The 50,750-nt window shown below is 69.9% G+C and carries 41 protein-coding genes and 1 tRNA gene; 21 read left to right on the top strand and 21 right to left on the bottom strand.

The genetic code is table 11. From position 1 onward, the window contains the following. Nucleotides 1-143: 143 nt before the first annotated feature. Nucleotides 144-980 (bottom strand): aldo/keto reductase, encoded by an 837-nt coding sequence (locus AB0P24_RS39125; protein ID WP_365802623.1) that lies wholly within the window; start codon nucleotides 978-980, stop codon nucleotides 144-146. Nucleotides 981-1,315: 335 nt separating this feature from the next. Between AB0P24_RS39125 and AB0P24_RS39120 the strand changes: the two genes are divergently transcribed. From AB0P24_RS39120 to AB0P24_RS39080, 9 genes are read left to right on the top strand one after another with little or no spacing between them, the layout of a single operon-like run. Then, a complete protein-coding gene (locus AB0P24_RS39120) occupies nucleotides 1,316-1,456 on the top strand; it encodes a pyrroloquinoline quinone precursor peptide PqqA (RefSeq protein ID WP_365802621.1) in 141 nt (46 codons plus the stop codon). 20 nt (nucleotides 1,457-1,476) lie between these two features. Further along, complete coding sequence (gene pqqC / locus AB0P24_RS39115; RefSeq protein ID WP_365802619.1) at nucleotides 1,477-2,232, top strand: pyrroloquinoline-quinone synthase PqqC; 756 nt, start codon at nucleotides 1,477-1,479, stop codon at nucleotides 2,230-2,232. Continuing rightward, the gene (gene pqqD / locus AB0P24_RS39110) at nucleotides 2,229-2,483 is read left to right on the top strand and encodes a pyrroloquinoline quinone biosynthesis peptide chaperone PqqD (RefSeq protein WP_365802617.1); all 255 of its coding nucleotides are present in this window, start codon (nucleotides 2,229-2,231) and stop codon (nucleotides 2,481-2,483) included. The genes pqqC and pqqD overlap by 4 nt, the downstream gene beginning before the upstream one ends. Then, nucleotides 2,480-3,571 carry a pyrroloquinoline quinone biosynthesis protein PqqE gene (gene pqqE / locus AB0P24_RS39105; protein ID WP_365802615.1) on the top strand — a complete coding sequence of 364 codons (1,092 nt, stop codon included), beginning with the start codon at nucleotides 2,480-2,482 and terminating at the stop codon, nucleotides 3,569-3,571. The genes pqqD and pqqE overlap by 4 nt, the downstream gene beginning before the upstream one ends. Next, nucleotides 3,568-4,752, top strand: a complete 1,185-nt coding sequence (locus tag AB0P24_RS39100) for a glycoside hydrolase family 88 protein (protein ID WP_365802613.1) — start codon at nucleotides 3,568-3,570, stop codon at nucleotides 4,750-4,752. The genes pqqE and AB0P24_RS39100 overlap by 4 nt, the downstream gene beginning before the upstream one ends. A gap of 4 nt (nucleotides 4,753-4,756) precedes the next feature. Then, the gene (locus AB0P24_RS39095; RefSeq protein ID WP_365802611.1) at nucleotides 4,757-5,539 is read left to right on the top strand and encodes a heparin lyase I family protein; all 783 of its coding nucleotides are present in this window, start codon (nucleotides 4,757-4,759) and stop codon (nucleotides 5,537-5,539) included. A gap of 11 nt (nucleotides 5,540-5,550) precedes the next feature. Continuing rightward, nucleotides 5,551-8,790, top strand: coding sequence for a glycosyl hydrolase family 28 protein (locus AB0P24_RS39090; RefSeq protein ID WP_365802609.1), 3,240 nt, complete (start codon nucleotides 5,551-5,553; stop codon nucleotides 8,788-8,790). Next, the gene (locus AB0P24_RS39085) at nucleotides 8,787-11,036 is read left to right on the top strand and encodes an alpha-galactosidase (RefSeq protein ID WP_365802607.1); all 2,250 of its coding nucleotides are present in this window, start codon (nucleotides 8,787-8,789) and stop codon (nucleotides 11,034-11,036) included. Before AB0P24_RS39090 ends, AB0P24_RS39085 begins: the two co-directional genes overlap by 4 nt. An 11-nt stretch (nucleotides 11,037-11,047) precedes the next feature. Next, complete coding sequence (locus AB0P24_RS39080) at nucleotides 11,048-13,078, top strand: PQQ-dependent sugar dehydrogenase (RefSeq protein ID WP_365802605.1); 2,031 nt, start codon at nucleotides 11,048-11,050, stop codon at nucleotides 13,076-13,078. A 7-nt stretch (nucleotides 13,079-13,085) separates the two neighbouring features. On the opposite strand, the gene AB0P24_RS39075 is transcribed toward AB0P24_RS39080, so the two are convergent. Further along, nucleotides 13,086-14,912, bottom strand: coding sequence for a long-chain fatty acid--CoA ligase (locus tag AB0P24_RS39075; RefSeq protein WP_365802603.1), 1,827 nt, complete (start codon nucleotides 14,910-14,912; stop codon nucleotides 13,086-13,088). Between the two features lie 402 nt (nucleotides 14,913-15,314). Further along, nucleotides 15,315-16,178: a LysR substrate-binding domain-containing protein gene (locus AB0P24_RS39070; RefSeq protein WP_365802601.1), complete on the bottom strand. Its 864-nt coding sequence runs from the start codon at nucleotides 16,176-16,178 to the stop codon at nucleotides 15,315-15,317. Nucleotides 16,179-16,364: 186 nt separating this feature from the next. Here AB0P24_RS39070 and AB0P24_RS39065 point away from each other — a divergent pair, with 186 nt between their 5' ends. Further along, on the top strand, nucleotides 16,365-17,387 hold the full coding sequence (locus tag AB0P24_RS39065; RefSeq protein ID WP_365802629.1) for a bile acid:sodium symporter family protein: 1,023 nt from the start codon (nucleotides 16,365-16,367) through the stop codon (nucleotides 17,385-17,387). 92 nt (nucleotides 17,388-17,479) lie between these two features. Then, nucleotides 17,480-18,007, top strand: coding sequence for an isochorismatase family protein (locus tag AB0P24_RS39060; RefSeq protein ID WP_365802599.1), 528 nt, complete (start codon nucleotides 17,480-17,482; stop codon nucleotides 18,005-18,007). Between the two features lie 335 nt (nucleotides 18,008-18,342). On the opposite strand, the gene fdhD is transcribed toward AB0P24_RS39060, so the two are convergent. The 5 genes from fdhD to AB0P24_RS39035 are packed head-to-tail and all read right to left on the bottom strand — an operon-like array spanning nucleotide 18,343 to nucleotide 24,766. Next, nucleotides 18,343-19,191: a formate dehydrogenase accessory sulfurtransferase FdhD gene (fdhD, locus tag AB0P24_RS39055; RefSeq protein ID WP_365802597.1), complete on the bottom strand. Its 849-nt coding sequence runs from the start codon at nucleotides 19,189-19,191 to the stop codon at nucleotides 18,343-18,345. A gap of 7 nt (nucleotides 19,192-19,198) precedes the next feature. Next, nucleotides 19,199-20,059, bottom strand: coding sequence for a 2Fe-2S iron-sulfur cluster-binding protein (locus AB0P24_RS39050; RefSeq protein WP_365802595.1), 861 nt, complete (start codon nucleotides 20,057-20,059; stop codon nucleotides 19,199-19,201). Next, nucleotides 20,056-21,873, bottom strand: coding sequence for an NADH-ubiquinone oxidoreductase-F iron-sulfur binding region domain-containing protein (locus AB0P24_RS39045; RefSeq protein ID WP_365802627.1), 1,818 nt, complete (start codon nucleotides 21,871-21,873; stop codon nucleotides 20,056-20,058). The genes AB0P24_RS39050 and AB0P24_RS39045 overlap by 4 nt, the downstream gene beginning before the upstream one ends. Before the next feature lie 5 nt (nucleotides 21,874-21,878). After that, nucleotides 21,879-23,798 carry a molybdopterin-dependent oxidoreductase gene (locus tag AB0P24_RS39040; protein ID WP_365802593.1) on the bottom strand — a complete coding sequence of 640 codons (1,920 nt, stop codon included), beginning with the start codon at nucleotides 23,796-23,798 and terminating at the stop codon, nucleotides 21,879-21,881. Further along, nucleotides 23,795-24,766: a 2-dehydropantoate 2-reductase gene (locus tag AB0P24_RS39035; protein WP_365802591.1), complete on the bottom strand. Its 972-nt coding sequence runs from the start codon at nucleotides 24,764-24,766 to the stop codon at nucleotides 23,795-23,797. Before AB0P24_RS39035 ends, AB0P24_RS39040 begins: the two co-directional genes overlap by 4 nt. A 268-nt stretch (nucleotides 24,767-25,034) precedes the next feature. Here AB0P24_RS39035 and AB0P24_RS39030 point away from each other — a divergent pair, with 268 nt between their 5' ends. The 4 genes from AB0P24_RS39030 (at nucleotide 25,035) to AB0P24_RS39015 (ending at nucleotide 28,382) form a co-directional block, all read left to right on the top strand. Then, on the top strand, nucleotides 25,035-26,363 hold the full coding sequence (locus tag AB0P24_RS39030) for an OFA family MFS transporter (RefSeq protein ID WP_365802589.1): 1,329 nt from the start codon (nucleotides 25,035-25,037) through the stop codon (nucleotides 26,361-26,363). After that, a complete protein-coding gene (locus tag AB0P24_RS39025; RefSeq protein WP_258574734.1) occupies nucleotides 26,338-26,472 on the top strand; it encodes a hypothetical protein in 135 nt (44 codons plus the stop codon). The genes AB0P24_RS39030 and AB0P24_RS39025 overlap by 26 nt, the downstream gene beginning before the upstream one ends. A gap of 147 nt (nucleotides 26,473-26,619) precedes the next feature. After that, the gene (locus AB0P24_RS39020) at nucleotides 26,620-27,567 is read left to right on the top strand and encodes a beta-ketoacyl-ACP synthase III (RefSeq protein ID WP_365802586.1); all 948 of its coding nucleotides are present in this window, start codon (nucleotides 26,620-26,622) and stop codon (nucleotides 27,565-27,567) included. A gap of 137 nt (nucleotides 27,568-27,704) precedes the next feature. Next, a complete protein-coding gene (locus AB0P24_RS39015) occupies nucleotides 27,705-28,382 on the top strand; it encodes a GntR family transcriptional regulator (protein WP_365802584.1) in 678 nt (225 codons plus the stop codon). Nucleotides 28,383-28,477: 95 nt separating this feature from the next. Here AB0P24_RS39015 and AB0P24_RS39010 read toward each other — a convergent pair whose 3' ends face one another. Together AB0P24_RS39010 and AB0P24_RS39005 are read right to left on the bottom strand one after the other, a co-directional pair. Then, a complete protein-coding gene (locus AB0P24_RS39010) occupies nucleotides 28,478-29,470 on the bottom strand; it encodes a hypothetical protein (RefSeq protein ID WP_365802582.1) in 993 nt (330 codons plus the stop codon). Nucleotides 29,471-29,714: 244 nt separating this feature from the next. Next, on the bottom strand, nucleotides 29,715-29,897 hold the full coding sequence (locus AB0P24_RS39005; protein WP_365802580.1) for a hypothetical protein: 183 nt from the start codon (nucleotides 29,895-29,897) through the stop codon (nucleotides 29,715-29,717). A gap of 373 nt (nucleotides 29,898-30,270) precedes the next feature. On the opposite strand from AB0P24_RS39005, the gene fxsT reads away from it, so the two are divergent. Next, nucleotides 30,271-32,853, top strand: a complete 2,583-nt coding sequence (gene fxsT / locus AB0P24_RS39000) for an FxSxx-COOH system tetratricopeptide repeat protein (RefSeq protein WP_365802579.1) — start codon at nucleotides 30,271-30,273, stop codon at nucleotides 32,851-32,853. Nucleotides 32,854-33,038: 185 nt separating this feature from the next. Here fxsT and AB0P24_RS38995 read toward each other — a convergent pair whose 3' ends face one another. From AB0P24_RS38995 to AB0P24_RS38975, 5 genes are all read right to left on the bottom strand, one after another. Further along, nucleotides 33,039-34,436 carry an OFA family MFS transporter gene (locus AB0P24_RS38995; RefSeq protein WP_365802577.1) on the bottom strand — a complete coding sequence of 466 codons (1,398 nt, stop codon included), beginning with the start codon at nucleotides 34,434-34,436 and terminating at the stop codon, nucleotides 33,039-33,041. A gap of 1 nt (nucleotide 34,437) precedes the next feature. Continuing rightward, nucleotides 34,438-35,826 (bottom strand): OFA family MFS transporter, encoded by a 1,389-nt coding sequence (locus tag AB0P24_RS38990; RefSeq protein WP_365802575.1) that lies wholly within the window; start codon nucleotides 35,824-35,826, stop codon nucleotides 34,438-34,440. A 126-nt stretch (nucleotides 35,827-35,952) separates the two neighbouring features. Then, a complete protein-coding gene (locus tag AB0P24_RS38985) occupies nucleotides 35,953-38,112 on the bottom strand; it encodes an acetate--CoA ligase family protein (RefSeq protein ID WP_365802573.1) in 2,160 nt (719 codons plus the stop codon). A gap of 4 nt (nucleotides 38,113-38,116) precedes the next feature. Beyond that, nucleotides 38,117-39,349 (bottom strand): formyl-CoA transferase, encoded by a 1,233-nt coding sequence (gene frc, locus AB0P24_RS38980; protein ID WP_365802571.1) that lies wholly within the window; start codon nucleotides 39,347-39,349, stop codon nucleotides 38,117-38,119. 11 nt (nucleotides 39,350-39,360) lie between these two features. Next, nucleotides 39,361-41,043: a thiamine pyrophosphate-binding protein gene (locus AB0P24_RS38975; RefSeq protein WP_365802569.1), complete on the bottom strand. Its 1,683-nt coding sequence runs from the start codon at nucleotides 41,041-41,043 to the stop codon at nucleotides 39,361-39,363. Between the two features lie 144 nt (nucleotides 41,044-41,187). Between AB0P24_RS38975 and sucC the strand changes: the two genes are divergently transcribed. The 5 genes from sucC (at nucleotide 41,188) to AB0P24_RS38950 (ending at nucleotide 45,687) form a co-directional block, all read left to right on the top strand. Continuing rightward, a complete protein-coding gene (sucC, locus tag AB0P24_RS38970) occupies nucleotides 41,188-42,318 on the top strand; it encodes an ADP-forming succinate--CoA ligase subunit beta (protein WP_365802567.1) in 1,131 nt (376 codons plus the stop codon). Nucleotides 42,319-42,329: 11 nt separating this feature from the next. Continuing rightward, complete coding sequence (sucD, locus tag AB0P24_RS38965) at nucleotides 42,330-43,226, top strand: succinate--CoA ligase subunit alpha (RefSeq protein ID WP_365802565.1); 897 nt, start codon at nucleotides 42,330-42,332, stop codon at nucleotides 43,224-43,226. Nucleotides 43,227-43,229: 3 nt separating this feature from the next. Next, nucleotides 43,230-44,765 (top strand): aldehyde dehydrogenase family protein, encoded by a 1,536-nt coding sequence (locus tag AB0P24_RS38960; protein ID WP_365802563.1) that lies wholly within the window; start codon nucleotides 43,230-43,232, stop codon nucleotides 44,763-44,765. 381 nt (nucleotides 44,766-45,146) lie between these two features. Further along, nucleotides 45,147-45,467, top strand: coding sequence for a MarR family transcriptional regulator (locus AB0P24_RS38955; RefSeq protein ID WP_365802625.1), 321 nt, complete (start codon nucleotides 45,147-45,149; stop codon nucleotides 45,465-45,467). A 135-nt stretch (nucleotides 45,468-45,602) separates the two neighbouring features. After that, nucleotides 45,603-45,687, top strand: a tRNA-Leu gene (locus AB0P24_RS38950). Here the strand turns inward: AB0P24_RS38950 and AB0P24_RS38945 are convergent. The 6 genes from AB0P24_RS38945 to AB0P24_RS38920 form a co-directional block, all read right to left on the bottom strand. Further along, nucleotides 45,652-46,668, bottom strand: coding sequence for a recombinase family protein (locus AB0P24_RS38945; RefSeq protein WP_365802561.1), 1,017 nt, complete (start codon nucleotides 46,666-46,668; stop codon nucleotides 45,652-45,654). The two genes, AB0P24_RS38950 and AB0P24_RS38945, sit on opposite strands and share 36 nt — an antisense overlap. Before the next feature lie 970 nt (nucleotides 46,669-47,638). After that, on the bottom strand, nucleotides 47,639-47,884 hold the full coding sequence (locus AB0P24_RS38940; protein WP_365802559.1) for a hypothetical protein: 246 nt from the start codon (nucleotides 47,882-47,884) through the stop codon (nucleotides 47,639-47,641). 8 nt (nucleotides 47,885-47,892) lie between these two features. Next, nucleotides 47,893-48,351 (bottom strand): hypothetical protein, encoded by a 459-nt coding sequence (locus tag AB0P24_RS38935; RefSeq protein ID WP_365802557.1) that lies wholly within the window; start codon nucleotides 48,349-48,351, stop codon nucleotides 47,893-47,895. Between the two features lie 452 nt (nucleotides 48,352-48,803). Then, complete coding sequence (locus AB0P24_RS38930) at nucleotides 48,804-49,508, bottom strand: transposase family protein (protein WP_365802555.1); 705 nt, start codon at nucleotides 49,506-49,508, stop codon at nucleotides 48,804-48,806. A 126-nt stretch (nucleotides 49,509-49,634) separates the two neighbouring features. Continuing rightward, the gene (locus tag AB0P24_RS38925; protein WP_365802553.1) at nucleotides 49,635-49,979 is read right to left on the bottom strand and encodes a hypothetical protein; all 345 of its coding nucleotides are present in this window, start codon (nucleotides 49,977-49,979) and stop codon (nucleotides 49,635-49,637) included. A gap of 127 nt (nucleotides 49,980-50,106) precedes the next feature. Then, nucleotides 50,107-50,466, bottom strand: coding sequence for a hypothetical protein (locus AB0P24_RS38920; RefSeq protein ID WP_365802551.1), 360 nt, complete (start codon nucleotides 50,464-50,466; stop codon nucleotides 50,107-50,109). Nucleotides 50,467-50,750: the final 284 nt, after the last annotated feature.

The following is a 50,750-nucleotide window of genomic DNA, read 5'->3' as shown; positions in this document are numbered from 1 at the left end:
GGCCGGGGAACGACAGCAGAGCGTCGATCATGTCGTTCTGGAGCGGGGTGCCGTCCTTCCAGCCGGCGAAGCTGTTGCCGCCGTACTTCGACTAGAGGCCGGGGTGGACCGGGCTCCCGCCCGGTCCGTGCCGCGGTTCTCGCTCAGCCCATGTCGAAGACCGCCGGGTCCGGGCCGATGCGCCGGTCCTCGTTGAGCGCGCTGATCGCCGCGAGGTCCTCGGTGTCCAGGCTGAAGTCGAACACCTCGATGTTCTCCTTGATCCGGGACGGCGTCACCGACTTCGGGATCACCACGTTGCCCAGCTGGATGTGCCAGCGGAGCACGACCTGGGCCGGGGTGCGGTTGTGCTTCTGCGCGATGGCGACGATCGCCGGCACTTCCAGCAGCCCCTTGCCCTGGCCGAGCGGCGACCAGGCCTCGGTGGCGATCCCCTGCTCCTCGTGGAGCTCCCGGGACGCGTGCTGCTGCAGATACGGGTGCAGCTCGATCTGGTTGACCGCCGGGATGACCGAGGTCTCCGCGATCAGCCGCTCCAGGTGCTCCGGCAGGAAGTTCGAGACGCCGATCGCCCGGACACGGCCGTCGGCGTGCAGCTTCTCGAACGCTTTGTACGAGTCGATGTACTTGCCCCGGGCCGGCAGCGGCCAGTGGATGAGGTACAGGTCCAGGTAGTCCAGGCCCAGTTTCGCCAGCGACGCGTCGAAGGCGCGCAGGGTGGCGTCGTACCCGTGGTCGGCGTTCCAGAGCTTGGTGGTGACGAAGATGTCCTCGCGCGGCACGCCGGACGCGGCGATCGCCTTGCCGGTGCCTTCTTCGTTGCCGTAGATCGCCGCTGTGTCGATGCTGCGGTACCCGGCCTCCAGCGCCGTGGCGACGGCCCGCTCGGCCTCGTCGTCCGGCACCTGCCACACGCCGAAGCCCAGTTGGGGCATCTCGACGCCGTTGTTGAGGATTTTCGGGGGGACCTTGCTGCTCACGAGCTCTCGATCCTTAGGTTGTCGACAAGTGGTACTCCCATCGTCAACGATCACCGGGCCCGACGCATTCCTGACCGCGGAATCTGGCGGAACTGGCCGGTGGGTCAGCCGCCGCGGGCGGAGATTGGCCGGAAATGCATCCGACGTTATGGGTCCGGACCATTGACCGCGGCCCGTCTCTGCCGAGACTCTTGTGCGCATCGTCGGACCTATCACTGAACCCGGTACAGGGATGTGAACGTCCTTGTGGGTTTTCCGATCGATCCCTGTGAGAGGAGACCCCTCTCTCTGCACTCTGAGTTCCCCCCAACCTCAGGAAAGCAGGTATCCGCCCCATGAACGAGACGACCTCCGAGGACCGTCAGCCGGAGCCCGCCGCCCCGCAGACATCGGATGAAAACGTCTGGCGAAGCCCTGGTTACCAGGTCGTGGAGACCGCCCTGGAAGTGACCGGCTACGCCCTCGGCGACCGCTGATCCGTCCTGGGTGAGCCATCATGACCGTCATCGCCGTCCACGCCGGGACGGCCGCCGACCCCTGGCCGGTTCCGGAGTTCACCGAACGGCTGCGCGCCGTCACCGCCGACTGCTATCACGACCGGCACCCCTTCAACCAGCGCATGCACCGGGGTGAGTTGACCCCGGCCGAACTGCGCTGCTGGATCACCAACCGCTTCCACTACCAGCGCCACATCCCCGTCAAGGACGCCCTGATCCTCGCCAAACTCGACCGGCCGGCACTGCGCCGTCCATGGCTGCGGCGCATCCGCGACCACGACGGCACCGCCGAGGGCGAGGGCGGCATCGAGCGCTGGCTGCACCTCGGCGAGGCCGCCGGGGTCCCCCGCGAACAGCTGTGGGACAGCTCCCGGGTGCTGCCCGGGGTGCGCTTCGCGGTCGAGGGGTACGTCACCTTCTGCCGGCTGCGCCCTGCCCTGGACGCGGTCGCCGCCTCCCTCACCGAACTGTCCGCTCCCGGTCTCATGCGCACCCGCATCACCGCCTTCGAACGCCACTACCCGTGGATCGACCCGGCCGGCCTCGGCTACTTCCGCACCCGCGTCGACCAGGGCGCCCGGGACGGCGCGGAGGCCCTCGCGCTGGTCCAGGCCTGGGCCCGCACCCGCGAGGAGCAGCAGCGCGCCGTGGCCGCGCTCGCCTACAAGTGCGAGGTGCTGTGGGCACTGCTCGACGCCGTCGACCGCGGGGACACCGGTGGCTGGGGCGACGCCCGGGACGGCGGGGGGCCATGACCTGGCGGCCCGCCCTCGCCCGCACGGTCGTACTGCGCCACGACCGGGTCCGCGGCACCGACCTGTTGCTGCTGCCCGAGCGCGTGGTCGTGCTGCACGGCCGGGCGGGCGGGGTGCTCCGGCTGTGCGACGGCAGCCGGGCGGTCCCGGAGATCGTCGCCGAACTGGCCGAGGCGTTCCCGGGCGCCCCGGTCGCGGCCGAGGTCCCGGAGTTCCTGACGGCGTTACGGAAGGAGGGATGGCTGCGATGACGACCCCGGAGCCGGGCAGGCCGGCGCCGCCCTGGGCGCTGCTCGCCGAACTCACCCACGCCTGTCCGCTGCGCTGCGGCTACTGCTCGAATCCTGTCCGACTGATCGGTCGGTCAGCGGAGCTGGAGACCGGGCAGTGGGGCGAGGTGTTCCGGCAGGCCGGTGAACTGGGCGTCGTCCAGACCCACCTGTCCGGTGGCGAGCCGCTGCTCAGACGCGATCTGACCCAGTTGGTCGGCGCCGCCGACACCGCCGGCCTGCACACCCAGCTCGTCACCAGCGGGCTCGGGCTGAGCGAGCGGCGGCTGGCAGAGCTGGTCGGCGCCGGGCTGCGCGGTGTGCAGCTTTCCGTGCAGCACGCGGAGCCGACCGCCGCCGAACGCATCGCCGGCGCCCGCTCGTTCGCGGCCAAGGAGCGCGCGGCCCGGCTGATCCGGGCGGCGGGCCTGCCCTTCGGCCTGAACGTTGTCCTGCACCGGGGCAACCTGAACGCCGTCGAGGACCTGATCGCGCTCGGTGTGGCCTGGGGCGCGGACCGGATCGAGCTGGCAAACACCCAGTACCACGGCTGGGCGGCCCGCAACCGCGCCGCGCTGCTGCCGCTGCCCGGCCAGGTCGAGCGGGCCCGCGAGGCGGTCCTGCGCTGGCGCCGGCGCCTGGACGAACCGGAGCTGGTCTGGGTCGCCCCCGACCTCCTCACCGGCACGGCGAAACCCTGCATGGGCGGCTGGGGCCGGATCTCGCTCACCGTCACCCCCGACGGCACCGTCCTGCCCTGCCCGGCCGCGGCCACCCTGCCCGGCCTCGACCCGCCCCATGTCAGGGACCGTGGACTGGCCTGGATCTGGGCGGAGTCGAAGGCGTTCAACGCCTACCGGGGCGAGTCCTGGATGCGCGAGCCCTGCCGTGGCTGCGCCCTGCGCACCACCGACTTCGGCGGCTGCCGCTGCCAGGCGTACGCGCTCACCGGAGACGCCCGCAACACCGACCCGGCCTGCCGCCACGCCCCCGCCCACCACCTCGTACCCCGGCGCCGGACCTCCGAGGCCGCCGCCCCCAGAGAAGCCCTTGCAGAAGGAGGACCATGAAACGCCTGCGAGTCGCCCTCGCGGCCGTCGCCCTCACCGCCGCCCCCCTGGTCGCGCTCCCTGCGGCCGTCCCCCCGCCCGCCCTCGCCGCGGCCGCCGCCCCGGCCAGGCCGGCCGCGGCCACCGACTGGTCCACCGCGGTCGTCGACTCCACCATGGCCCGCTACACCCCGAGCACCATCGGCGGCTGGTCCTACCCGGTCGGCCTCTACCTCTACGGCCAGTACCTCACCTACCGGCGCACCCACGACCCCCGCTACCTCACCTACATCAAGAACTACGTCGACCGGTTCGTGAAGAGCGACGGCTCCATCGACCAGTCCTTCAACAGCCTGGACAGCATGCAGGCGGGCCGGCTCCTGGTGATCCTGCACCACGAGACGGGCCAGGACCGCTACCGCAAGGCGGCCAAGAAGATCCGCGACCGTCTGAACACCTACCCGCGCACGAGCGATGGCGGCTTCTGGCACGCCGACACCAGCAGCCGCGCCCATCAACTCTGGGCGGACGGCGTATACATGGTGAACCCGTTCCTCGTCGAGTACGGCAAGGAGTTCGGCGACAGCGCCTACACCGACGACGAGGCGGCGAAGCAGCTGTACGTCTACGGCAGTCATCTGCAGGTCGCGAACGGACTGCTCAAGCACGCCTACGACGAGTCGAAGACCGCCAGTTGGGCCGATCCGCAGACCGGCCTCGCCCCCGAGCACTGGTGCCGGGCCGTCGGCTGGTACTCGATGGCGATCGTCAATGTCCTGGACGCCATTCCGGCGAACCAGGCCCGGCGTCCCCAACTCCTCACCATCTTCCGCAAGCTGGCCGCCGGTCTGGAGAAGTACCAGGACCCGGCGACCGGGCGCTGGTTCCAGGTGATGGACAAGGGAAACCGGTCCGACGACTGGACCGAGACCTCCTGCTCCAGCATGTTCACCTACGCCCTCTCCCGCGGCGTCCAGCAGGGCTACCTCGACCCGCACTACGCCGCCGTCGCGCACCGCGGCTACCAGGGCGTGCTGGCGGAGCTCTCGGTCGGCTCCGACGGCCGCACCAACCTCGCCGACATCTCCGTCGGCACCAACGTCGGCGACTACGCCTACTACATCGCACGTGACCGGGCCACCAACGACTTCCACGGTCTGGGCGCCTTCCTGATCATGAACGAACAACTGCGAGGGGACTAATGTCATGAGCACGTCCAGAAGGGCACTGCTGGGCGCGGCGGCCGCGGGCGCGGCCGGAGCGGCGCTGGGACTGCCCGCCACCGCCCACGCCGCGTCCTGGCAGCAGAAGTGGGCCCCCTCCGCGAGCAGCGACGGTCTCGGCGCCTTCGAGACGGTCGAGGACGACCGCGCCGACTCGCACCCCGCCGGGCATCCGCACATCTTCGCCACCGGCAGCAACTGGCGCTTCAACATGCACATGGTGGACCGGGACACCTCGACCGACCGGCAGCGCCAGGAGGTCACGGGGCTGCGCACGAGCGCCGGCAGCTACCTCAAGTGGAACGAGGGCCAGACCTGGCGGATCACCTACTCGATGTACATCCCGAGCTCGCTGAAGGCGACCACCACCTTCACCCACATCATGCAGATGAAGCAGCCCGGCAGCGGCACGTCCCCGATCGTCACGCAGTCGCTGCGCCGGGTGAACGGCAAGCAGACCATCGAGCTGAACCTCGCCACCGACGGGATCATCGTCGGCCGCACCGACCTCGATCCGCTGCACGGCAACTGGACCGACGTCGACTTCCAGATCAAGGTCGGCAACGGCTCGGCGGGCTCCGTCCGCTGGATCCTCAAGTCCGGCGGCTCGACGGTGATCGACAAGTCGAAGACCGGCGTCGACACCTTCCTCGCCGACCGGGTGCGCCCGAAGTGGGGCATCTACCGCTCGCTCGGTGACACCTCCGGCTCCCTGCAGGACACCTACCTCCTGCTCACCAACCTCCGCGGCTACCAACTGGTGTGAGGAGACGCCGCATGAAACCCCCCACCGGTCCGGGCCGCCGAGCGGCGGCCGTCATCCTCTTCGTGGTGGCCGTGGTCCTCGGCCTCACCCACCCCGCGGCCCTGGCCGCCCCGCACACCGCCGCCCGTGCCGCCGCCGTCTACGACGTGCGCGACTACGGCGCCAAGGGCGACGGTTCCACCAACGACAGCCCTGCCATCGACAAGGCGATCACGGCCGCGAACGCGGCCGGCGGCGGCACCGTCCGCTTCACCGCCGGCACCTACAAGTCCAAGAACACCCTCCACATGAAGAGCCATGTGACGCTCCAGCTCGACAAGGGCGCCACCCTTCAGGGCTCCAGCGCGGACACCTACGACAAGGCCGAGTCCAACCCGTACGACTCCTACCAGGACTACGGCCACAGCCACTTCCACGACGCGATGATCTACGGCGACAAGCTCACCGACATCGGCTTCGTCGGCCAGGGCGTCATCGACGGCGCGGGCAACCTGATCACCGGCAACCCGAAGACCGGCGAGGCCGACAAGATCATCTCGCTGACCCGGTGCGACGGCCTGCGGATCGGCGACGGCCTCACCCTGCGCCGCGGCGGCCACTTCGCGGCTCTCATCAACGGCTGCACCAACGTGACCTCCGACCACCTGACCATCGACACCGCGAGCGACCGCGACGGCTGGAACGTCATCTCCACCACCAACGCGACGATCACCAACGCCACCATCCACGCCAACGACGACGCCCTGGTCTTCAAGAGCGACTACGCGCTCGGCGCCAAGCTGCCCAACGGGCATGTGCGGGTGAGCGATTCGCTGCTCGGGGCCAAGTGCTGCAACGCCCTGATGTTCGGCTCCGAGACCTGCGGCGACTTCTCGGACTACCAGTTCGAGAACATCCGCATCGACGGCGCCGACAAGTCCGGTCTCGGCATGGTCTCCATGGACGGCTCGAAGATCTCCGACGTCCACTACCGCGACATCACGATGACGAACGTGCACTCGCCGATCATGGAGAAGATCGGCACCCGCAAACGCTGCGGCAACAGCCCGGGTGTCGGATCGATCAGTGATGTCACGTACGACAACATCACCGCCACCGGCAACAGCCCCTCCTTCAGCCCGACCCTGTGGGGCGAGTCCGGGCACCGCATCAACGGCGTGACCTTCACCGACGTCAACATCACGGTCCCCGGCGGCAACGGCACCATGTCCACGGGCGTGCCGAGCAACGACTCGACCGACTACAACCCGAAGAGCATCGGCACCCGGCCCGCCTACGGCTGGTACCTGCACAACGCCGACAACGTCCAGTTCACCGACAGCTCGGTCAAGTTCGCCTCGAACGACGGCCGGCCCGCGTTCGTCGCCAACGCGGCGAGCGGCATCCGGCTCACCCGGTTCACCGCGCAGAAGGGCAGCAACTCGCCCTTCGACGTGGGCTTCCAGGACGTCACCGGCGGCTGCCTGACGGACAGCCACAACACCTCCGGCGGCGCCCTGCGGGTCTCGGGAGGCCAGGGCTGCGGCAGTAGCGCGGCAGTGAAGCCGCTCGACCTGGAGAACCCCCGCCAGGACTTCCTCCGCGCCTCCGTCGGCGGCCTGTTCCTGCACTGGGGCCTGCGCACCGCACCGGCCCACACCAGCTGCAGCGCCTGGGAGAACGACGTCACCAACGGCGGCTGGACCCCCGACTACTGGGTGAAGGAGGCCCAGAAACTGCACACGCAGTACCTGGTCCTCGCCACCTTCCACAGCCGGCTGGGCTACGCCCGCCCCTGGCCCTCCAAGATCCCCGGCTCCTGCTCCACCAAGCGGGACTTCCTCGGGGAGCTGATCACCGCCGCCAAGGCCAAGGGCATGAAGGTCATCCTCTACATGACCAACGACCCGCAGTGGCACGACGAGGGCGGCCACGAGTGGCTCGACTCGGCCGCGTACTCCGCCTACAAGGGCAAGAACGTCGACCTGACCACCAACGACGGCTTCGGACAGTTCAGTTACGACAACTTCTTCGAGGTCATGGACCGCTATCCGGACCTCGGGGGCTTCTGGATCGACAACGACAACTCCTACTGGGAGAGCCACAACCTCTACCAGCAGATCTACGACAAGCGCCCGAACTACACGCTCAGCAACAACAACGAAGACACGCCGATCATGGACATGATCAGTAATGAGCAGAAGACGGGCATGACGCCGTCCTACGACTACCCCCAGGCCGTCTACACCGCCCAGCCCCGCCTGACCGAGGCCGACTTCAAGCTGCCCTCGACCGGCGCCTGGTGGTACGACGGCTCCGACCCGTCCGTCGACAAGATGCTGACCCTCGGCCGCCTCGTCACCAACGTCGGCTCCTCGGTGAAGGCCCTGATGGCCGAGACCGCCCAGGTCAACGGGAAGTTCCCATCGAACCAGGCCGCCTTCAACAACTTCGCCGATTCCTACCTCGACCCCATCTGGGAGTCGTTGCACGGCACCGAGGGCGGCGGCTACATGTACGGCGGCCTCAAGCCCGGCGCCTGGAACGACGGCGCGTACGGCGTGACGACCATCGCCAAGGACGACGCGAACCGGCAGTACATCCACGTCCTGACCCCGCCCAGCACCAGCGCGCTGCGCGTGCGGGACAACGGCTACCGCATCGCCTCCGTCACCAACCTCCGCACGGGAGCGGCCGTTTCGTGGTCGCAGTCCGGCGGCGTGCTCACCCTGAACGGGCTCGGTAACTGGGACCCGTACGACACGGTCTTCAAGGTCACGACGGCCGGCCGCCAGGGCATCCTCACCGGCGTCAAGGTCAGCGCGAGCGCCTCCGCGAGCGGGCACGCCGCGTCGGCGGCCGGTGACGGCGACTACCTCACCTACTGGGACAACAACAAGACGCTGCCGGTGAACCTCACCTTCGACCTCGGCTCGGCCAAGAAGGTGCAGTACATCGGGCTCAACCAGCGCGAGGACTCCGTGGCCTACGCCCGCTCGGACACCGAGCAGTCCGCGCGGATCAAGGACTACAAGGTGTACGTCAGCAACGACGGCACCAACTGGGGGAGCGCGGTCAAGACCGGCCAGCTGCCCAGTCGCCGGGGCATCCAGGGCATCGACCTGACCGCGGCCAACGCCCGCTACGTCCGGCTCGAGGTCGACACCACCTGGGCCGCCTCCAGCGACACCACCCGCTACAAGCGACTGCGGGTCGACGAGGCGTGGATCGGCACGTCGTACGCCACACCCGCGAACGGGGGACAGTCATGATCCGGGTCAGATCGCTCACGGCCGCGGCGGCCGGCCTGCTGCTCGCCGCGGCGGTGCCGCTCGTGGGCACCGCCCACCCGGCGGCCGCCTCCGACAACGGCCAGTCCGCACGGCCCGCCATGGGCTGGTCCAGCTGGAGCTTCGTGCGCCGCACGCCGACCGAGGCGAAGATCAAGGCGCAGGCCGACGCGCTGGTCTCCAGCGGCCTGAAGGACCACGGCTTCGTCTACGTCAACCTCGACGACTTCTGGCAGAAGTGCGACTCCAACGGCTTCTCCGTGGACGGCTACGGCCGCTGGGCCGTCGACACCAGCAAGTTCCCGGACGGCATCAAAGGGGTGGCCGACTACGTCCACTCCAAGGGCCTGAAGTTCGGCTTCTACGTCACCCCCGGCATCGCGAAGAACGCCGTCACCAAGAACACGCCGATCGAGGGCACCTCGTACCACGCGAAGGACATCGCGGACACGTCCACGACCGAGAAGAACTACAACTGCAAGAACATGTATGCCATCGACTACTCCAAGCCGGGCGCGCAGGACTTCGTCGACTCCTGGGCCAAGCAGTTCGCGTCCTGGGGTGTCGACTACCTGAAGATCGACGGGGTGGGCAGCGCCGACATCCCCGACGTCCAGGCCTGGGACAAGGCGCTGCGGGCCAGCGGACGGCCCATCAACTTCGCCCTGTCCAACAACCTGCCGATCGCCGACGCCGCCACCTGGCGGAAACTGGCGAACAGCTGGCGCACCCAGGGTGACGTCGAGTGCTACTGCGGGCCGGGGAGCAACGGCAGCGGCTATCCGCTGACCGACTGGTCCCACGTCTCCAAGCGCTTCGACTCGGCCGCCTCCTGGCAGCCGTACGCCGGCCCCGGCGGCTGGAACGACCTGGACTCGCTGGAGATCGGCAACGGCGACCAGGTGGGCCTGACGGCGGACCAGCGCCGTTCGCACTTCACGCTCTGGTCGATGGCGGCGGCCCCGCTGCTGCTGGGCACCGACCTCACCCAGCTCGACCCCGTCGACAAGGCCATGCTGACCAACGACCGGCTGATCGGCGTCGACCAGGACGGGGTCGCCGCGAAGCGGATCGTGAGCAGCAGTGCGAAGCAGGTCTGGAGCAAGAAGGAGAGCGACGGGCAGTACGTCGTGGCCCTGTTCAACACCGGTACCTCGGGCAACGCGACGGTGAGCGTGAACTGGTCGCAGGTCGGCTTCAGCGGCTCGGGCGACGTGACCGACCTCTGGTCCGGATCCCACAAGGGCGTGGTCGCCGACTCCTACAGCGCGACCCTGCGTCCGGGCGAGACCAGGCTCATCCGGGTCAAGCCCGTCAACTCCCTGAAGGCGGCGGCGGCTTCGCCGGGATTCGCCGTGGCCCCCTACGAGTACCTTGGCTGGGGCAGCCCCCAGAACCCGACCTCCGTGATGTCCGCGACCGGCGTCAAGTGGTTCACGCTCGCCTTCGTCCTCTCCGACGGCACCTGCAACCCGAAGTGGGACGGCTCCCGCCCGCTGACCGGAGGCAGCGACCAGTCCACCATCAACGCGATCAGAGCGGCGGGCGGTGACGTCGTCGTCTCCGTCGGCGGCTGGAGCGGGAACAAGCTCGGCGAGAAGTGCTCCAGCGCCTCCGCGCTCGCCGGCGCCTACCAGAAGGTGATCAACGCCTACAAGCTGAAGGCGCTCGACATCGACATCGAGAACACCGAGTGGTCCAACGCGACCGTGCGGCAGCGAGTCGTCGACGCGCTGAAGACCGTGAAGGCGAACAACCCGGGTCTGAAGACCGTCATCACCTTCGGCACCACCTCCAGCGGCCCCGACTCCACCGGCACCGACATGATCAAGCGGGCCGCGAACTCCGGTCTGGCGAACGACGTCTGGTGCATCATGCCGTTCGACTTCGGCGGCGGCACCACCAATATGGGCAGCCTCACCACCAAGGCCAGGGAAGGCCTCAAAGCGCAGGTGAAGTCGGCGTACGGCTACAGCGACGCCACCGCCTACACGCACATCGGGCTGTCGTCGATGAACGGCAAGACCGACGACTCCGGTGAGCGGGTCAGGGTGGCCGACTTCAAGACCATGCTCGCCTACGCCCAGCAGCACCACATCGGGCGGCTCACCTACTGGGCCGTCAACCGCGACCGGGCCTGCGGCTCGGGCACTGACGGCGACGCCTGCAGTGGCGTGACGCAGCAGCCGTACGACTACCTCAAGGTCTTCACCCAGTACACGGGCTGAGGGGAACATCCGTGAACATCAGAAGAGTTCTGCCGTACGGCGTCGCGGCGGCCCTGGCGCTGCCGCTCGCCGGACTCGGCCAGGGCACCGCGCTGGCGGCCACCGACTACCAGGCCGAGGACGCGACGATCTCCCAGGGCACCGTCGCCACCAACCACACCGGGTACACCGGCACCGGATTCGTCGACTACACCAACGTCAAGGGCTCCTACGTGGAGTTCACGGTGAGCGCGGCCTCCACCGGCACCTCCGCCCTCACCCTGCGCTACGCCAACGGGACCTCCACCGACCGGCCGATGGACATCTCCGTCAACGGCACGGTCGTCGCCTCCGGGGTGTCCTTCCCGGCCACCGCCGACTGGAACACCTGGGTCACCAAGACCGTCGACGTCCCGCTGAGCGCGGGCACCGACAAGATCAGGGCCACCGCCACCACCGCCAACGGCGGCCCCAACCTCGACCGCGTCAGCCTCGACGCGGCCGCCGACACCCAGGCCCCGACCCGCCCGGGGCAGCCCAGCTGCTCGGACATCGGCGAGGACGCGCTCACCCTGGCCTGGGGCGCGGCCGCGGACAACGTGGGCGTGAGCGCGTACGACATCTACGAGCACGGCAACAAGATCAGCGAGGCGCCGGGGAGCTCGACCTCCAAGGCGCTGACCGGGCTCACCCCCAACACCGACTACAACCTCACGGTGATCGCCCGCGACGCGGCCGGCAACACCTCGCCCGCCAGCCCGGTCGTCGACTGCACCACCAAGCCCAGCTCCGACACCACCCCGCCGAGCAAGCCGGGCACGCTGTCCGCGAGCAACGTGACCGCGAACAGCGCCGACCTCAAGTGGGGCGCCTCGACCGACGACAGGGCGGTCGTCGCCTACGACGTGCGCAGCGACACCACCGTCTACGACACCGTCACCAGCGGCACGTCCACCACGCTCACCGGGCTCGCCTGCAACAGCCCCTACAGCCTGAACGTCGTCGCCCGGGACGCGGCCGGCAACGTCTCCGAGGCCGGCAACACCGTCACCTTCACCACGAAGGCGTGCGCGACCGACGGCGGCGTCCCCTCCTCGATCGCGACGCTCTCCAGCGGCTGGACCATCCCCTGGGGCACCTACTGGATGCCCGACGGCAAGACCGCCCTGGTCACCGAGCGGGACGACTTCAAGGTCTGGAAGGTCACCAAGGACGGCACGAGGACCCAGGTCGGCACCGTCCCGAACGCCGTCACCACCAACGGCGAGGGCGGCCTGCTCGGCGTCGCCGTCGACCCCAAGTGGGAGACCAACCACTACGTCTACTTCATGCACACCGCGGACGAGGGCAACCGGGTCGTGCGCATGACCTACGACGGCACCAAGCTCAGCGACTACAAGATCCTCCTCCAGGGCATCAAGAAGAACCGCTACCACAACGGCGGCCGGCTCCTCTTCGGCCCCGACGGCTACCTCTACGTCTCCACCGGGGAGGCCCAGACACCCGACCTGGCCCAGGACAAGAACTCCCTCAACGGCAAGATCCTGCGCATGACGACCGACGGGAAACCGGCCCCCGGCAACCCCTTCGGGAACTACGTCTACAGCCTCGGCCACCGCAACCCGCAGGGCCTCGCCTTCGACCGCGACGGCCGGTTGTGGGAGGCGGAGTTCGGCAACAGCTCCAAGGACGAGCTGAACCTGATCAAGCCGGGCGCCAACTACGGCTGGCCGACCTGCGAGGGCACCTGCAGCGTCTCCGGGATGACCAATCCCAAGGCCACCTGGAACGTCTCCGAGGCGTCCCCGAGCGGTATCGCCATCGTCCGCAACGTCGTCTACATGGCCTCGCTGCGCGGCGAACGGCTCTGGCGCATCCCGATCAACGGCGACACCGAGAACGTCGGCACCCCGACGGCGTACTACGTGGGAACCTACGGCCGGCTGCGGACCGTGACCAAGGTGCCGGGCGCCGACCAGCTGTGGCTGTCCACCACAAACTGCGACAACAACGGAAACGAGCCGGACGGATCCGACAAGATCTTCCGGGTCAACATCAGTTGATCGGATGTCAGGCCCGGTACAGGGCCTCGACCTCGTTGGCGTAGGCGTTCTCGATCGCCTTGCGCTTCAGTTTCAACGACGGGGTCAGCAGCCCGTGTTCCTCGGTGAACGGCTGGGCGAGGATACGGAACGTACGGATCGACTCGGCCTGCGACACCAGGGTGTTGGCGGCCACCACCGCGCGCCGCACCTCGGTCTCCAGGTCGGGGTCCCGTACCAGCTGGGCGGCGGACATCTGGGGCTTGCCGCGCATGGTCAGCCAGTGCTCGACCGCCTCGGTGTCGAGGGTGACCAGGGCGGCGATGTAGGGGCGGTCATTGCCGACGACGATGCACTGGTTGACCAGCGGATGGTCCCGGACCCGCTCCTCCAGGACACCGGGGGAGACGCTCTTGCCGCCGGAGGTCACCAGGATCTCCTTCTTGCGGCCGGTGATGGTCAGATAGCCGTCCTCGTCGAGGGAGCCCAGGTCACCGGTGGCCAGCCAGCCGTCGTGCAGGGTGGCGTCGGTGGCCTTCTGGTTGTTGAGGTAGCCCTGGAACACGTTGCCGCCGTGCAGCCAGATCTCCCCGTCGTCCGCGATGTGCACGGTGGTGCCCGGGATGGCCTGGCCGACCGTGCCGTACCGGGTGCGCTCGGGCGGGTTGGCGGTCGCCGCCGCCGTCGACTCGGTCAGGCCGTAGCCCTCGTAGATCTGCACGCCCGCGCCGGCGAAGAACAGACCGAGCCGGCGGTCCATGGCCGAGCCGCCGGACATGGCGTTGCGGATCCGGCCGCCCATCGCGGAGCGCACCTTGGCGTAGACGAGCTTGTCGAAGAGCTGGTGCTGCATGCGCAGCGACGCCGACGGGCCGGGACCGGTGCCCCACGCCTTGGCCTCGACGGCGTCCGCGTACCGCACCGCGATCTCGACCGCCTTCTCGAACGGCCCGCCCTTGCCCTCCTTCTCCGCCTTGCGCCGCGCCGCGTTGAACACCTTCTCGAAGATGTACGGCACGGCCAGGATGAACGTCGGCCGGAACGCGGCCAGGTCGGGCAGCAGCGCCGCCGCGTGCAGCTGCGGCTGGTGGCCGAAGCGCACCCCGTGCCGGATCGCCGCCACCTCCACCATGCGCCCGAAGACGTGCGCCAGCGGCAGGAAGAGCAGGGTGGAGACCTCCTCGCCCTTCTTCGCGCGGAACACCGACTCCCAGCGGGCGACGACCGTGTCCGCCTCGTACATGAAGTTCCCGTGCGAGAGGACGCAGCCCTTGGGCCGCCCGGTGGTGCCCGAGGTGTAGATGATCGTGGCGACCGAGTCCGGCGTGACCGCCTGCCGGTGCCGGTGCACCACCTCGTCCTCCAGGTGCGCGCCCGCGTCGTACAGCTCCTGCACCGCCCCCGAGTCCAGCTGCCACAGCTGGCGCAGCTGCGGCAGCCGGTCGATGACGGTGGCGATCGTCATCGCGTGGTCCTCGTGCTCCACGATCGCCGCCGTGCACTCCGCGTCGTACAGCATCCAGAAGCACTGCTCCGCCGACGAGGTCGGGTAGACCGGCACCACCTGGGCACCGATCGTCCACAGCGCGAAGTCGAAGAGCGTCCACTCGTAGCGGGTGCGGGACATGATCGCGACCCGGTCGCCGAATCGGATGCCGCGGGCGAGGAGCCCCTTGGCGAGGGCGAGGACCTCGTCGCGGAACTCGGCGGAGGTCACATCACGCCACCGGCCGAGCTCGTCCTTGCGGCCCAGCGCGACGTGCCGCGGGTCCGTCCGGGCATGCTCGAACACGCTGTCGGCAAGACCGCCGACCGGCGGTGCCGACGCCAACGGCGGGTTGGTGAACTCGCGCAAACCCCGCTCCCCGCTCCTCACTCCACAGTGACGGTAGTAGTGACGCTCCGCATGGCGCCGTGAAAGCTACCCCACCGGAAGACCGTTCGGGAGGGGGTACGAAAACGTCCATTGCTCTCGTATGGCAGCGCTCACGCCTGCGAAATGCCCCCACATGGGGAAGTGCCGGACAGAATACCTACGGTTCGGTAAGTTCCGGCTCCGTAATCTCCACGGAATCTGTACGACCCGATTACGGCCCCCGGCTGGTTACCCGCCGGTCGGGCCGGGGCGACACGCCACCCTCTGAAGACAGCGCCGGCGCGGCCGATTTCGTTACCCCCGCAGGCCGTCCACGGGGAGGTGGTGTCTGCCGCGGCCGACGCCGGGCCGTCGCGCATCGCCGTGACGGCGGTGCCGCGGTCAGGGGTGTCGCAGGCGGGCTCCGCTTGCCAGGATCGCTGCCGCCAACGCATCCGCCGCCGTCTGCGCCGGTGATCGTCTCGGGCCGGGTACGAGTACGAAGTCGACCTTGCCCAGTTCCGGCAGGCCCGCGCGGTCCGGGACGCGGAACAGGCCCGGGGGGATCAGGCCCCTCGAGTGGGCCATCACGCCGAGGCCCGCTCGCGCCGCCGCGATCAGGCCGTTGAGGCTGCCGCTCGTGCAGACGATGCGCCAGTCGCGGCCCTGGCGCTCCAGTGCCTCCAGGGCCAGCGCGCGGGTGATGCCCGGCGGCGGGTAGACGATCAGCGGGACCGGGCGGGTGGGGTCCAGGCGGAGCCGTTCCGCGCCGATCCACACCAGCTTGTCGTGCCAGACCAGCTCGCCCATCGGGTCCTCGGCGCGCCGCTTGGCCAGCACCAGGTCCAGTTTTCCGGCGGCCAGCTGCTCGTGCAGGGTGCCCGAGAGCTCCACCGTCAGTTCGAGGTCGACCTCGGGGTGGTCGTAGCGGAAGCCCTCCAGGATCTCCGGCAGCCGGGTGAGGACGAAGTCCTCCGACGCGCCGAAGCGGAGCCGGCCGCGCACCCGGGTGCCGGTGAAGAAGGCCGCCGCCTGCTCGTGCACCTCCAGGATCCGGCGGGCGAACCCGAGCATCGCCTCGCCGTCCTCGGTCAGCTCCACGGAGTGCGTGTCCCGGGAGAACAGCTGGCGGCCGGCCGCGTCCTCCAGCCGGCGCACATGCTGGCTCACCGTGGACTGGCGCAGCCCGAGCCGCCGGGCGGCCTGGGTGAAGCTCAGCGTCTGGGCCACCGCCAGGAAGGTACGCAGCTGCGAAGGGTCGTACACGCCGACAGGTTATCGCGGAACGCGATGGCAGTCAGAGTGGTATACCGGATTCCCGATCAAGTGGGCGAGGAGGACGATGGAGAGGGGCTTCCCTGCCCCGGCGAGACCCCGGCCGTCCCCGCCGGCCCGCCACCTCGACCGACCCGCAAGTGGAGCACCGTGAAACGCCTGAGCCGGCCCCGCTGGATGCCGATCGACCCGTACGTCCTGCTGTTGCTCGGGACGGTATGCCTCGCCGCGCTCCTCCCGGCCCGGGGCACGGCCGCCGACGTGGCCTCCGGTGCCTCCACAGCCGCGATCGCCTTCCTCTTCTTCCTCTACGGCGCCCGCCTGTCCACCCGCGAGGCCGTCGACGGGCTGCGCCACTGGCGGCTCCATGTCACGGTCCTGGTCTGCACCTTCGTGATCTTCCCGGTGCTCGGCATGGCGGCCCGCGGGCTGGTGCCGGTCCTGCTCACCCATCCCCTCTACCAGGGCCTCCTCTTCCTGACCCTGGTGCCCTCCACCATCCAGTCGTCGATCGCCTTCACCTCCATCGCCCGCGGCAACGTGCCCGCCGCGATCTGCGCCGGCTCCTTCTCCTCGCTCGTCGGCATCGTCCTCACCCCGCTGCTCGCCGCCGCGCTGCTCGGCAACAGCGGGGGCGGGTTCTCCGCCGACTCGATCGTGAAGATCGTGCTCCAGCTGCTGGTGCCGTTCGTCGCCGGCCAGCTGCTGCGTCCCTGGATCGGGGGCTTCGTCGCCCGGCACAAGAAGATCCTCGGGCTGGTCGACCGCGGTTCCATCCTGCTCGTCGTCTACACCGCGTTCAGCGAGGGCATGGTCCGGGGCATCTGGCACCAGGTCAGCGCGGTCCGGCTGGCCGGGCTGCTCGCCGTCGAGGCCGTCCTGCTCGCCGTGATGCTCCTGCTGACCTGGTACGGCGCCAAGGCGCTCGGCTTCGGCCGCGGGGACCGCATCGCCATCCAGTTCGCCGGGTCGAAGAAGTCCCTCGCCTCCGGGCTGCCCATGGCCAGCGTCCTGTTCGGCGCCCACGCCTCGCTGGCCGTGCTGCCGCTGATGCTCTTCCACCAGATGCAGCTCATGGTCTGCGCCGTCATCGCCAAGCGCCGCGCCCACGACCCCGAGGCCCAGGAGGAGGCCGTGCCCCCCGCTGCCCCGGCGGCGGGGTCACGGCCCGCGGTCGGCACCGGGCCCCGGCGCCGCTGAGCGCCCGCTGCCGGCTGCCGAACGCGACCGGTTCACGGGCCTGTTGATCCGGATTTCCGGTACGGACGGCTCATGAGAGGTAACGTTCCGTCATGACCGCACCCCTGGCGCTCGACCCGGCGCACACCGCCCTCGTCCTCGTCGATCTGATGGACCGCATCGTCGCGCTGCCCCTGGAGCCCCGCAAAGGCACCGCAGTGCTGCACACCGCCGAGGAGCTGGCCCACTCCTTCCGTGCCGCCGGCGCGCCCGTGGTGCTCGTCCGCGTCGAACGGCCCTCCCTCGCCGAGCAGCCGCCGGGCAGCGGACTCGTGCCCGGACTCAGGAAGGAAGGGGACGTGGAGATCGTCAAGCGGACCATCGGCGGCTTCCAGGGCACGGAGCTCGACGCCCGGTTGCGCGGACTCGGCGTCACCCGGCTGGTGTTCGGCGGCATCGCCACCAACCTCGGCGTCGAGTCCACCGCCCGTGCCGCCGCCGACCTCGGCTACGACCTGGTCTTCGTCGAGGACGCCATGGCCGCCCTCACCGGCCCCGAGCACGAGGCGTCCGTCCGCCTCGACTTCCCGCGCCTCGGCACCGTCGTGACCGCCGCCGGCGTCCGCCTCACCCCCGCCTGACCCGCCTGACCGCTCAGACCGGCGCCCCGCCCCCGTCCCCGCCCCGTTCACGACCACCACCGACCGGGTGCCGTACCCGTCGTGAGCACCACCGGTCCGCCCGGCCCGGCGACCTGCCGCTGCGCACCATCGAGGAGAAGTTCGACATCCTCTACGTCCCGGTCGTCGACGCCGAACCCACCGGGGGCTGCCGGCCGCCGCTCCCCGCTGGTCGCCGGGTTCGCCGCGGCCGCGGCGGGCCTCGTGCCGGCCGGCTCCGGCTGAGGCGGGGCCCCTGCGGCGCAGGGGGCGCTCCCCGCCGGTCGGGGCCCCGCCGCCGTGCCGCGGGGAACCGGTCAGCCCTGGGCGGCCGCGGCCCGCAGAGCGATGCGGTCCTCGCCCGCGTACACGTTCATGTTGTCGCCCCGCAGGAAACCGACCAGGGTCAGCCCGCTCTCCACCGCCAGGTCCACCGCCAGCGAGGACGGCGCGGAGACCGCCGCGAGCACCGGGACGCCCGCCATCACGGCCTTCTGCGCCAGTTCGAAGGAGGCCCGCCCGGAGACCAGCAGGATCGTCCGGGACAGCGGCAGATCGCCGTTCTGAAGGGCCCGGCCGACCAGTTTGTCCACCGCGTTGTGCCGCCCCACGTCCTCGCGGATGTCCAGCAGCTCGCCGTCCTCCGTGAACAGGGCCGCCGCGTGCAGCCCCCCGGTCCGGTCGAACACCCGCTGCGACGCGCGGAGCCGGTCGGGGAGGCTCGCGAGCAGCTCGGGGCCGACGCGGACCGGGGGAGTGTCGGCTATCGGCCAGCGGGCCGTCGTACGCACCGCGTCGAGGCTCGCCTTGCCGCACAGCCCGCAGGACGAGGAGGTGTAGACGTTCCGCTCCAGGGTGAAGTCGGGGAGCCGGACGCCCGGTGTGGTGCGCACGTCGACCACGTTGTAGGTGTTGGAGCCGTCGGCGGTGGCGCCCGCGCAGTAGACGATGTTCTGCAGGTCGCCGGCGGCCGCCAGGACCCCCTCGCTCACCAGGAACCCGGCCGCCAGCGCGAAGTCGTCGCCGGGTGTGCGCATGGTGATGGCGAGGGGTTTCCCGTTGAGCCTGATCTCCAGCGGTTCCTCGGCGACCAGTGTGTCCGGCCGGGCGGAGACCGCTCCGTCGCGGATGCGGATGACCTTGCGTCGTTCCGTGACTCGTCCCATGGTCTGATCAGCCCCGGTTCTGTACGTGCTGGTAGCCGAAACGGCCCTTGATGCAGAGGTTGCCGTGGGTCACCGGGCTGTCGTGCGGCGAGGTGACCTTGACGATCTCATTGTCCTGCACGTGGAGCGTGAGGCTGCAGCCCACACCGCAGTACGCGCACACGGTGGTCGTCCGCGACTGCCGTGACTCGTCCCAGGTACCCGCCGCCCGCATGTCGAACTCCGACTTGGACGACAGCGCCCCGGTGGGACATACCTCCACGCAGTTCCCGCAGTAGACACAGGCCGAGTCGGTCAGCGGGGCGTCGTGCTCGACGGCGATCCGGGCGTCGAAGCCGCGCCCGGAAACAGAGATGGCGAACGTGTTCTGCCACTGGTCTCCGCAGGCGTCCACGCACTTGTAGCAGAGGATGCACTTGCCGTAGTCGCGCACGTACAGGTCGTTGTCGATCCTGGGCTCCTCGTTCAGGCGGGCCGCGTCGGGGCCGAAGCGGTCCGGTTTCGCCTCGTACTCCCTGATCCACTCGGCGGCGCGCGGGGTCGTGGAGAGGTCCACCGAGGAGGCGAGCAGTTCCAGGACGATCTTCCGGCTGTGCCGTACGCGCTCGCCGCCGGTCCTGACGACCATCCCCGGCTCGGCCTTCCGGGAGCAGGCGGGTACCAGGGTCCGCGACCCCTCCACCTCCACCACGCACAGCCGGCAGGCGTTCTTCGGACGCAGGGTGTCGCCCTCGCACAGGGTCGGCACGTCCTTCCCGGCCGCCCGGCAGGCGTCCAGGATCGTCGAACCCTCCGGGACCCGCGCCTCCCGGCCGTCGAGGGTGAACTCCAGCAGCCGGCGCGGGATCCCGAGCGGTGTCACGGTCATTCGTACGCCCCCAGACGGTCGATGGCGGATTCCACGGCGTTCCACGCGGTCTGGCCGAGACCGCAGATCGAGGCGTCCCGCATGGCCCGTCCCACCTCGCGCAGCAGCGCGACGTCCCCGGCCGCGTCGGCGCCGCTGCGCGCGACGATCCGGTGCAGCGCCTCCTCCTGCCGGACCGTGCCGACCCGGCAGGGCACGCACTGCCCGCAGGACTCGTCCCGGAAGAACTGGGCGATACGGAGCAGGAGCCGGGGGAGGGGCACGCTGTCGTCGAAGGCCATGACCACGCCCGAGCCGAGCGTGGTGCCCGCCTCCCGGGTGCCCTCGAAGGTGAGCGGGATGCCCAGTTCGTCGGGCCGTACGAAACCGCCCGCGGCACCGCCGAGCAGGACCGCCCGCACGTTCTCGCGCACCCCGGCCAGCTGGAGGAGCTCGCCGAGCGTGGCGCCGAAGGGCAGTTCGTAGACGCCGGGGCGGGCCACGCTCCCCGACACGCAGAAGAGCTTGGGGCCGGTGGACTTCGCCGTGCCGGTCGCCGCGTAGGCCGGGGCGCCCATGGTCAGGATCGGCAGGACGTTGACCAGCGTCTCCACGTTGTTCTCGACCGTCGGTCTGCCGAACAGCCCCTTCTCCACCGGGAACGGCGGCTTCGAGCGCGGCTCGCCCCGGTACCCCTCGATGGAGTTGAACAGGGCCGTCTCCTCACCGCAGATGTACGCCCCGGCGCCGCGCCGGATCTCGATGTCGAAGGCGAAGCCCTGGCCGAGGACGTCGTCGCCGAGCAGACCACGGGCGCGCGCCTGGTCGAGGGCGTGTCGGAGACGGCGGGTCGCCCGCGGGTACTCGCCGCGCAGGTAGACGAAGCCCCGGTGCGCCCCGATCGCGTACGCCGCGATCGTCATCGCCTCCACGAGCGCGTACGGATCGCCCTCCATGATCACGCGGTCCTTGAAGGTGCCCGGCTCCGATTCGTCCGCGTTGCAGACCAGGTAGTGCGGCCGGCCGGGCTGGGAGGCCGTCGCCTGCCACTTGCGGCCGGTGGGGAAGGCGGCGCCACCGCGCCCGACCAGGCCCGAGTCGGTGACCTCGCGGATGACCCCGGCGGGGCCGAGCGCGAAGGCGTGCCGCAGGGCGGTGTAACCGCCGTTCGCCCGGTAGTCGTCGAGCGAGGACGGGTCGACCACGCCCACCCGCCGCAACAGGGTCAGGCCTTCCTGCCCCGCCTGGGGCACGGCCAGCGCCGCCGGCGGCTCCTCGGGTGCCGAGTCGGGCGCGGTGGCCGCGAGGACGGCCGCTTCCACGGTCGCCGGTGCCGCCACCGCCGTACGCACCGGATCCCCGGCCCGGACGGCGAGGGCGGCCGGGGCGCGCTCGCACAGGCCCAGGCAGGGACTGCGCTCGACGTGCACGCCGGGGCCGAGACCCGCCTCCACGCCGGCGCACAGCGCGGACGCCCCGGCCGCCGCGCAGGCCAGGTCCGTGCAGACGTGCAGGACGGTCGCGGGGCGGGGCCGGACGGAGAACATCGCGTAGAAGGTGGCGACGCCGTAGGCCTCCGCCGGGGGTACCGTCAGACGGCGGCAGAGGTAGCCGAGGGCGCCCTCGCTGATCCAGCCGATCCGGTCGTTGATCGCGTGCAGCCCCGGCAGCAGCAGGTCGCGGCGGTCCCGGGCCGCCCGGCCGCCGCGCGCCCACCGCAGATCCGCGTCGGTGCGGTCGGCGCCCTCCCAGGAGGACTCCGGAGGGCCCAACAGGGCGTCCACGGCGGCCCGTTCGTCATCCGTCGGTTTGCTGTCGCCGAAGTGCAGGTCCACGTGCGTCACCTCACGATGGTCGCGACCGGAAGCTTCTCGATACGGATCGCCGACGCCTTGAACTCCGCCGTCCCCGCGATCGGGCAGTTGGCCTCGATGGTCAGCTGGTTGGTGTCCACCTCGTCGGGAAAGTGCATGGTCATGAAGGCGAGACCGGGACGCAGCGCCGTGTCGATCCAGACCGGGGCCACCACCGCGCCCCGCCGCGAGGACACCCGGACCTCCTCGCCGACGGTCACCCCGTACCGCTCGGCGTCCTCGGGGCACAGCTCGATGTACTCGCCGCGCCGCAGCGGGGAGGCGAAACCGCCGCTCTGCACACCGGTGTTGTAGGAGTCGAGCCGTCGCCCGGTGGTGAGCCGGACGGGGTACGTCTCGTCGGTGAGGTCGACCGGCGGATCGTGCCGCACCAGCCCGAACGGCGCCGGCGTCCCGCGCCTGTCCGGGTCCGTCTCCCACAACCTGCCGTGCAGGTACGTCGGTTCGAGGCGCTCGGTGCTCGGGCACGGCCACTGGATGCCCTGGTGCTCGGCGAGACGGTCGTACGTCATCCCGTAGTGGTCCGGGGAGACGGCGCGGAGCTCGTTCCAGACGGCCTCCGCGTCCTGGTACCTCCAGTCATGGCCGAGCCGGGCCGCCAGCGCGCAGATGATGTCGATGTCCTCACGGGCCTCGCCGGGCGGCGTGACCGCACGGCGCACGCGCTGAACCCGGCGTTCGCTGTTGGTGGTCGTGCCCTCGGTCTCCGCCCAGCCGGCGGTCGCGGGCAGCACCACGTCCGCCAGTTCCGCCGTCTTCGTGAGGAAGATGTCCTGGACGACGAGGAAATCGAGGGCCTGGAGCCGGCGTACGGCCTGCTCGCTGTCGGCTTCCGACTGGGCCGGGTTCTCGCCGATGCAGTAGACCGCCCGGAGCGTGCCCTCCTCCATCGCCTCGAACATCTCGGTGAGGTTCAGCCCGTAGTGCGGCTGGATGACCGTGTCCCAGGCCGACTCGAACTTCAGCCGCGCCGCCGGGTCGAGGATGTCCTGGAAACCCGGCAGGCGGTTGGGGATGGCGCCCATGTCGCCGCCGCCCTGCACGTTGTTCTGGCCGCGCAGCGGCTGCAACCCGGCGCCGTACCGGCCGACCTGGCCGGTGAGCAGGGAGAGGTTGATCAGGGCGCGGACGTTGTCGGTGCCGTTGTGGTGCTCGGTGATGCCGAGGGTCCAGCACAGCTGGGCGCGCTCGGCGCGGGCGTAGGCGTGCGCCAACTCCCTTGTCGCGCGCGCCGGTACGCCCGTCACCTTCTCGGCGAGGGACAGCGTCCAGGGTTCGACGAGCGCCCTGTACTCCTCGAAGCCGCTGGTCGCCCGCTCGATGAACGCCTCGTTGGCCAGACCGGCGTGGATGATCTCCCGGCCGATCGCGTGCGCCATCGGGATGTCCGTGCCGACGTTCAGCCCGAGCCAGCTCTCCGCCCACTCGGCGGTCGAGGTGCGGCGCGGGTCGACCGCGTACATCCGGGCGCCGCCCCGGATCCCCTTCAGCACGTGCTGGAAGAAGATCGGGTGCGCGAACCGGGCGTTGGAGCCCCACATCACGATGACGTCGGTGTGCTCGATCTCCTCGTACGAGGAGGTGCCGCCGCCGGAGCCGAAGGCGGCCGTCAGACCGGCGACGCTCGGCGCGTGGCACGTCCGGTTGCAGGAGTCGACGTTGTTGGTGCCCATCACCACCCGGGCGAACTTCTGCGCCACGTAGTTCATCTCGTTGGTGGCGCGGGCACAGGAGAACATCCCGAACGCGTCCCGGTTGCGCTCCAGACCGCGGGCCGCGCGGTCCAGGGCCTCCGCCCAGCCCGCCTGCCGGAACGGCTCGTCGCGACCGTCGCGGACCAGCGGGTGGGTGAGCCGGGTGTAGGTCTTCTGCTGCCTCTTCCTCATGCGGCGCTCCTCAGCGCGAGCAGGTCCGAGATGGCGTGCACGGTGCGCAGGGTGGGCACCTCGACGCCGGTGATGTCCGCCAGCTCGACGACGGCCGCGAGCAGGACGTCCAGTTCCAGTGGCTTGCCGCGCTCCAGGTCCTGGAGTGTGGAGGTGCGGTGGTCGCCGACCTTCTCCGCGCCCGCCAGCCGGCGTTCGATGGAGACCCCGACCTCGCAGCCGAGTGCCTCGGCGACGTCCAGCGTCTCGCGCATCATGATCTCGATGACCCGGCGGGTGCCGCCGTGCAGGCACATCTGCCGCATGGTGGCGCGGGCCAGCGCGCTGATCGGGTTGAAGGAGATGTTGCCGAGCAGCTTGAGCCAGATGTCGTTGCGCAGGTCCTGCTCCACCGGGCACTTCAGGCCGCCGGCCCGCATGGCCTCGCTGAACCGCAGACAGCGCGTGGACACGCTGCGGTCCGGCTCGCCGATCGAGAACCTGGTGCCCTCCAAGTGCCGTACCACACCGGGGGCGTCGAGCTCGGTGGCCGCGTAGACCACGCAGCCGAGGGCGCGTTCGGGGGCGAGTACGGCGCTGACGGTGCCGTCCGGGTCGACGCTCTCGACGCGGTGGCCGTCGTAGGGGCCGCCGTGCCGGTGGAAGTACCACCAGGGGATGCCGTTCTGGGCGGCGACCACCGCCGTCCGCTCGTCCAGCAGCGGCTCGATCAGCGGCCCGCACGCCGCGTACGAGGTGGCCTTCAGGCCCAGGAAGACATAGTCGGCCGGGCCGACCTCGGCCGGGTCGTCGGTGGCGTGGGCGTGCGCGGTGAAGTCGCCGCGCGGGCTCAGCACCCGTACTCCGTACTGCCTCATGGCCGCCAGATGGGGTCCACGGGCGATGAGATGCACATCGGCGCCCGCGCGGTGGAGCGCGGCACCGACATAGGCGCCGATCGCACCGGCGCCGAGGACTGCGACTTTCACGGAACGCTCCGTTCGGTTTGAGGGATACCGCGGAGGTGGCCTCGGACGCGGCCTCTTTCGGGCCGCGTTCGTGGGCCGGATCCTGTGGAGCTGCTTCGATCTTCGATCTTCGACCGCATCATGTCGACGAAATATTGTCTACAGTATGGAGCCGGGAGCGACAAGGGTTCGGACAGCGACCGTTCGGCGCATTCTGGATACCGCTCATCGCATACGATCGAGCCGTCGCCTTCTCAACCACCTGGCCCGGCCCTACCGTTCGGGATTCATGAGCAGCCCCCCTGTAGCACCGCCGGGCTGGAGCCGCTGGCTCGTCCCGCCCGCCGCCCTCTCCGTCCACCTCTCCATCGGCCAGGCCTACGCCTGGAGCGTGTTCAAGCCGCCGCTCGAATCCGCGCTGAACCTGAGCGGCACCGAGAGCGCGCTGCCCTTCCAGCTCGCGATCGTGATGCTCGGTCTGTCGGCCGCGTTCGGCGGCACCCTCGTCGAGCGCAACGGACCGCGCTGGGCCATGACGGTCGCCCTGATCTGTTTCTCCTCGGGCTTCCTGGTCTCCGCGCTGGGCGCCGAGACCAAGCAGTTCTGGCTGATCGTCCTCGGCTACGGCTTCGTCGGCGGCATCGGGCTCGGCATCGGCTACATCTCGCCGGTCTCCACGCTGATCAAGTGGTTCCCGGACCGGCCCGGCATGGCCACCGGCATCGCCATCATGGGCTTCGGCGGCGGCGCGCTGATCGCCTCTCCGTGGTCCGCGCAGATGCTCTCGTCCTTCGGCAGTGACAACGATGGCATCGCGGTCGCCTTCCTGGTGCACGGGCTGTCGTACGCCGTCTTCATGACCCTCGGCGTGCTGCTGATCCGGGTGCCGCGCACGGAGCGGCCGGTCAAGGACGCGCCGAGCGCCTTCGAGGGCGTGCAGGTCTCCGCGAACAGCGCGATCCGCACCCCGCAGTTCTGGTGCCTGTGGGTCGTGCTCTGCATGAACGTGACCGCCGGCATCGGCATCCTGGAGAAGGCCGCCCCGATGATCACGGACTTCTTCGCCGGCAGCTCCACCCCGGTGTCGGTGTCCGCGGCGGCCGGGTTCGTCGCCCTGCTGTCCGCCGCCAACATGGCCGGCCGGATCGGCTGGTCGTCCACCTCCGACCTCATCGGCCGCAAGAACATCTACCGCGTCTACCTCGGCGTCGGCGCCCTGATGTACCTGCTCATCGCCCTCTTCGGCGACTCGTCGAAACCGCTGTTCATCCTCTGCGCGCTGGTGATCCTCTCCTTCTACGGCGGCGGCTTCGCGACCGTCCCCGCCTACCTGAAGGACCTCTTCGGCACCTACCAGGTCGGCGCCATCCACGGCCGGCTGCTCACCGCCTGGTCCCTCGCCGGTGTGCTCGGACCGCTGATCGTCAACTGGATCGCCGACCACCAGAAGAGCGCCGGCAAGCACGGCTCCGACCTCTACACCCTTTCCTTCGGCATCATGATCGGCCTGCTCGTCGTCGGGTTCATCGCCAACGAGCTGGTCCGGCCCGTCCACGCCCGCCACCACATCCCCGCCCCGAGGGAGGCCGTCGATGTCGAACGACAGCAGCCTGCGTGAGCCCGACCGCCGCTGGCTGATCGCGGTCGCCTGGATCTGGGTGGGCGCGCCGTTCGCCTACGGGGTGTACGAACTCGTACAGAAGGCGACACAGCTGTTCAACGGATGACCGCCCGGAATGCTCGGGCGTCCGAGGGTCTGCAAGAAGCCGACAACTCGGGCGCCCGTTTCCTGTGGCCTTACGTGCCGTCGTACCCGTGAGTCACTGAACAGACTGGTGGGCCCATACCGAGGCAACGAGGGGGACCCACCACCCATGAACGGCTCGCGCATCGCCGCCGTCGGCCACTACCAGCCCGCGAAGGTACTCACCAACGAGGACCTCGCGGGCATGGTCGACACCAGTGACGAGTGGATCCGCAGCCGGGTGGGCATCAGCACCCGGCACATCGCCGGACCCGACGAACCCGTCGACGAACTGGCCGCCCACGCCGCGGCCAAGGCCCTCGCCGCGGCCGGCCTCACCCCCGCGGACATCGACCTCGTCCTGGTCGCCACCTCCACCGCGATCGACCGCTCCCCGAACATGGCCGCGCGGGTCGCCGCCCGGCTCGGCATCCCGCAGCCCGCCGCGATAGACGTCAACGTCGTGTGCGCCGGCTTCACCCACGCGCTCGCCACCGCCGACCACACCGTCCGCGCGGGCGCCGCCACCCGTGCCCTCGTCATCGGCGCCGACAAGATGTCCGAGGTGACGGACTGGACCGACCGTACGACGTGCGTCCTGGTCGGCGACGGCGCGGGCGCCGCCGTGGTCGAGGCGTGCGGGCCCGGCGAGGAGCCCGGCATCGGGCCGGTGCTGTGGGGTTCGGTCCCCGAGATGAGCCACGCCGTACGGATCGAGGGCACCCCGCCCCGGTTCGCGCAGGAGGGGCAGAGCGTCTACCGCTGGGCCACCACCCAGCTGCCGCCCATCGCCCGGCGCGCCTGCGAGAAGGCCGGGATCGCCCCCGCCGACCTCGCGGCGGTCGTCCTGCACCAGGCGAACCTGCGGATCATCGAGCCGCTCGCGCAGAAGATCGGCGCGGTCAACGCGGTCGTCGCCCGCGATGTCACCGAGTCGGGGAACACGTCGGCCGCGAGCATCCCGCTGGCCCTCTCCAAGCTGGTCGAGCAGGGGCGGGTGTCAGGGGGCGACCCGATCCTGCTCTTCGGGTTCGGCGGCAACCTGTCGTACGCCGGTCAGGTCGTCCGCTGTCCCTGATCCCTCTCCAGGGGCGCACCGCGATGTGACGCGCCCGACTCCCGCTCCGCCTGGCCTTTGTGCACCGTAGACTGTAGACGAAAGCCAATCGATACTGAGACGGACTCGCTGCGCGTCTGCCGAGGAGGGGGAGACCGATGCTGTCTGCCGGACTGCCGCAGGGTGCGGTGCCGAAGCTGGAACGCCCCGGGCCGCTGCGCGACCGCGTCTACGAGGCGCTGCTGGAACTCATCACCACCCGTGCTCTCCAGCCCGGCCAGCACCTCGTCGAGAGCGAACTCGCCGGCCACCTCGGCGTCTCCCGGCAGCCGGTGCGCGAGGCACTCCAGCGGCTGAACACCGAGGGCTGGGTCGACCTCCGCCCCGCGCAGGGCGCGTTCGTGCACGAGCCGACGGAGGCGGAGGCCGACCAACTCCTCACCGTCCGCACACTCCTGGAGGCGGAGGCGGCACGGCTCGCCGCGGCCAACGCCGACGCCATGGGCATCAAGGCCCTGGAGGACCTGTGCGCGGAGGGCGAGAAGGCCGTCGGGGCCGACGACGTGGACGGGGCCGTCGCCATGAACGCCAGGTTCCACGCCAAGATCATGGAACTCGCCGGCAACGCCGTGCTGGCCGAACTGGCCGCGCAGGTGGACCGCCGGGTGCGCTGGTACTACACGCCGGTCGCGCGGCAGCGCGGCAGCCAGTCCTGGATCGAGCACCGCGGCCTGATCGCCGCCATCGTGGACCGTGACGAGCAGCGCGCCACGCAGCTGATGCGCGAGCACACCGAGCACACGCGCCGGTCGTATCTCACGCGGGAGACGACCTGACCGCAAGGCCCGGCGGCGGGCCCTAACCGCAGGCTCCATGATCACGGCTCGCCGGGCCGGGCGGCTCACGACCGGGTGCGCCGCGGGACGGCGGTTCAGGGCAGGGTGATCAGGGCGATGCCGTCCGCCTGCGCGACCGCCAGCCGGGCGCCGTCGGGGTGGAGGGCGGCAACGGGGGTCGGGACATGGCTGACGCCGAAACACGCGCCCTTGGCGGGTACGCCGACCTCGGGCCACTCCGCGACGAGCCGCCCGGTGGCCGCGTCGAGCAGTCGCGGGTGACCGGGAAACGAGATCACCTGATCGCCGCGGGGCAGGAGCAGGACACCCGGCTCGGCGTCGCCGGCCGGGTTGCGGTGGAGCCATCGTCCCTCCGACACCGACCACACACCCAGGTGGCGAGGCGGCAGCCCGGCCGTCTCCTCCTCGTCCCACTCCTCCGCCCCCGTCGCCAGCACCAGCCGGTCGGCGTCGAGCCAGCAGCCCGCCGTCACCTCGCCGCTCATGACCGCCGCCGACGGCAGCACACCGTCGCCGTCCAGGGTGCCCGGGTCGCTGAGCGCGAGCGCCGTGTCGTAGACCAGAGCCGTCCCGAAGGGCTGCCAGAACCAGCCGACCGAGAGCAGGTACCGGCCGTCCGGGCTCAGGCTCAGCCTGGAATGGAAGACGTCCCGCGGCTCACGCCCGCCGACGGTCAGCCGCTCGCCGCTCGCCGCGTCCTCGATCTGGAGCACGTTGTAATCGTCCGGGCAGTGCACGACGACCTCACGGCCGTTGCCCGACGCGCCCAGGGCGAGCGGGTAGTCGTAGTCCGGTGCGTGGTAGTAGCTGCGGTTCAGCTCTCGCACGACCCGTTCGCCTTCGAGCAGCACCCCTTTGGTGCCACGCTCCTGGTACACGGCGGAGTACGGCCCCGAGACCGAGGCGGTCCCGGCGTCGAACGGAAAGCTCCACGTGAAGGCGGCCGCCTTCAGCTCCTCCCCGCCGCGGCCCCAGCGCCGGCCGCCGCCGACCGCGCAGACCAGCTCGTCCCCCTGCCACACCAGCGACTTCGGCGCCGCCTTCACCGGTATCGTCTCCACGGTCATCGATGCCCCCTCCTAGGAGCACCTCGGGCGGGCCCTTGCCGGGAATCTACGGGACTCCGCGCAGTCGGCGCGTATGAATTTCGCGTATGCGCCGAGCACACCGTGACCACCCAGTCGGAGCTCCCGTTCGACGGACACCGCCCAAGATCGGAACGACAACAGCCACTTGAGTCGACAGACCCTCGTCAGATACACGCAAAGGTCCGGTGAAGGCACGGGAGTCGGCCAGGGGCATGCCGTCACCTCAGCGGCCCGCGCCCTTGCGGTGCAGGAGGACCGTGAGTGCCTTGCGGGCGTCCTGGCGTCGGCGGGGATCCCGGGCCAGTGCCGCGGTCAGGGCGACCACCGTGACCGTGCCGACGTACAGAATGGCGCCGATACCGGCGGGCAGCACGGTGCCGTCGAGGATTTGGTACAGGGCGGTCATGGCGGGCACCTTCCACAGCACTGGCGTGCCAAGCACGTGCTTGGTGGAGTCATGACCCCAGATACGGGCATCCTGAGGAAGCGCCCGGAACGGCTGGATGGCTGTCTTCCCAGGTCAGCTTGATTGAAATAGCGTCTGGACGTCATCCGGTCCGGATGGGGCGTCGGTCACATGGGGGGTGGGCGTGGCCGCACAGCCGAATGCACCTGAAGTCCCGCGGTTCACAAGGGAGCTCCGAGCCCTGTACCAGGCGGCGAACACCCCCTCCGCCGACGATTTGGCCAAGGCGTGCAAGGCGTCTCGTACCACTCTTCACGGGTGGGTGAGTGGCACCGCCGTTCCCTCTGCCCAGCACAGACGCACTCTGAAGGCATTGGTCGCGTTCTTGGCTCACCGGGCCGAGAAAGCAGGTGCCGGGTATCCGCGGCACTCTGAGGCCACGTGGGAGGATCTGCGTCTGGAGGCGGTGCGCCAGCACCAGGCCGGTCGGCCCGGCCGCGGGCGTGTGGTACGAGGGGAGTTCGGCCCGGTGCCCGCCCGGGCAGACTGCTACCGGGCACGGCCCGGGCTGATTGACGCGCTGCGGCAGCTCGCAGCGAGCGATGAGGGGGCGCGGCAGTGGATCGTGTGCGGGATGGGCGGCGTAGGCAAGACCCAACTGGCCGCCCAGTACGCTCGCGATCTGTACGAGGCCGGCGGCGTGGAGGTGCTGGTGTGGGTGAACGCCACCTCCCACTCAGCGGTCGTCGACGCCTACGCCGGCGCCTCGGCCAGACTGCTGGATGCCAGTCAGGACAACCCGCAGGCAGCGGCCGACCTGTTCCGTAAATGGCTGCAACAGGCCCCAGGCACCGGCCGTGGGCGGCTGGGTGCGCGGTGGCTGGTGGTGCTCGACGACGTTCCGCATGTTCAGGTCCTGCAGAATCTGTGGCCTCCCGATGTTTCACACGGGCAAACATTGGTCACGACCCGTAACCGCGATGCGGTCTTCTTGAGTACGGGACGCAGCCGTGTCGATGTCGACCGGTTCACCACTCGGGAATCCGTCGAGTACCTTTCCGCCAAACTTGCCCGCCATGGGCTGCACGACACGACGGAGGAAACGGCGCGACTGGCCGAAGACCTCGGACGGCTGCCTCTGGCTCTCGCACAGGCCGTCCCCTACATGGTCAACCGCCGCCTGGACTGCGCCACCTACCGCGCCCGTCTGGCCAACCGGGCCAGATCACTCGACGACGTGCTGCCCCCCGACACCGGACTGCCCGACGACCAAGCCCTCACCGTGGCAGCGGCTTGGGACCTGTCCATCGACCTCGCCGACCAGCAGCCACCCCGAGGACTGGCTCGGCCCATGCTCCACCTGCTCAGCCTGCTCGATCCGAACGGCATTCCCGAGCCGGTCCTGCTGAGCCCGCCCGCCCGGGGCTACCTGACCGGCCACGCCGCTCGCCCAGGTGCGGTCGGCAAGGGCCTCACCGAAACGCAGGATGCCTCCGACGCCCTGGCGAATCTGCGTCAGTTCAGCCTCATCGAACACGATGCTCAGGCCGGCAGCGGGGCGGTACGCGTCCACCAGTTGATTCAGCGGGCCGTGTCCGAGCGCCTCTCGGATGAGGACAGGACCGAGTGCGCCCGCGATGCAGCTGACGCACTCCTGGACGTGTGGCCCGGCGGCGAACGGGACATGGGACTGGCCGCCGCGCTGCGCTCCAACGCCGGTGCGCTCACCAGTGGTGCCGAAGACGCGCTGTACACCTCGGAAGCACACGGAGTGCTGTTCAGGCTGGGCACCAGCCTCGGAGGGGTCGGCCGGGCCGCCGAAGCCTGGGTCTGCTTCCAGGCCCTGGCGCAGTCTGTGGAGCGGCATCTGGGACGCGAGCACTCGGACTACCTCATCGCATGCGGTCATCTGGCCTACTGGCAGGGAGAGGCCGGGGATGCTGTGGGAGCCGTGAACGCGCTCGATGAACTACTGCCCCGCCTGAGGAACATGCTGGGCGCTGATCACCCCGAGACCTTCGTCGTCCGGCACGGCCTGGCCTACTGGCGGGGGCAGGCGGGAAATGCCGTCGGTGCCGCGGCGGAGTTCGCCGAACTGCTGATGGACCACCGACGGGTCCTGGGCGATGACCACCCCGACACTCTCACTGTCCGGCACGACTTGGCACGCTGGCGAGGTGAGGCGGGGGAGCAGGACCGCGCCGTGGCCGACCTCGCCGATCTCCTGCCCGACATGACGCGCATACTCGGCGCAGAACACCGCAACACCCTCGCCACCCGGCACAGCCTCGCCCGCTGGCGAGGGGAAGCAGGAGACGCGGAAGGGGCCGCAGCCGCGCTCGCCGAACTGCTGCCGGACCTGGAGCGTGTCATGGGCGTCGACCACCCGGACACCCTCAGCGCCTGCAACGATCACGCTCGCTGGCTCGGGGAGGCGGGCGATGCGCAAGGGGCCGCGACTGCGCTCACCGAACTCGTCCCCAGAAGAGAGAGGGTCCTCGGCGAACTCCATCCCGACACCCTGGTCACCCGCCACAGACTCGCCCACTGGCGAGGCAAGTCGGGAGATCCGCACGCGGCCGTCAGAGAGTTGCGGACCCTTTGGCCGGACATGATCCAGGCGCTGCACCAGGACGATCGCCGGGTCTTTGCGGTCCGGCAGGACCTTGCTTTCTGGTATGGCGAGGCCGGGGACCCTCGCCGGGCCGTGGCTCACCTTGCGCAGCTGCTGACTGACATGAGGCGTGCCCTGCGCGCAGACGATCCGTACCTGTTCGTTGCCCGGTACAGTCACGCGCGCAGGCTGGGGGAAGCGGGAGACGTCCCCAAGGCCGTGGCCGAACTGGTTCGGCTTCTGTTGGACATCGAAGATGTGCTGCCCGCGGACGCCCCTCTCGTGAAGACCGCCCGAGAGCTACTGGCCCGTTGTCGCGACCAAGACCCGGGTGCCGGGTGACCTGCGCGGAGAGATGAGGTCCGCCGCACTCGGGACCGGGCACAGCGTTGTCCGGGAAGGCTGCGAAGACCACGGTCCGCAAGCGGCCGAGTCCCGGACCCGGGTCCGGGACTCAACCGAACGCTCCGAGGCAAGAGGAGCATCAACCGAACTGGGGCGGCGGCACAGGAACAGGCGCCGAGCCGTCAGGCCGCCGTCTGTGCCTGTGCCGCCCCCACCGTCGTGGTCGCCCCCCGCCCCGGCTGCCGCAGCAGCAGCGCGACCGCCGCCGCCAGCATCGAGATGCCGCCGGCCAGCGCGTACGCCCCGTCGTAGCCCCAGGCGCCGACCACCATGGAGCCCAGGCCGCCGCCGAAGAGGCCGCTGATGAGCTTGCCGCTGTAGACGAGGCCGTAGTTGGTGGCGTTGTAGTTCTCGCCGAAGTAGTCCGGGGTGAGGGCGGCGAAGAGCGGATAGAAGGCGCCGCCGCCGAAGCCGGAGAGGAAGGCGAAGAACAGGAACAGCCACTCGCTCTTGATGTCACCGGCCCAGATCACGCCGAACTGGGCGAGGCCGAGGACGACGATGACGAAGACGAGGGTCGGCTTTCGGCCGAGGCGGTCGGAGAGCCAGCCCACCACGCCCCGGCCTATGCCGTTGATGACCGCCATCACGCCCATGGAGGAGGCCGCGACGAGGGGGCCGAAGCCGACGTCCTTCGCGAAGTCGACCTGGAACGAGATGCCGAAGATCGAGACACCGGCCGTCATGACGATCGAGACCCACATCAGCGGAAGCATGCCGGTACGGATCGCCTCCTTCGGGGTGAACTGCCGTACCGCGGGCGGGTTCTTGGCGAGGGCCGTCGTGGTCCTGGCGGCGCCCGAGTGGGTGAGCGGGTCGATGTCGGCCGGCCACCAGTTCTTCGGCGGATCCTTGAAGAAGAACGCCGCGACCAGCACCACGACCATCACGTAGACGCCGATCAGGTCCAGAACACGGTGGTAGTTGGCCGTGTCGAAGGCGTAGTTGAAGATGAAGATGAAGGGCAGCGAGCCGTAGGCGAAACCGCCGTTCACGAAGCCCGTGCGGGCGCCCCGGCGTTCGGGGAACCACTTGCCGACCATGTTGATGCAGGTCGCGTAGACCAGGCCGGAGCCGAGACCGCCGATCACGCCGAAGCCGGTGATCGCCAGCCAGATCTCGCTGATGTGGGAGAGCGCGAGGAAACCGATCAGGCACATCACGGAGCCGGTGTACATGGCGCGGCGCGCGGTCAGGATGCCCTTCTCGCGCAGCCAGCCCGCCGGGAAGGCGATGCCGGCCTGGAAGAACACCCAGACGCTCAGGATCCAGAAGGTGTTGGACTGCGTCCAGCCGTGCGCGTGGGACAGGGTGTCCTCCGCGGAGCCGTACGCGTACTCGAAGACGCTGATGGCCATCATGGCGATCCACGGCAGGTACACCATGATGGTGCGGGAGTGGCCGAGGATGTCCCGGTCGGTCTCCCCGATCCGGTACACCCGGCCGCGGGCGTCCGTGACCTCGCGGTACGGACGCCGTCCGGCGCCGGTGCTGTTCGTGGCTACAGGTTCTGCCGACATGTCACGCCATCTCCTCGCCGAGCGGATGCGGGTTGGGGACGATGCGCCGGGCGCTGGGCCTGCCCGGTGCCTTGAGGAAGAGGGCCAGCACCGCGGAGGCCAGGCCGACGGAGCCCGCGAGCACGAACGCGCCGTGGTAGTCCCCCTCACCGACGACGACCGCGCCCAGACCGGAGCCCACCAGGCCGGAGATCAGCTTGGAGCTGTAGACCAGTCCGTAGGTGGTGGCGTTGTTGTTCTCACCGAAGTAGTCCGCCGTCATGGCCGCGAAGAGCGGGAAGGCCGCCCCGCCGGCGAACCCGGAGACCATCGAGCAGAACAGGAAGAACGGCATGCTGTGCACCTGGCCGCAGACCAGTACACCGAACTGTGCGGTGCCGAGCACGACACAGACGATGATCAGGGTGCTGCGGCGGCCGTACCGGTCGGAGATCCAGCCGATGACCCCGCCCCCGGTGCCGTTGACGACGGCCTCCAACGACATGGCGGTGGCGACGATCCCGCCCGCGAACCCCATGTCCCTGCCGAACGGCACCTGGACGGCGAGGCCGAAGACATTGATGCCGGCCGTGCAGAGCAGGCAGAACCACATCATCCACAGGACGGGGGTACGCGCGGCCTCCCTGGGGGTGTACTGCCTGACCGCCGGCGGGTTCTTCGCCAACGCCCGCCGTGTTCGCGGGTCCTGAGCGACGTTCAGTGGATTGACGTGCGGCGGCCACCAGTTCTTCGGCGGGTCCCTGAAGAACCAGCCGGCCGACGCGACCACCAGACACAGCCCGATGCCGACCGAAGACAGCAGAACCCGGTGGTCGCTCAGGTCGAGCGCCGAGGTGAGGAGGAACACGAACGGAACGGACCCGTAGGCGAAGCCGCCGTTCACGAAGCCCGTCTTGCCGCCCTTGCGCTCCGGATACCACTTGCCGACCATGTTCACGCAGGTCGCGTAGACGAGACCGGCGCCGATACCGCCGCACACGCCGAAGCCGAGACAGGCGACGACCACGTTCGGCGCGAACGCCGGCGACAGACAGCCCACCAGCGTGCAGGCCGCGCCGATCAGCATGGCCGTACGGGCGGGGAGCCGTCCGCTCTCCCGCAGGTGTCCGGCCGGGAAGGCCACGGCCGCCTGGAAGAACACCCAGACGCCCGTCAGCCAGAAGATGTGCCCGCTGCTCCACAGATGCGCCTCGTGCAGCGTGTCCTCCGCCGACGTGAACGCGTACTCGGCGGAGCCGATGCCCATCATGCCCACCCAGGGCAGGACGACCATCCATTTCCGTTTCCGGCCCATGAGATCGACGTCTGTCTCGCCGATCCGGTACCTGCGGCCGTTGCGGTCCGTCACCTCCCTGAAGGGGACGGACGCCGGTAGATCGATGGATGACATGTTCGCTCAGCACCCCTTGCGTCGAAAGTTCTGGCCAGCGCCCCCTGTCCAATGCCTTTCGTGCGCGCACGGGTTCCGGGGCCGGCCGAGGACGCGCTCCGCCGGCCGGCCCCTTCCTCGGTCACGTCATGACCCGCCCCCCGACAGTCCGCTGCCCAGCAGCCCGGCCGCCCGCGCCCAGCGGTACTTGGCGCCGAGCACGGCCACCGGCCGTTCGGTCGTGTACGGATATGCCACGACCCCCCGCTCGTACAGGTACTGGCAGGCCTCCTCGACCTCGACGTCCCCCGCGAGCGAGGCGACGACCGGCTTCTCCACGCCCCGCTCCCGGAACTCCGCGACCACCCGCGCGGTCAGCTCCGCGAACACCATCGGCGGGGTGACGATGGTGTGCCAGTAGCCGAGGACGAGCGCGTGGATCCGCGGGTCCTCAAGGCCGAGCCGGATCGTCGCCTCGTACGTCGACGGCGGCTCGCCGCCCGTGATGTCCACCGGGTTGCCGGCGGCCCCGAAGGGCGGGATGAAGCGGCGGAAGGCCTCGTCCAGGTCCGGTGGGATCTCCATCAGGGAGAGCCCGTTGTCGGTCACCGCGTCGGACAGCAGCACGCCGCTGCCGCCCGCGCCGGTGATGATCACCACGTTGTCGCCCCGCGGGGTCGGCAGCACCGGCAGGCCCCGCGCGTACTCCAGCATGTCGTTCAGGCCCGGCGCCCGGATCACCCCCGCCTGCCGCAGGATGTCGTCGTACACCGCGTCGTCGCCCGCGAGCGCGCCCGTGTGCGAACCGGCCGCCTTGGCCCCGGCCGCCGTACGGCCCGCCTTGAGGACCACGACCGGCTTCCTCGGTACGGTGTTCCGCGCCGCCTCGACGAAGGCGCGGCCGTCCTTCAGGTCCTCCAGGTGCATCGCGATGCACTCCGTGTGCGGGTCCTCGCCGAACCAGGTCAGCAGGTCGTCCTCGTCCAGGTCCGACTTGTTGCCGAGGCCGACGATCGCCGACACCCCCGTCTTCGTGGTCCGCGCGAAGCCCAGGATCGCCATGCCGATCCCGCCCGACTGGGACGTCAGCGCCACGCCGCCCTTCACGTCGTACGGCGTGCAGAACGTGGCGCACAGGTCCTGCCAGGTGGAGTAGTAGCCGTAGATGTTCGGGCCGAGGAGGCGGATGCCGTGGCGTTCGCCGATCGCGACGATCTCGGCCTGGAGTTCGTGCTCGCCGGTCTCCGCGAAACCGGACGGGATCAGGACGGCGTTGGGAATCCGCTTCCGGCCCACCTCCTCCAGCGCCGCTGCCACGAACTTGGCGGGGATGGCGAAGACGGCCACATCCACCTCACCGGGAACGTCCGTGACACTCTTGTACGCCTTGCGGCCCAGAATGTCATCGGCCCTGGGGTTCACCGGATGGATCTCCCCGGCGAACCCGCCGTCCACGAGGTTGCGCATCACCGAATTGCCGATCTTGCCCTGCTCGTTGGAGGCGCCGATCACGGCGACGGAGCGGGGCTGCATCAGCCGGCGCATGCTGGTGAGGATCTCCTCGCGTGAGTACTTCCGGCGCGGTGGCGGCTGCTGCCGCGCGAGGATGATCCGGATGTCGGCGGCGACCGCGCCCTCCGGGGTCGCGATCACCGGGTTGAGGTCCACCTCGGCGATCTCCGGGAAGTCCGCGACCAGTTGGGAGACCCGGCGGATCTGCTCGGCGACCGCCCACCGGTCCACACCGGCCTGCCCGCGCACACCGCGCAGCACGTCGGCCGCCTTGACGGAGTCCAGCATCGACAGCGCCTCGTCGGCGGTGACGGGCGCGAGCCGGAAGGTCACGTCCTTCAGCACCTCGACCAGCACCCCGCCCAGGCCGAAGGCGACGACCTTCCCGAAGGTGGGGTCGGTGACCGCGCCGACGATGACTTCCGTCCCCTTCGGCAGCAGCTCCTGCACCTGGACGCCCTCGATTCGGGCCCCGGAGTCGTAGGCGCGCGCGTTCTCGACGATCCGGTGGAAGGCCGCGCGCACGTCCGCCGCGCCCTCGACGCCGACGATCACCCCGCCCGCGTCGGTCTTGTGCAGGATGTCCGGCGAGACGATCTTCATCACCACCGGCCCGCCGAAGCGCGCCGCGTACGCCACCGCCTCGTCGACGTCGGTGGCCAGCTCCTCGCCCGGTACGGCGATCCCGTACGCGTCGGCGATCACCTTGCCCTCCGGCGCGGTGAGGGCCGTACGGCCCTGAGCCCGCACCGAGTCGAGGAGTTCACGGACCCGCGGCTCCCGGTCCTCTGCCATCACGTCAGATCACTCCGTTCGACTTGAGCAGGCGCAACTCCTCGTCGCCGAGACCGAGTTCGCCGACGTAGACCGCTTCGTTGTGCTCGCCGAGCAACGGCGAGGCCGTGACCTCGACAGGGGAGTCGGAGAGCTTGAGCGGGCTGCCGACGGTGACGAACTCGCCGCGCTCGGGATGCGGGACGGTCACCACCATCCCGTTGGCGACCAGCGACTCGTCCTCGATGATCTCCTTGGTGGAGAGGATCGGCCCGCACGGGATGTCGTGGGCGTTGAGCTGCTCCAGCACCTCCCACTTGGGGAGCGCCGAGGACCACTCCTCGATCAGCTGGAACATCTTGTTGAGCTTGGGCAGCCGGGCCTCCGGGGTCGCCCACTCGGGGTCGTCCGCGAGCTCGGGCCGGCCGATCAGCCGGGTGATCGGCTGCCAGCCGACCGGCTGCACGATGACGTACACGTAGTCGTTCGGGCCGCCCGGCGCGCACTTGACCGCCCAGCCGGGCTGGCCGCCGCCGGAGGCGTTGCCGGAGCGGGGCACCTCGTCGCCGAAGTCCTCGTTGGGGTATTCGGCGAGCCGGCCGTGGGCGAGCCGCTGCTGGTCGCGCAGCTTCACCCGGCAGAGGTTGAGCACGGCGTGCTGCATGGCGACGTTGACGCGCTGGCCGCGGCCGGTGCGCTCCCGCTGGAAGAGTGCCGCCAGTATTCCGGCCACCGTGTGCACGCCGGTGCCGGAGTCGCCGATCTGCGCGCCGGTGGCCAGCGGCGGACCGTCCTCGAAGCCGGTGGTCGCCATCGACCCGCCCATGGCCTGGGCGACGACCTCGTAGGCCTTGAAGTCGGTGTACGGCCCGTCCCCGAACCCCTTGATGGAGGCGTACACGATCCGCGGGTTGATCTCCTTGATGCGGTCCCAGGTGAACCCCATCCGGTCGACCGCGCCCGGGCCGAAGTTCTCCACCATCACATCCGAACGGCGGATCAGCTCGGTCAGGAGTTCCCTGCCGCGCTCGGTCTTGGTGTTCAGGGTGATGCTCCGCTTGTTGCAGTTGAGCATCGTGAAGTAGAGGGAGTCGACGTCCGGGAGGTCGCGCAGCTGCCTGCGCGTGATGTCACCGGTCGGCGCCTCCAGCTTGACGACGTCAGCGCCGAGCCAGGCGAGCAGCTGGGTGGCGGAGGGGCCCGACTGGACGTGGGTCATGTCGAGGACGCGAATGCCCTCAAGTGCCTTGGCGGTCATCGGCGTTCACCTCACTTGTACATGGTCTGGTTCATGGTTCCGGGGGCGTACGCGTCCGGGTCGACCCAGACGTTGACCAGCGACGGCTTGCCCGACTCCCGGGCCCGGCGCAGGGCGGGGCCGATGTCGGCGGGGTCGCGGACCTCCTCGCCGTGACCGCCCAGCATCTGGGCGAACTTGTCGTAGCGGACGTCACCGAGGGTGTTGCCGACCCGCTCGCGCTCCTTGCCGTACTTGGCGGCCTGGCCGTAACGGATCTGGTTCATCGAGGAGTTGTTGCCGACGATCCCGACGAAGGGGAGGTCGTAGCGGACCAGGGTCTCGAAGTCCCAGCCGGTCAGGGAGAAGGCGCCGTCGCCGAAGAGGGCGACCACTTCCTTGTCCGGGCGGGCCTGCTTGGCGGCGAGCACGAAGGGAACGCCGACGCCGAGGGTGCCGAGCGGGCCCGGGTCCATCCAGTGGCCCGGCGACTTGGGCTGGACGACCTGCCCGGAGAAGGTGACGATGTCGCCGCCGTCGCCGATGTAGATCGAGTCCTCGGTGAGGAAGTCGTTGATCTCGCTGACCAGACGGTACGGGTGGATGGGCGACGCGTCCGAGCGCAGCTGCGGCAACCGCTTCTCGATCGCCGTCTGTTCGGCGGCCCGCAGCTCGTCGAGCCATTCCTTGCGCCGGGAGGCGCCCCCGTCGACCCGGCCCGAGGCGGCCTCGGTGACCGACTTCAGGACCAGTCCCGCGTCCCCGACGATCCCGAGGTCGATGTCCCGGTTCTTGCCGACCGTGCGGTAGTCGAGGTCGATCTGGACGACGGTCGCGGTGGGGGAGAGGCGCTTGCCGTAGCCCATGCGGAAGTCGAAGGGCGTACCGACGATCACGATGACGTCGGCGTGGGAGAAGGCGTACCGGCGGGAGAGCTGGAAGTGGTGCGGGTCGCCGGGCGGGAGGGTGCCGCGTCCCGCGCCGTTCATGTACGCCGGGATGTTGAGGGTGCGGACGAGGTCGATGGCGGCGGCGGTGCCGCGGGTCGTCCAGACCTGGCTGCCGAGCAGGATGGCCGGTTTCTCGGCGTGCACGAGGAGGTCGGCGAGCTTCTCTACGGCGTCGGGGTCGCCGGCCGAACGGGTGGCGGCCCGGTAGGCGCCCGCCTTGGGTATGCGGGCCTTCTCCGCCGGGACCTTGGCGTCCAGGACGTCGCGGGGTATCTCCAGGAAGGAGGGGCCGGGCGCGCCGTGGTAGCACTCACGGAACGCCATGGAGACCATGTCCGCGGCGCGGGCGGTGTCCGGGACGGTCGCCGCGAACTTGGTGATCGGCGCCATCATGTCGACGTGCGGCAGGTCCTGCAAAGACCCCATCTTGTGCTGGGTGAGCGCCCCTTGGCCGCCGATCAGCAGCATCGGGGACTCCGCGCGGAAGGCGTTGGCGACCCCGGTGACGGCGTCGGTCGTACCCGGACCGGCGGTCACGACCGCGCACCCCGGCCTGCCGGTGATGCGTGCGTAGCCGTCGGCGGCGTGGGCGGCCACCTGCTCGTGGCGGACGTCGACGACTTCTATGCCCTCGTCGACGCAGCCGTCGTAGATGTCGATGATGTGGCCGCCGCACAGGGTGTAGATGCGGTCGACCCCCTCGGCCTTCAGCGCCTTGGCAACGAGATGACCACCGGAAATCACGTCCTGGGTGTCGTCGGGCATGGCGAAGTCCTGTCCCTTCGTAGGGGGTGGGAACGCTCTCGCGGTACATTGCATACAGTCGACGAATACTGTATGAACCTTGTTATCCCGCATCCGGTGGGTGGTGTCCAGGGGGCGTGCGGCACTTTCCAGACAGGAGCCGAAATGGACCTGTACGAACACCAGGCAAGGGAACTCTTCGAGGAACACGGCATCGTGGTGCCGAGGGCCGAGGTCACCGACTCGCCCAAGGAGGCCCGCGAGATCGCCCGCCGGCTCGGCGGCAGGGTCGTCGTGAAGGCGCAGGTCAAGACCGGTGGCCGGGGCAAGGCCGGCGGAGTGAAGCAGGCCGCCGACCCGGCCGCGGCGGAACTCGCGGCGCGTCAGATGCTCGGCACGCGCATCAAAGGGCACCCGGTCGGCAAGGTGATGCTGGCCCAGCCCGTCGACATCGAGAGCGAGTTCTACGTCTCCTACGTCCTCGACCGGGCGGCCGGCGGCTTCCTGGCGATCGCCTCCGCCGAGGGCGGCACGGAGATCGAGGAGGTGGCCGCGACCCGGCCCGAGGCGGTGGCACGGGTACCCGTCGATCCCGCGGTCGGCGTCACCTCCGCCAAGGCCCAGGAGATCGCCGCGGCCGCCGGGCTGCCGCCGCAGACGGTCGACGTCCTCGTACGGCTGTGGCAGGTGCTGGTCCGCGAGGACGCGCTGCTCGTCGAGGTGAACCCGCTCGTGCGCAGCACGAGGGGCCGGATCCTGGCACTCGACGGCAAGGTCACCCTCGACGACAACGCCCGCTTCCGGCAGGCGCGCTGGGGCGCCGACGAGACCGGGCACCACGACCCGCTGGAGGCGGCGGCCGCCGCGAAGGGGCTCAACTACGTCAAGCTCGACGGCGAGGTCGGCGTCATCGGCAACGGCGCGGGCCTGGTGATGTCCACCCTGGACGCGGTGGCCGGCTGCGGCGCACGGCCCGCCGACTTCCTGGACATCGGCGGCGGAGCGTCCGCCCAGATCATGGCCGACGGACTGTCGGTGATCCTCTCCGACCCGGCCGTGAAGTCCGTCCTCGTCAATGTCTTCGGCGGGATCACGGCGTGCGACGCGGTCGCCGACGGCATCGTCCAGGCCCTGGAGACCGTCCGGCTGACCAGACCGCTGGTGGTCCGCCTCGACGGCAACAACGCGGCACGCGGCCGGGCGATCCTCGACGGCCGCGCGCACCCCCTGGTCGAACAGGCCACCACCATGGACGGCGCCGCGCGCCGCGCCGCCGAACTCGCCCACACCGCCTGAGGAGCCGGGACATGGCGATCTACCTCACCAAGGAGAGCAGGGTCCTCGTCCAGGGCATGACCGGCGGCGAGGGCATGAAGCACACGCGGCGGATGCTCGCGGCGGGGACGAACGTCGTCGGCGGGGTCAACCCGCGCAAGGCCGGCCGGACCGTCGACTTCGCCGACCGTGCCGTCCCGGTCTTCGGCACGGTCGCCGAGGGCATGGCGGCGACCGGCGCGGACGTCACCGTCGTCTTCGTGCCGCCCGCCTTCGCCAAGGCGGCGGCACTGGAGGCCGCCGACGCCGGCATCGGCCTCGCGGTGGTGATCACCGAGGGCATCCCGGTCCACGACTCGGTCGCCTTCACCTCGTACGCCCGGGCCAGGGGCACCCGGATCATCGGGCCCAACTGCCCGGGGCTGATCACGCCCGGCCAGTCCAACGCGGGCATCGTCCCCGCCGACATCGCCAGACCCGGCCGGATCGGTCTCGTCTCCAAGTCGGGCACGCTGACCTACCAGCTCATGTACGAGCTGCGGGACATCGGCTTCTCCACCTGCGTGGGCATCGGCGGCGACCCCGTCGTCGGGACCAGTCACATCGACTGCCTGAGCGCCTTCCAGGAGGACCCCGACACCGCACTCGTCGTCCTCATCGGCGAGATCGGCGGCGACGCGGAGGAGCGGGCCGCCGCCTACATCCGGGAGCACGTCACCAAGCCGGTCGTCGGCTACATCGCCGGGTTCACCGCACCCGAGGGCCGCACCATGGGGCACGCGGGCGCCATCGTCTCCGGTTCGGCCGGCACCGCGCGGGCCAAGCGGGAGGCGCTGGAGGCGGCCGGGGTGCGGGTGGGGAGCACACCGACCGAGACCGCGCGGCTGGTCCTGGAACTGCTCGACGCCCGTCAGCCCGAGGGGAGCTGAACCATGGCTTTCGTGCAGAAGCCCGGCACCGCGTGGCGCGACGCCTGGACGCGCTGCCTGGCCGTCGCCCCCGAGGCCTTCCGGGACGACCGCGTCCTCAACCTCTGGTCCGCCGCCTGGCGGCCCGACGGCCGGCCGCTGCCCGCGACCAGCCCCGTCGACGGCAGCCCGATCGCCGGCGCCCCGCGGCTCGACCGCGACACCGCGCACCGGGCCGTCCGCGCCTGCCTCGACCAGCACCGCGCCTGGCGGCACGTCCCCCTGGCGGAGCGCCGGGCCAGGGTGGCCGCCACCCTGGAAGCCCTGACCGAGCACCGTGACCTCCTCGCCCTGCTGCTCGTCTGGGAGATCGGCAAGCCCTGGCGGCTCGCCCGGGCGGACGTGGACCGGGCGATCGACGGGGTGCGCTGGTACGTCGACGGCATCGAGCCGATGCTCGCGGGGCGGGGCCCGCTGGACGGGCCGGTGTCCAACATCGCCAGCTGGAACTACCCGATGAGCGTGCTCGTTCACGCGGTACTGGTCCAGGCCCTGGCGGGCAACGCGGTGGTGGCGAAGACCCCGACGGACGGCGGGGTCGCCTGTCTCACCCTGGCCTGCGCCCTGGCCGCCCGGGAGGGCCTGCCCGTCACACTGCTCAGCGGCAGCGGCGGCGAGCTGTCCCAGGCGCTGGTGCGGGCGCCCGAGATCGGCTGCGTCTGCTTCGTCGGCGGCCGGGACACGGGAGCGGCGGTGGCCACGGCCGTCACCGACCTCGGCAAGCGGCACGTACTCGAACAGGAGGGACTCAACACCTGGGGCATCTGGAACTTCACCGACTGGGCCGCGTTCACCGCCGTCGTCCCCAAGCTCTTCGACTACGGCAAACAGCGCTGCACCGCCTACCCGCGCTTCGTCGTCCAGCGCGAGCTGTTCGACGAGTTCCTCACCGCCTACCTTCCCGCGGTGCGCCGGCTCCGTATCGGCCACCCCCTCGCGGTCGCCGACCCCGCCGACCCGCCGCCCGAGCTGGACTTCGGTCCGGTGATCAACGCGGCCAAGGCCAAGGACCTGACCGACCAGGTCGCCGAGGCGGTCGACCGCGGCGCCGTCCCACTGCACCGCGGCAGCCCGGCCGGCGCCCGCTTCCTGCCGGGCCAGGACACGTCGGCGTACGTCCACCCGGTCACCCTCCTCAACCCGCCCCCCTCCTCCCCGCTCCACCACGCGGAACCCTTCGGCCCGGTCGACACGATCGTCCTGGTCGACACCGAGGCCGAACTGCTGGCCGCCATGAACGCCTCCAACGGCGCGCTGGTCGCCACGCTCTCCACCGACGACGCGGCCGCCTTCGCCCGCCTGGCCCCGCAGATCCGCGCCTTCAAGGTCGGCCATGGCACGCCACGCTCCCGCGGCGACCGCGACGAACTCTTCGGCGGCTTCGGCGCGTCCTGGCGGGGGGCCTTCGTCGGCGGCGAGCTGCTGGTGCGGGCGGTGACGAAGGGGCCGGCGGGGGAGCGGCTGCCGGGGAACTTTCCCGAGTACCAGCTCATGCCCTGACATCCGAGTACCAGCTCATACCCTGACAGCGGGTGTCGGCCCACGCCCTGACGGCGGCGAGCACAGGGCGATGACCTGCTCGGCGAGCCGTTGCGCCGCTCCCTGTCGGACAGGGGCGGGGCGGGCTCGGCACGAGGTGGTTCGCTTCGGCGCGTACCAGGGCGGAGACCGTGGCACGCGGTCCGCATCGGGGGGAGCAGCAGGTCGGGGGTGCCGACGTGGTGGACGACCCGACGGTCGTCGTCGGGTCGTCGTACGACACCAGGACCTGGACCGAGCGGACGATCTCCGCCGGATCCCGGCCCAGGCCGGCGCAGTGCGCGTCCAGTACCCGGGCGCGTTCGGCGATGAACCTCACGGTGTTGTGCGGCGGCCCGGGCAATCGCCGGGTCCGAGCCGCTGTCGCAGACCGATGTGCCGGGGCGGCCGGGGGTGGACCGCACGACGACGGTGGCGCTCCTGGACGGGCTGGAACGGCGCGGGCTGGTCGAGCGCCGGCGCGGTCCGCGGGACCGACGGCGCGACATCGTCGAACTGACCGATGCCGGGCGCCGGCGCAGGGGGCGGGCCGAGGAGGCGCGGCCGGCGACCGAGAGACGGTTTCTCGCGCCGGCGGCGAGGGACGGTTTCTCGCGCCGCTGGACGACGCGACGGGCCGCGACCCTGATCCGGGCGCTGCGTGCGCTGCTGCCCGGGCGGTAGCGGGCCGGGCACGCGCTGGGACGGTGCCCACCTGCGGGAATGCCAACGGAAACGCAGGTGAAAGGCACTCCGAAAGCTTGGTATTGTTGTCTCTGTCGCCGCGGGGAACACCCCCGGTCAGGCGGCATACACCTAGTCCGGGTGGCGGAATGGCAGACGCGCTAGCTTGAGGTGCTAGTGCCCTTTATCGGGCGTGGGGGTTCAAGTCCCCCCTCGGACACTCGCTATAGCGATACGCGGATGAGGGCCTCGACCTAACGGTCGCGGTCCTACCCGCATATTCGTAACTGATCGTGATCCCGAGGGCTTCGTAGAACGGGCTCTTCTTCTCTGCGTCGACGGCCTGCACACGTTGTGTGATATCTCCGAGTCTCTCAGTGATCTCCCGGATCTGGTCGGCGCTGAGGGGGGTTTCCTTCTTTCGAGTGGCGGCGGGTGGTGTGTCGAGCTTCTTGCGTGCTGCCTCCTTCTCCGCCTGCGCCTCGTTGATCCATTGAGTGACGACGGCGGGGTCGGCGCCGGCTTCGAGGGCGGCCTGGTAGCGGGCGAGACGCCGCTCGCACTCCTTGACCGTCTTGCGGGCCTGAGTCTGCTGCGGACTGAGCGTCTCGGCCGCGTGCGCTGCCGCGCTGGCTTGGGCGAGGGCGGTGAGGGTGGCGGTGAGCCGGTCGGGGGCGAAGGCTTTCGCGATCCATCGGTCCAGAGCCCGGCAGGCCACGTCCTCCCGGAGGTAGACGGTCCGGGGGTGGTCCAGGCCGGGGTGGAGGGACTGTTCCTGTTCCTTGAACTCGCAGCGGTAGTAGACGGTGTTGCGGATCGTCGCGGGCTGCATCTTGCGCCCGCACGTCTCACATCGCACCCGCCCGCGCAGTGCGTACGTCCGTTGCCCCTGCGGTTGTCGTCCGGGGCGTTCGAGGCGCTGCGGCATGCGGGCACGCTGCCGGCGGATCTTCTTGACGGTGTCGAAGAGCTGGGTGGTGACGATCGATTCGTGGGCTGCGTCGTTGGACCATACCCACTGGTCGGCCGGGTTGTGGGTCATGCGGGTGCGGTGGCCGAGGGTGACGTCGTAGAGGTGCTCCTCCTTGCGCTGTTTGTTCCAGATCTCGTAGCCGGTGTAGGGGGGGTTGATGAGGATCGCTCTGACCGCTCCGGCCCTGCCATGCGATCTTCTTCCGGTGGGGGTTGCGGGCCGCGTCATGGGCGGAGGGGCAGGGGATGCCTTCCCGGGTGAGCTGGGCGGCGATGGCCTTGTCGCTCATGCCGTCGACGTACATCTGGAAGATCCGGGCCACGGTGGGGGCCGCGGCGGGGTCGGGCTCCAGGCGGTGGATCCGCTGTCCCGTCGCGGCCTTGGCCGGGTTCGGGTGTGGCCCCGCGTCGCCGATCAGGTACCCGTACGGGGGGCGTCCGCCGAGGTAGCGGCCCTGGAGCTGGGCCTGGGAGCTCATGGCGGTCCGGACCCGGATTTTGATGCGGTTGCGAGATCGCGTAGAACTACGTGATGTAGGGCGGAACGTGGTGGAGTTCCGCTTCAATGTATCAGCCACGCATTACCGTGGATTCGGCGAATTAGCAAAACGCCAGGTCAGGCGGAGTCGACCCGAATTCGGGTCGACTCCGCTCACGTGCCCTTGGCTGGATTTTGGCTGGATAAACTGACGCTTCGTCACCTGTTGTCATCCGTCGTTCTCCGCACGCTGGCTGGATCGCTGCCGGATGTAGCTGAACGGCGAGTCAGTTCGGAGGGGCGGCCTGTATGCCCGCGTGGGCCGAGCGCTTCGGGTAATCGCGCCCTGGGGCCTGGATGCGGCGAACGGCCATGTCGTGGCCCGCACGGGCCGGTTGGCTGGACGTCATGGCTGTCCCGAGGCCGCACCTGGCCGCAGGTTCGAGTCCTGGGCAGGAGCCCCAAAACATGGCTGGTCGTGCGCGGGGCGCTGACCTGCGTATTTGTGCCACAGTGGCGGTTGAGGGGAGGTCTCGGCTGGTGCCGCTCCCGTCGCGCGCGGTCTCAGCGGTGGATGAACCCCCAAGCGCGGTGCCGAAGACAAGCCCCGGCTGACGCCTTCGACGAGTTCGGTTGACATGCCGGAAGGCCGGGGCGTCGACGATTGGGCATGGGTGGCTCGAAAGGCGCTCGGTGGAGCCCAAGGGCTCCACCGAGGCGACTACTTGTGTTCGGACTTCTTCTCCGCCGTCTTTGTCATCCAGGACTGACAGGCCCATCGGGCGAGGCCGCCCACGGCGAGGGACACGAGAAGGGCGCCCCAGTCGACGATGTGCGGGAGTCCGGGGAAGAAGGCGAAGAAGGCGAGCGTGACGACGAGGCCGACGAGGAACGCGGTGATCCCGACCCGGCGCCTGCGTGTCTCCAACGTCTGGTCCGAGTTCTGCCCCTCTTGCTGCTCGATCATGGAACGACTCACTTCGTGATGTGGTGGCACTGGCTCACACGGCGCACCCCGTTGACGTAGAGGTGGCCGCACGCTTTCCCATAACGAGGCAGCTTCTGGGGAGAGTTGTTCCTCATCGGGTCGATCTTGCACTCGCTGTGGGTCCGGCCGCGTGACGTGCGGTAGGTCCGGTTGTTGGTGTCGGCGTACGTGAAGTCGATGCGCCAGTTGCAGAAACCGCTGCTGAGCGCTCCCACGAAGGCGCAGTCGACACCGGCGTTCTGGTATGTGATCTTCCTGTCACTGCCTCGGATGATGTGCGTGAACATGCAGCCGGTCGGGACCTTCATGGTCATGCCGCCCACGCTGTACTCGAAGGTTTGCACGGGAGTCGACCCGAGCGCGGTGGCGTGCGCCCCCGTTGGCGCGGTGAGAACGAGGGCTCCTGCGGCGGTGAGAGCCGTGGCGAGGCGCGTGACGTAGGGCATGACGAAGGTTGTCCCCTTCTGTGATCTTTCGATGAGTACCCGGGACAACCGTGTCCGCCGTTGGTCGGTTGCTGGATTCAGGCTGATTCACTGCCTTGAGTGATCAAAGAGTAAGTGGGCTGACCAGCAGAAACGTTCACAGTGCCGTTCCGGGTTCCTGAAAGGGATGACCTTGACGGATGTCGAACCCGCAGGGTGGCGGGGGAGCATACCGGTCTGGGCTGAGACTTTCCCGGGTTCGGCGGGTACGACGGACAACTGGTGCGTCGGCGAGATGGTGGGAGGCATGGCGAATGCAGATCGTGCGCAGTCGATTCCCTCTCCAGGGGGTGGCAGATGGTGACCCCCACCCACCGTTCATGTCCGGTACGTCGTTGTCGACGGGCCAGCGGGCGAGGAGTTGGGACGGCGCCAATTGAACGTGATCCGCGACATCTGAAAATCCTGACGGATCAAGAGCAAAGCAGCTTGCGCAGGAGTCGCCAGGTCTTGAGCGTGGCCATGGCCTGCTCGCCCAGCGCCCGGATTTTGGCATGGGCGCGGTTGACCGCCTGCTGACCTGCGGAGAGTTTCTCCCATCGACCGCGGTAGGGCACACGGACGGTTCCACCGGCCCCTTGGTATCCCTTGTCGGCCCAGCAGCGGATGCCGGCTTCGGTCAGCGAGTCGGGAATGCCGTGTTCGCGGGCCGTGCGAAGGTCGTGAACGGCTCCGGGCAGCGCGGGCGAGGCCCACAGCAGCCTCCCTGCCGGGTCCGCCAGGACTTGCACGTTCATGCCGTGTCTCTTGTGTTTGCCGGAATAGAAGGGCTGGTCAGCGGCGATGCGGTCAATGGGCAGGAGGGTTCCGTCCAGGATCACGAAGGCTTTGCGGGAGGCAGTGCGCACCGCTTGGGCGAGGTCGGGAGCGAGGGCGGCCAGCAGTTCGACGGCCTCGCTCACGTACCGGTAGACGGTACTGAGGCTGATGCCGAACCCGGTGGCCAGCTGGGCGTAGGTGTGTCCGCATCGCAGGTGGGCCAGGACCAGCAGGGCCTGCCGGGCCGTTCCGAGCCGGCGCCACCGTGTTCCGCGTTCACAGCGCAGGGCCGTCAGCTTCCCGGCCAGGAACCGTAGGGCTGAACTGGACAGATCGAGTCCCGATGGGGAGACGAGCATGCGAAGCTCCGGGCGGACAGGTTGATCTTGGTCGACACCTCGTCTACCAGGAGCTTCACTTCGTCATGCACGCGGTGCCCCGCTGTCGTGCGACCTGACCTGGGCCGGGGGGCTTCGCATCGGTCTTCAGAGTGCAGGCAGCGGAAGCGCCACCCGTCTTCCCAGACCGAACTCCTCGGCCTCGTCGTTACTGACGATCGCGACGGTTCCCGCAGGGAGGCCAAGAAGGGTGGCCACGCGGGACGCCACCGCCAGAAGATCCCCCTCGCCGGCTCCGGTGATGAAGAAGACGTAGACGTCCCCGTCCTCCGCTCCCTCATCGAAGACTTCCACGTCACCTTGGTCTTCGAGATCGGACAGGAAGTCCTCGACCTCCTCAATCCAGGGAAACGGGTAGGCGCCGTCCGGCAGGCCGGGCGTCGGCAGCAACGGCACGTGGATCTCAACAACCATGGTGGGCACGAAGGTCATCTTGCCCCCAGAGTCTCCACCCGGCTCAACCAGGAGCGAGCCGCGTCAACAGCCCTGCTGAGGTTGAAAAGGGCTCAGTGAAGAGGCGACAAGGGTGGAGTGACGACGAAGTTGTCTTAAGGGCTGATCAAGTTTGTTTCGCGCAGGTCACCGGGACCTGCCCGCCCACGACGATGTACCAGTTGTAACCATCCCTGCCGCACTCGCGGTAGACCGGCCCACTGCTGCCGCGGCCGAGGGCGAGAAGACAGAAATTGTTTTGGATTACGTCGCCGCGGTGGACGTAGCGGACGACGGGAGAGTCGGGCTGGGCGACCGGGGCGTCGCCCTTCGGCATGCGCACCGCGACCTTCGTGCCCGTGATCCGAATCCTGCAGTGTGTCGGTTCTGCCCGGCTCTGGACCTGCGCCTCGGCCGGCGCGGGTGCAAGAGCTCCGCACCAGGCGGCAAGGTCCAGCAGCGGTTGGGCGAAGAAGGCGTCGTACACGAGACGGGGGCATCTCTTGCTCCTTCTGTCGAAACCAGATGTGACGGGGTGCAGGGCGTCGCGGCTTGCGCTGGCGGGCCGGGCATGAACTCCCCGCTGGGTGTTTCCTGCAACGACCGACGGGCATGCGAAGCGCTGCAGTATTGCCCGAATTGGCAAAGTATGCCGCCATATGATCAAACGCGATGATTACTGACGAGGGCGTTTTGATGTCGTCTCGCTGAGGTTCGCTGACGGACGGCCCTGACGGCGCTATGTCGTTGGTGTGAGATACGCGCAAGGCG

It is taken from the genome of Streptomyces sp. NPDC086519, assembly GCF_040686075.1.
GTDB classification, from domain to species: Bacteria; Actinomycetota; Actinomycetes; order Streptomycetales; family Streptomycetaceae; genus Streptomyces; species Streptomyces shenzhenensis.
This window is presented reverse-complemented; position numbering and strand designations above follow the sequence as displayed.

Coding starts and splice junctions, on each gene's coding strand:
- sucD (WP_365802565.1), top strand. CDS start 42,330: ATGGCGATCTACCTCACCAAGGAGAGCAGGGTCCTCGTCCAGGGCATG.
- AB0P24_RS39050 (WP_365802595.1), bottom strand. CDS start 20,059: ATGACCGTGACACCGCTCGGGATCCCGCGCCGGCTGCTGGAGTTCACC.
- AB0P24_RS39085 (WP_365802607.1), top strand. CDS start 8,787: ATGATCCGGGTCAGATCGCTCACGGCCGCGGCGGCCGGCCTGCTGCTC.
- AB0P24_RS39040 (WP_365802593.1), bottom strand. CDS start 23,798: ATGAGGAAGAGGCAGCAGAAGACCTACACCCGGCTCACCCACCCGCTG.
- AB0P24_RS39120 (WP_365802621.1), top strand. CDS start 1,316: ATGAACGAGACGACCTCCGAGGACCGTCAGCCGGAGCCCGCCGCCCCG.
- AB0P24_RS38975 (WP_365802569.1), bottom strand. CDS start 41,043: ATGCCCGACGACACCCAGGACGTGATTTCCGGTGGTCATCTCGTTGCC.
- AB0P24_RS39060 (WP_365802599.1), top strand. CDS start 17,480: ATGACCGCACCCCTGGCGCTCGACCCGGCGCACACCGCCCTCGTCCTC.
- AB0P24_RS39005 (WP_365802580.1), bottom strand. CDS start 29,897: ATGACCGCCCTGTACCAAATCCTCGACGGCACCGTGCTGCCCGCCGGT.
- fdhD (WP_365802597.1), bottom strand. CDS start 19,191: ATGGGACGAGTCACGGAACGACGCAAGGTCATCCGCATCCGCGACGGA.
- pqqD (WP_365802617.1), top strand. CDS start 2,229: ATGACCTGGCGGCCCGCCCTCGCCCGCACGGTCGTACTGCGCCACGAC.
- AB0P24_RS38945 (WP_365802561.1), bottom strand. CDS start 46,668: ATGACGCGGCCCGCAACCCCCACCGGAAGAAGATCGCATGGCAGGGCC.
- frc (WP_365802571.1), bottom strand. CDS start 39,349: ATGACCGCCAAGGCACTTGAGGGCATTCGCGTCCTCGACATGACCCAC.
- AB0P24_RS39020 (WP_365802586.1), top strand. CDS start 26,620: ATGAACGGCTCGCGCATCGCCGCCGTCGGCCACTACCAGCCCGCGAAG.
- AB0P24_RS39010 (WP_365802582.1), bottom strand. CDS start 29,470: ATGACCGTGGAGACGATACCGGTGAAGGCGGCGCCGAAGTCGCTGGTG.
- AB0P24_RS38930 (WP_365802555.1), bottom strand. CDS start 49,508: ATGCTCGTCTCCCCATCGGGACTCGATCTGTCCAGTTCAGCCCTACGG.
- AB0P24_RS39030 (WP_365802589.1), top strand. CDS start 25,035: ATGAGCAGCCCCCCTGTAGCACCGCCGGGCTGGAGCCGCTGGCTCGTC.
- pqqC (WP_365802619.1), top strand. CDS start 1,477: ATGACCGTCATCGCCGTCCACGCCGGGACGGCCGCCGACCCCTGGCCG.
- AB0P24_RS39015 (WP_365802584.1), top strand. CDS start 27,705: ATGCTGTCTGCCGGACTGCCGCAGGGTGCGGTGCCGAAGCTGGAACGC.
- pqqE (WP_365802615.1), top strand. CDS start 2,480: ATGACGACCCCGGAGCCGGGCAGGCCGGCGCCGCCCTGGGCGCTGCTC.
- sucC (WP_365802567.1), top strand. CDS start 41,188: ATGGACCTGTACGAACACCAGGCAAGGGAACTCTTCGAGGAACACGGC.
- AB0P24_RS39025 (WP_258574734.1), top strand. CDS start 26,338: ATGTCGAACGACAGCAGCCTGCGTGAGCCCGACCGCCGCTGGCTGATC.
- AB0P24_RS38995 (WP_365802577.1), bottom strand. CDS start 34,436: ATGTCGGCAGAACCTGTAGCCACGAACAGCACCGGCGCCGGACGGCGT.
- AB0P24_RS39090 (WP_365802609.1), top strand. CDS start 5,551: ATGAAACCCCCCACCGGTCCGGGCCGCCGAGCGGCGGCCGTCATCCTC.
- AB0P24_RS39095 (WP_365802611.1), top strand. CDS start 4,757: ATGAGCACGTCCAGAAGGGCACTGCTGGGCGCGGCGGCCGCGGGCGCG.
- AB0P24_RS39065 (WP_365802629.1), top strand. CDS start 16,365: ATGCCGATCGACCCGTACGTCCTGCTGTTGCTCGGGACGGTATGCCTC.
- AB0P24_RS38935 (WP_365802557.1), bottom strand. CDS start 48,351: ATGCCCTACGTCACGCGCCTCGCCACGGCTCTCACCGCCGCAGGAGCC.
- AB0P24_RS38990 (WP_365802575.1), bottom strand. CDS start 35,826: ATGTCATCCATCGATCTACCGGCGTCCGTCCCCTTCAGGGAGGTGACG.
- AB0P24_RS38940 (WP_365802559.1), bottom strand. CDS start 47,884: ATGATCGAGCAGCAAGAGGGGCAGAACTCGGACCAGACGTTGGAGACA.
- AB0P24_RS38960 (WP_365802563.1), top strand. CDS start 43,230: ATGGCTTTCGTGCAGAAGCCCGGCACCGCGTGGCGCGACGCCTGGACG.
- AB0P24_RS38925 (WP_365802553.1), bottom strand. CDS start 49,979: ATGACCTTCGTGCCCACCATGGTTGTTGAGATCCACGTGCCGTTGCTG.
- AB0P24_RS39100 (WP_365802613.1), top strand. CDS start 3,568: ATGAAACGCCTGCGAGTCGCCCTCGCGGCCGTCGCCCTCACCGCCGCC.
- AB0P24_RS38985 (WP_365802573.1), bottom strand. CDS start 38,112: ATGGCAGAGGACCGGGAGCCGCGGGTCCGTGAACTCCTCGACTCGGTG.